The organism is Actinophytocola sediminis, assembly GCF_054779715.1.
Genome location: NZ_BAAGXS010000067.1, coordinates 1 through 57,126, shown reverse-complemented (window position 1 = coordinate 57,126; position 57,126 = coordinate 1). Strand labels below are relative to the sequence as shown.

At 71.9% G+C, this 57,126-nt stretch carries 55 protein-coding genes and 1 pseudogene (1 of these 56 only partly in view); 23 read left to right on the top strand and 33 right to left on the bottom strand.

Annotation, left to right across the window (positions count from 1 at the left end):
* From ACYVIP_RS31750 to ACYVIP_RS31695, 12 genes are all read left to right on the top strand, one after another.
* Positions 1 to 584: the 3' end of an MmgE/PrpD family protein gene (locus ACYVIP_RS31750; RefSeq protein ID WP_460403049.1), read on the top strand. It extends 826 nt beyond the left edge of the window; 584 of the gene's 1,410 nt are visible here — the last part of the coding sequence; the start codon falls outside the window, past its left edge; its stop codon occupies positions 582 to 584.
* Positions 585 to 630: 46 nt separating this feature from the next.
* The gene (locus ACYVIP_RS31745; protein ID WP_460403047.1) at positions 631 to 1,296 is read left to right on the top strand and encodes a GntR family transcriptional regulator; all 666 of its coding nucleotides are present in this window, start codon (positions 631 to 633) and stop codon (positions 1,294 to 1,296) included.
* Positions 1,293 to 1,733 (top strand): GlcG/HbpS family heme-binding protein, encoded by a 441-nt coding sequence (locus tag ACYVIP_RS31740; protein WP_460403045.1) that lies wholly within the window; start codon positions 1,293 to 1,295, stop codon positions 1,731 to 1,733. The genes ACYVIP_RS31745 and ACYVIP_RS31740 overlap by 4 nt, the downstream gene beginning before the upstream one ends.
* A 224-nt stretch (positions 1,734 to 1,957) precedes the next feature.
* Positions 1,958 to 2,770, top strand: coding sequence for an ABC transporter ATP-binding protein (locus ACYVIP_RS31735; RefSeq protein ID WP_460403043.1), 813 nt, complete (start codon positions 1,958 to 1,960; stop codon positions 2,768 to 2,770).
* Between the two features lie 13 nt (positions 2,771 to 2,783).
* Positions 2,784 to 3,821 carry an ABC transporter substrate-binding protein gene (locus ACYVIP_RS31730; RefSeq protein ID WP_460403041.1) on the top strand — a complete coding sequence of 346 codons (1,038 nt, stop codon included), beginning with the start codon at positions 2,784 to 2,786 and terminating at the stop codon, positions 3,819 to 3,821.
* Positions 3,822 to 3,827: 6 nt separating this feature from the next.
* Positions 3,828 to 4,646, top strand: coding sequence for an ABC transporter permease (locus tag ACYVIP_RS31725; RefSeq protein WP_460403039.1), 819 nt, complete (start codon positions 3,828 to 3,830; stop codon positions 4,644 to 4,646).
* The gene (locus tag ACYVIP_RS31720; protein ID WP_460403037.1) at positions 4,643 to 5,485 is read left to right on the top strand and encodes an ABC transporter permease; all 843 of its coding nucleotides are present in this window, start codon (positions 4,643 to 4,645) and stop codon (positions 5,483 to 5,485) included. Before ACYVIP_RS31725 ends, ACYVIP_RS31720 begins: the two co-directional genes overlap by 4 nt.
* A gap of 13 nt (positions 5,486 to 5,498) precedes the next feature.
* Positions 5,499 to 5,897 (top strand): VOC family protein, encoded by a 399-nt coding sequence (locus ACYVIP_RS31715; protein ID WP_460403035.1) that lies wholly within the window; start codon positions 5,499 to 5,501, stop codon positions 5,895 to 5,897.
* Between the two features lie 181 nt (positions 5,898 to 6,078).
* A complete protein-coding gene (locus ACYVIP_RS31710) occupies positions 6,079 to 8,151 on the top strand; it encodes a protein kinase domain-containing protein (protein WP_460403033.1) in 2,073 nt (690 codons plus the stop codon).
* Positions 8,138 to 9,427 carry a serine/threonine-protein kinase gene (locus ACYVIP_RS31705; RefSeq protein WP_460403031.1) on the top strand — a complete coding sequence of 430 codons (1,290 nt, stop codon included), beginning with the start codon at positions 8,138 to 8,140 and terminating at the stop codon, positions 9,425 to 9,427. Before ACYVIP_RS31710 ends, ACYVIP_RS31705 begins: the two co-directional genes overlap by 14 nt.
* 10 nt (positions 9,428 to 9,437) lie before the next feature.
* Complete coding sequence (locus ACYVIP_RS31700; protein ID WP_460403029.1) at positions 9,438 to 10,223, top strand: FHA domain-containing protein; 786 nt, start codon at positions 9,438 to 9,440, stop codon at positions 10,221 to 10,223.
* 207 nt (positions 10,224 to 10,430) lie between these two features.
* Positions 10,431 to 10,775: a hypothetical protein gene (locus ACYVIP_RS31695; RefSeq protein WP_460403027.1), complete on the top strand. Its 345-nt coding sequence runs from the start codon at positions 10,431 to 10,433 to the stop codon at positions 10,773 to 10,775.
* Here ACYVIP_RS31695 and ACYVIP_RS31690 read toward each other — a convergent pair.
* The 11 genes from ACYVIP_RS31690 to ACYVIP_RS31640 form a co-directional block, all read right to left on the bottom strand.
* Positions 10,768 to 11,946 carry an acetyl-CoA C-acetyltransferase gene (locus tag ACYVIP_RS31690; protein WP_460403025.1) on the bottom strand — a complete coding sequence of 393 codons (1,179 nt, stop codon included), beginning with the start codon at positions 11,944 to 11,946 and terminating at the stop codon, positions 10,768 to 10,770. The two genes, ACYVIP_RS31695 and ACYVIP_RS31690, sit on opposite strands and share 8 nt — an antisense overlap.
* A gap of 1 nt (position 11,947) precedes the next feature.
* Positions 11,948 to 12,718 carry an enoyl-CoA hydratase/isomerase family protein gene (locus tag ACYVIP_RS31685; RefSeq protein WP_460403023.1) on the bottom strand — a complete coding sequence of 257 codons (771 nt, stop codon included), beginning with the start codon at positions 12,716 to 12,718 and terminating at the stop codon, positions 11,948 to 11,950.
* Entirely contained in the window at positions 12,718 to 13,746 is a 1,029-nt protein-coding gene (locus ACYVIP_RS31680; protein WP_460403021.1) for an LLM class flavin-dependent oxidoreductase, read from the bottom strand. Before ACYVIP_RS31680 ends, ACYVIP_RS31685 begins: the two co-directional genes overlap by 1 nt.
* Before the next feature lie 5 nt (positions 13,747 to 13,751).
* Positions 13,752 to 14,789: a TAXI family TRAP transporter solute-binding subunit gene (locus ACYVIP_RS31675; protein WP_460403019.1), complete on the bottom strand. Its 1,038-nt coding sequence runs from the start codon at positions 14,787 to 14,789 to the stop codon at positions 13,752 to 13,754.
* A 24-nt stretch (positions 14,790 to 14,813) separates the two neighbouring features.
* The gene (locus ACYVIP_RS31670; protein WP_460403017.1) at positions 14,814 to 16,733 is read right to left on the bottom strand and encodes a TRAP transporter permease; all 1,920 of its coding nucleotides are present in this window, start codon (positions 16,731 to 16,733) and stop codon (positions 14,814 to 14,816) included.
* A complete protein-coding gene (locus tag ACYVIP_RS31665) occupies positions 16,730 to 17,779 on the bottom strand; it encodes an acyl-CoA dehydrogenase family protein (RefSeq protein WP_460403015.1) in 1,050 nt (349 codons plus the stop codon). The genes ACYVIP_RS31670 and ACYVIP_RS31665 overlap by 4 nt, the downstream gene beginning before the upstream one ends.
* A gap of 11 nt (positions 17,780 to 17,790) precedes the next feature.
* Complete coding sequence (locus tag ACYVIP_RS31660) at positions 17,791 to 18,936, bottom strand: acyl-CoA dehydrogenase family protein (RefSeq protein WP_460403013.1); 1,146 nt, start codon at positions 18,934 to 18,936, stop codon at positions 17,791 to 17,793.
* A gap of 8 nt (positions 18,937 to 18,944) precedes the next feature.
* Complete coding sequence (locus ACYVIP_RS31655; RefSeq protein WP_460403011.1) at positions 18,945 to 20,996, bottom strand: acetate--CoA ligase family protein; 2,052 nt, start codon at positions 20,994 to 20,996, stop codon at positions 18,945 to 18,947.
* Positions 20,993 to 21,928 carry a cyclase family protein gene (locus ACYVIP_RS31650; RefSeq protein ID WP_460403009.1) on the bottom strand — a complete coding sequence of 312 codons (936 nt, stop codon included), beginning with the start codon at positions 21,926 to 21,928 and terminating at the stop codon, positions 20,993 to 20,995. The genes ACYVIP_RS31655 and ACYVIP_RS31650 overlap by 4 nt, the downstream gene beginning before the upstream one ends.
* The gene (locus tag ACYVIP_RS31645) at positions 21,928 to 22,758 is read right to left on the bottom strand and encodes an enoyl-CoA hydratase-related protein (protein ID WP_460403007.1); all 831 of its coding nucleotides are present in this window, start codon (positions 22,756 to 22,758) and stop codon (positions 21,928 to 21,930) included. The genes ACYVIP_RS31650 and ACYVIP_RS31645 overlap by 1 nt, the downstream gene beginning before the upstream one ends.
* A gap of 77 nt (positions 22,759 to 22,835) precedes the next feature.
* Positions 22,836 to 23,861: an MBL fold metallo-hydrolase gene (locus tag ACYVIP_RS31640; protein ID WP_460403095.1), complete on the bottom strand. Its 1,026-nt coding sequence runs from the start codon at positions 23,859 to 23,861 to the stop codon at positions 22,836 to 22,838.
* A gap of 88 nt (positions 23,862 to 23,949) precedes the next feature.
* Between ACYVIP_RS31640 and ACYVIP_RS31635 the strand changes: the two genes are divergently transcribed.
* Entirely contained in the window at positions 23,950 to 24,579 is a 630-nt protein-coding gene (locus ACYVIP_RS31635; RefSeq protein WP_460403005.1) for a TetR/AcrR family transcriptional regulator, read from the top strand.
* Here ACYVIP_RS31635 and ACYVIP_RS31630 read toward each other — a convergent pair.
* The 9 genes from ACYVIP_RS31630 to ACYVIP_RS31590 all read right to left on the bottom strand — a co-directional run bounded on the left by ACYVIP_RS31630 (position 24,569) and on the right by ACYVIP_RS31590 (position 31,660).
* Positions 24,569 to 25,684 carry an acetyl-CoA hydrolase/transferase C-terminal domain-containing protein gene (locus ACYVIP_RS31630; RefSeq protein ID WP_460403003.1) on the bottom strand — a complete coding sequence of 372 codons (1,116 nt, stop codon included), beginning with the start codon at positions 25,682 to 25,684 and terminating at the stop codon, positions 24,569 to 24,571. The genes ACYVIP_RS31635 and ACYVIP_RS31630 overlap by 11 nt on opposite strands.
* A gap of 3 nt (positions 25,685 to 25,687) precedes the next feature.
* On the bottom strand, positions 25,688 to 26,554 hold the full coding sequence (locus ACYVIP_RS31625; RefSeq protein ID WP_460403001.1) for a 3-hydroxyacyl-CoA dehydrogenase family protein: 867 nt from the start codon (positions 26,552 to 26,554) through the stop codon (positions 25,688 to 25,690).
* A gap of 3 nt (positions 26,555 to 26,557) precedes the next feature.
* A complete protein-coding gene (locus ACYVIP_RS31620; protein WP_460402999.1) occupies positions 26,558 to 27,289 on the bottom strand; it encodes an enoyl-CoA hydratase/isomerase family protein in 732 nt (243 codons plus the stop codon).
* A 44-nt stretch (positions 27,290 to 27,333) separates the two neighbouring features.
* A complete protein-coding gene (locus ACYVIP_RS31615; protein ID WP_460402997.1) occupies positions 27,334 to 28,092 on the bottom strand; it encodes a hypothetical protein in 759 nt (252 codons plus the stop codon).
* On the bottom strand, positions 28,079 to 29,572 hold the full coding sequence (locus ACYVIP_RS31610) for a substrate-binding domain-containing protein (protein ID WP_460402995.1): 1,494 nt from the start codon (positions 29,570 to 29,572) through the stop codon (positions 28,079 to 28,081). The genes ACYVIP_RS31615 and ACYVIP_RS31610 overlap by 14 nt, the downstream gene beginning before the upstream one ends.
* Positions 29,556 to 30,797 carry a hypothetical protein gene (locus ACYVIP_RS31605; protein ID WP_460402993.1) on the bottom strand — a complete coding sequence of 414 codons (1,242 nt, stop codon included), beginning with the start codon at positions 30,795 to 30,797 and terminating at the stop codon, positions 29,556 to 29,558. Before ACYVIP_RS31605 ends, ACYVIP_RS31610 begins: the two co-directional genes overlap by 17 nt.
* A 61-nt stretch (positions 30,798 to 30,858) precedes the next feature.
* Complete coding sequence (locus tag ACYVIP_RS31600; protein WP_460402991.1) at positions 30,859 to 31,071, bottom strand: hypothetical protein; 213 nt, start codon at positions 31,069 to 31,071, stop codon at positions 30,859 to 30,861.
* Positions 31,072 to 31,135: 64 nt separating this feature from the next.
* Positions 31,136 to 31,282: a hypothetical protein gene (locus tag ACYVIP_RS31595; RefSeq protein ID WP_460402989.1), complete on the bottom strand. Its 147-nt coding sequence runs from the start codon at positions 31,280 to 31,282 to the stop codon at positions 31,136 to 31,138.
* A gap of 6 nt (positions 31,283 to 31,288) precedes the next feature.
* Positions 31,289 to 31,660: a DoxX family protein gene (locus ACYVIP_RS31590; RefSeq protein ID WP_460402987.1), complete on the bottom strand. Its 372-nt coding sequence runs from the start codon at positions 31,658 to 31,660 to the stop codon at positions 31,289 to 31,291.
* Between the two features lie 95 nt (positions 31,661 to 31,755).
* Here ACYVIP_RS31590 and ACYVIP_RS31585 point away from each other — a divergent pair, with 95 nt between their 5' ends.
* From ACYVIP_RS31585 to yidC, 5 genes are all read left to right on the top strand, one after another.
* Positions 31,756 to 32,115, top strand: coding sequence for an RIP homotypic interaction motif-containing protein (locus ACYVIP_RS31585; protein WP_460402985.1), 360 nt, complete (start codon positions 31,756 to 31,758; stop codon positions 32,113 to 32,115).
* A 13-nt stretch (positions 32,116 to 32,128) separates the two neighbouring features.
* Entirely contained in the window at positions 32,129 to 35,662 is a 3,534-nt protein-coding gene (locus ACYVIP_RS31580; RefSeq protein WP_460402983.1) for a P-loop domain-containing protein, read from the top strand.
* Positions 35,663 to 35,725: 63 nt separating this feature from the next.
* Positions 35,726 to 37,603 (top strand): calcineurin-like phosphoesterase C-terminal domain-containing protein, encoded by a 1,878-nt coding sequence (locus ACYVIP_RS31575; RefSeq protein WP_460402981.1) that lies wholly within the window; start codon positions 35,726 to 35,728, stop codon positions 37,601 to 37,603.
* Positions 37,604 to 37,684: 81 nt separating this feature from the next.
* Positions 37,685 to 37,993, top strand: coding sequence for a DUF6412 domain-containing protein (locus ACYVIP_RS31570; RefSeq protein WP_460402979.1), 309 nt, complete (start codon positions 37,685 to 37,687; stop codon positions 37,991 to 37,993).
* 69 nt (positions 37,994 to 38,062) lie between these two features.
* Positions 38,063 to 38,830: a membrane protein insertase YidC gene (yidC, locus tag ACYVIP_RS31565; RefSeq protein WP_460402977.1), complete on the top strand. Its 768-nt coding sequence runs from the start codon at positions 38,063 to 38,065 to the stop codon at positions 38,828 to 38,830.
* Between the two features lie 48 nt (positions 38,831 to 38,878).
* On the opposite strand, the gene ACYVIP_RS31560 is transcribed toward yidC, so the two are convergent.
* From ACYVIP_RS31560 to ACYVIP_RS31550, 3 genes are all read right to left on the bottom strand, one after another.
* Positions 38,879 to 39,733: a zeta toxin family protein gene (locus ACYVIP_RS31560; protein WP_460402975.1), complete on the bottom strand. Its 855-nt coding sequence runs from the start codon at positions 39,731 to 39,733 to the stop codon at positions 38,879 to 38,881.
* Between the two features lie 187 nt (positions 39,734 to 39,920).
* Entirely contained in the window at positions 39,921 to 40,502 is a 582-nt protein-coding gene (locus ACYVIP_RS31555; protein WP_460402973.1) for a superoxide dismutase family protein, read from the bottom strand.
* 79 nt (positions 40,503 to 40,581) lie between these two features.
* Entirely contained in the window at positions 40,582 to 41,001 is a 420-nt protein-coding gene (locus ACYVIP_RS31550; RefSeq protein ID WP_460402971.1) for a DUF2000 family protein, read from the bottom strand.
* Positions 41,002 to 41,050: 49 nt separating this feature from the next.
* On the opposite strand from ACYVIP_RS31550, the gene ACYVIP_RS31545 reads away from it, so the two are divergent.
* Complete coding sequence (locus ACYVIP_RS31545) at positions 41,051 to 41,845, top strand: helix-turn-helix transcriptional regulator (RefSeq protein WP_460402969.1); 795 nt, start codon at positions 41,051 to 41,053, stop codon at positions 41,843 to 41,845.
* On the opposite strand, the gene ACYVIP_RS31540 is transcribed toward ACYVIP_RS31545, so the two are convergent.
* Positions 41,842 to 43,284: a sugar porter family MFS transporter gene (locus ACYVIP_RS31540; protein ID WP_460402967.1), complete on the bottom strand. Its 1,443-nt coding sequence runs from the start codon at positions 43,282 to 43,284 to the stop codon at positions 41,842 to 41,844. The two genes, ACYVIP_RS31545 and ACYVIP_RS31540, sit on opposite strands and share 4 nt — an antisense overlap.
* Positions 43,285 to 43,462: 178 nt before the next feature.
* A complete protein-coding gene (locus tag ACYVIP_RS31535) occupies positions 43,463 to 44,035 on the bottom strand; it encodes a helix-turn-helix domain-containing protein (protein WP_460402965.1) in 573 nt (190 codons plus the stop codon).
* 93 nt (positions 44,036 to 44,128) lie between these two features.
* On the opposite strand from ACYVIP_RS31535, the pseudogene ACYVIP_RS31530 reads away from it, so the two are divergent.
* The 3 genes and pseudogenes from ACYVIP_RS31530 to ACYVIP_RS31520 form a co-directional block, all read left to right on the top strand.
* Positions 44,129 to 44,539, top strand: a pseudogene (locus ACYVIP_RS31530) (class I SAM-dependent methyltransferase); the annotation flags it as partial.
* Positions 44,540 to 44,722: 183 nt separating this feature from the next.
* On the top strand, positions 44,723 to 45,211 hold the full coding sequence (locus ACYVIP_RS31525; RefSeq protein WP_460403093.1) for a DinB family protein: 489 nt from the start codon (positions 44,723 to 44,725) through the stop codon (positions 45,209 to 45,211).
* 85 nt (positions 45,212 to 45,296) lie between these two features.
* A complete protein-coding gene (locus tag ACYVIP_RS31520; protein WP_460402963.1) occupies positions 45,297 to 45,866 on the top strand; it encodes a dihydrofolate reductase family protein in 570 nt (189 codons plus the stop codon).
* Here the strand turns inward: ACYVIP_RS31520 and rox are convergent.
* The 7 genes from rox to ACYVIP_RS31485 form a co-directional block, all read right to left on the bottom strand.
* A complete protein-coding gene (gene rox / locus ACYVIP_RS31515; RefSeq protein WP_460402961.1) occupies positions 45,859 to 47,283 on the bottom strand; it encodes a rifampin monooxygenase in 1,425 nt (474 codons plus the stop codon). The genes ACYVIP_RS31520 and rox overlap by 8 nt on opposite strands.
* Before the next feature lie 110 nt (positions 47,284 to 47,393).
* Positions 47,394 to 48,644 (bottom strand): sulfatase family protein, encoded by a 1,251-nt coding sequence (locus ACYVIP_RS31510; RefSeq protein ID WP_460402959.1) that lies wholly within the window; start codon positions 48,642 to 48,644, stop codon positions 47,394 to 47,396.
* Positions 48,637 to 48,786, bottom strand: a complete 150-nt coding sequence (locus tag ACYVIP_RS31505) for a hypothetical protein (protein WP_460402957.1) — start codon at positions 48,784 to 48,786, stop codon at positions 48,637 to 48,639. The genes ACYVIP_RS31510 and ACYVIP_RS31505 overlap by 8 nt, the downstream gene beginning before the upstream one ends.
* Positions 48,787 to 48,863: 77 nt before the next feature.
* On the bottom strand, positions 48,864 to 50,660 hold the full coding sequence (locus ACYVIP_RS31500; protein ID WP_460402955.1) for a glycosyl hydrolase family 28-related protein: 1,797 nt from the start codon (positions 50,658 to 50,660) through the stop codon (positions 48,864 to 48,866).
* 28 nt (positions 50,661 to 50,688) lie between these two features.
* The gene (locus ACYVIP_RS31495) at positions 50,689 to 51,615 is read right to left on the bottom strand and encodes a dihydrodipicolinate synthase family protein (RefSeq protein ID WP_460402953.1); all 927 of its coding nucleotides are present in this window, start codon (positions 51,613 to 51,615) and stop codon (positions 50,689 to 50,691) included.
* Positions 51,615 to 53,228, bottom strand: coding sequence for an FAD-dependent oxidoreductase (locus ACYVIP_RS31490; protein ID WP_460402951.1), 1,614 nt, complete (start codon positions 53,226 to 53,228; stop codon positions 51,615 to 51,617). The genes ACYVIP_RS31495 and ACYVIP_RS31490 overlap by 1 nt, the downstream gene beginning before the upstream one ends.
* Positions 53,225 to 53,398 (bottom strand): hypothetical protein, encoded by a 174-nt coding sequence (locus ACYVIP_RS31485; RefSeq protein WP_460402949.1) that lies wholly within the window; start codon positions 53,396 to 53,398, stop codon positions 53,225 to 53,227. Before ACYVIP_RS31485 ends, ACYVIP_RS31490 begins: the two co-directional genes overlap by 4 nt.
* A gap of 172 nt (positions 53,399 to 53,570) precedes the next feature.
* Here ACYVIP_RS31485 and ACYVIP_RS31480 point away from each other — a divergent pair, with 172 nt between their 5' ends.
* The gene (locus ACYVIP_RS31480) at positions 53,571 to 53,777 is read left to right on the top strand and encodes a hypothetical protein (RefSeq protein WP_460402947.1); all 207 of its coding nucleotides are present in this window, start codon (positions 53,571 to 53,573) and stop codon (positions 53,775 to 53,777) included.
* 104 nt (positions 53,778 to 53,881) lie between these two features.
* Here the strand turns inward: ACYVIP_RS31480 and ACYVIP_RS31475 are convergent.
* Positions 53,882 to 57,126, bottom strand: a 3,245-nt coding sequence (locus ACYVIP_RS31475) for a CHAT domain-containing protein (protein WP_460402945.1), incomplete at its 5' end; no start/stop codon positions are given.

Genomic DNA, 57,126 nt, shown 5'->3' with positions numbered 1-57,126 from the left:
CGTGGCCGAGCTGCCGGCACACCCACGCCACCCTGACCGCCTACCTCGACGTGCTCGGCCGGCCGGAGTACGCCGGCGCCGAGGTGACCGAGGTGACCGCGTTCGTCGGCACCGGGAACCTGCGGCTGTGCGAGGGCAAGCCGTGGCCGGCCAACCACATCGACGCGCTGTGCCATCTGCCGTTCGTGCTGGCCGCGGCGACCGTGCACGGCGGGGTGCCGCTGCGCGCGTTCGAGCACGATGGCCGCGAGGATCCCGAGGTGCTGGCCGCCGCGCGGCGGGTGCGCTGGCAGCACGACCCGGCACACGACCGGCTGGGCACCATCGAACCCGGCCGGGTGCGGGTGGCGTTCGCCGACGGCCGGGTCGCCGAGGCCGCCGCCGAGCGCGGGCTCGGTCACCCGGAGAACCCGCTTTCGGCCGCACAGCAGGAAGGCAAGTGGTGGGACTGCGTCACCCACGGCCTGCCAGGCCTGTCCCGGCCGGGTGCCGGGCGGTTGCTGGACGCGATCCGGCGGGTGCCGGAGCTGGCGGATGTGCGCGAACTCGGTGAGGAGGTCAGACATGCCGTAGCGGAGCGCTAGCATGCTGTGTTTTCCGAATTGTCGTCAGTGACAGGGAGTGGTCCACGTGCCGGAGCGGAGCTCGTTCGCCGCAACCCTGCGGGACCGGATCGCGCAGCAGGTGCGCGACCAGATCCTCAGCGGTGTCCTGCCCAACAACTCCAAGATCGGCATCGACGAGCTGGCGGCCCAGTTCGGCAGCAGCCGCACGCCGGTGCGCGAGGCGCTGATCGAGCTGTCCCACCAGGGCCTGGTCGAGATCATCCCGCGCCGCGGCGCGACCGTGACCGGGATGTCCACGGACACGATTCGGGACAACTTCAACGTTTTCGGCGGTCTGTCCGGACTGGCCGCCGAGTGGACGACGATGCGTGCCAACGCCGACCTGATCGCGCGCCTGCGCGCGATCGTCGACGAGACCGGGCCGGACACCCCGCCGGAGAAGCTGATCGAGCACAACTGGCGGCTCCACCAGGAGATCAACCGCAACTGCGGCTCCGACCGGCTCATCGCGCTGATCGCCCAGCTGTCATCGACGATGCCGGCGAGCTACTTCACCTTGATCCCAGAACAGGCCCAGATCAGCTTGCGTGAGCACGATGACCTGGTCAACGCCATCGCCCGCGGCGACGCGGCCGGTGCGCGGTTCCTCGCCGAACACCACGTTCGGCAGGCAGGAGAGCAGATGGTGCGGCGAATCGAGAACGCCGGCCGGGACACGGCGGCGTCATGACGACCACCCCCGTGCGCAGGCGCGAGCCCGACCTGGACGACGAGGCGGCGACGGTCCTGGTGGCCAGGGCGGTCGAGCTGGCCAAGCAGGCTGGCCTGCGGGTCGCCGCGGTCGTGGTCGACCCGGCCGGTCAGGTGGTCGCCGCCAGGCGGCAGGCCGACTCCTACCCGACGACCTACGCGATCGCCACGGCCAAGGCGTTCACCTCGGCCAACTTCGGCCGGGAGTCCGGCGAGATGGGCCGGTTGCTGTCCGGTGTGGAGCGTGGCATCCACATCACCCAGGCCGACGGCAGGCTGCTGTTCATCGACGGCGGCTGCCCGCTGGTGCGCGACGGCCTGTTGGTCGGCGGGCTCGGGGTGAGCGGCGCGTCCGCCGACGAGGACCTCGCCTGCGCGCGCGGCGCGATCGAACACTGGCTCGCCACGGTCAACTAGCGATACCGATCTTCGGGGTGCTCTTGCGCCGAACAGTGACCGCAGACTAGGCATAAAAAATATCAGCATCCAGCGGAAAGCAGGTGAGCCGAGTGCCACGCAGCCGCACCTCAGGGGAACGTGAAGCAACCCAGCCACAAGCACGTGACCGACGAGCGCTTTCCGCTCCCAACGCGACCCCAACTTTGAATCCCGGGGAGGCGGCACAGCGCGGCCAGGTTGGTTTGTCCGGCTTCGGGCAGTGGTTTCCCAGTGGCTCCGGGGCGCGTTGGGCCACAAAGGACATCAGCCTGGAGATCCCCGCCGGACAGTTCGTCTCGGTGGTCGGCCCGTCCGGCTGCGGGAAGAGCACGCTGCTCAACGCGCTCGCCGGACTGCGCAAGCCATCCGCTGGCGAGGTTCGCGTCGGTGGCCGGCCGGTGTCCGGAGTGGACCGCGGTGTTGGCTATCTGTTCCAACGGGACGCGTTGCTGCCGTGGCGGTCGGTGCTGTCCAATGTGATGCTCCCGCTGTCCTACCGGGGCGTGCCCAAGCGGGAGGCCGAGGCGCGCGCTCGCGACTGGATCGCCCGGGTCAAGCTCGGCGGCTACGAGGACCACTACCCCCACCAACTCTCCGGCGGCATGCGCAAGCGGGTGGCGCTGGCCACCGTGTTCGTCTACGAGCCGCGAGTCCTGCTGATGGACGAGCCGTTCAGCGCGCTGGACGTGCAGACCCGCAACCTGATGGAGAACGAGCTGCTCGACCTGTGGCACGAGACCAGGCCGACGGTCCTGTTCGTCACCCACGACCTCGAGGAGGCACTCGGCCTGTCCGACCGGGTCGTGGTGTTCACCGCTGGACCAGGTCGGATCAAGTCCGACTACGAGGTCTCCCTGCCCCGGCCCCGGCTGTTGACCGAGATCCGGTTCGACGCCGCGTTCCAGGAGCAGTACGAGGCCTTGTGGAACGACCTTCGCAGCGAGGTCATGACCGCCTACGAGGCGGATTCCGGCTCCGCAGGGGGAGCCCGACAGACCACTGTGTCATCTCAATGAGGAGAACCCGACCATGAAAGCACCATTCCGGACCAGGCGGCTGGTCGCCGCGGTCTGCGCGGTCGGCCTCGCCGCCGCGACGAGCGCCTGCGGCAGCGCGGACGGCAGCGGCGACGGTGAGGCCCCGCCGACGGTCACCATCGGCATCGGCGGCGCGGGCGTTATCGCCTACGCCGCGACCTACGTCGCCAAACAGGAGGGTTTCCTCGCCGAGGAACTGGAGAAGGTCGGCAGCAAACCGGAGTTCGTCGACCTCGAGGGCTCGGTGCAGGCCGTGCAGGCGCTGGCCACCGAGGAGGTCGACTTCGTGACCAGCGTGTCCTCGGCCGGCCTCGCGGCCGTCGCCGAGGGCGCCGAGGTGACCGAGGTGTCCCAGTTCCTCACCACCGACATGGTGTTGCTGACCGCCACCCCCGGTCTGCCGACGGCCGACAGCGACCCCGAGCAGCTGGTGAAGGGCCGCAAGTGGGGCATCCCCGGGTTCGGCTCGACCGCGCACCTGACCGCGCTGTCGGCCCTGGTGAAGTGGGGCTACCAGCCATCGGACGTGGAGTTCGTGCCCATCGGGCACGTCGCCTCCTCGGCGGCCGCGGTGGAGCAGAAGCTGGCCGACTACTACTGGCTGGGCACCGTGGCCGAGGGCCTGGTCGCCGACGGCACGGTCGACCTGGTGCTGAACTTCTTCGACCCGGCGGTCACCGAGAAGTACTACGGCGGCGGGTACGCCACCGCTGGCCTGTTCGCCCTGCCGACCTACCTGGAGGACTACCCGGAGGCGGCCAAGGCGGTGGTCCGGGCGCACACCAGGGCGATGGAGGCCATCCAGGAGAACCTGGACGACCCGGCGGCGGTGATGGCGATGCTGCCGGAGGACCTGCGCAGCGACTCCACCCTGGCGCTGCTGGAGCGGGTCCTGCCCGGCTACTCCGCCGACGGCACGGTGGACAGCGAGGCCGTCGAGCGGGTGGTCGAGGCGAGCAAGGCCGGTGAGCTGATGGACGCCGACGCCGACATCGACGTCACCGCCTTCGCCAACAACGACTACCGGTAGGCCGTCGTGGCAACGCGAACCGACGAGCTGCCCACTGTGGACGATCCAGCTGACGACCAGCCGAAGGTGGCCAGGCCGCCGAGGAACTGGCCGTGGCAGCTGGTGGTGTTCGCCGTCTTCGTCGCGGTGTGGCACCTGGGAGTCCAGACCGGACTGCTCTCCAGGAGGTCGTTCGCGGAGCCGGCTCAGGTGTTCGCGTGGATGTGGGACTGGCACAGCTCGGGTGCCAGCCTCCCGCACCTCGCGTTCACCCTGTCCGCGGCCGCACTCGGCTATGTGGCCGGCATCCTGCTCGGCGCGAGCGTCGCCGCGCTGTTCGTGTTCGTGCCGTTCCTCGGGCGGGTGTTCAACCCGTTCATGGCGCTGGTGAACGGCATCCCCAAGATCGTGCTGGCGCCGCTGCTGGTGCTGGTGTTCGGTCTCGGCCTGGAGTCCAAAGTGGCCACCGCGGCACTGCTGGTGTTCTTCGCGTCGTTCTTCAACTTCTCCGGTGGGTTGCGCAGCGTCAACCGGGTGCTGATCGACAACACCAAGTCGATGGGCGCCTCCCGGTGGCAAATGACAACAAGTCTGTACCTGCCGGCGATGGTGGCCTGGACGATCTCGACGCTGCGGGTGGGCATCGCGTTCGCGATGCTCGGCGTGGTGGTCGGCGAGTTCGTCGGCGCCAGCGAGGGCATCGGCTGGAACATCAAGCTCGCCGGCGAGCTGAACCAACCGGAGCGGCTGCTCGGCGCGCTCATCACCCTCGGGCTCGTGGCGGCCGTGATCGATCGGCTGCTGGTGATCGTGGAACGGAGGTTCTCCGAATGGAAGCTCGCGTGATCACCGCTTCCCGGGAGCTGCCGCCGGTCGACCCGGTCGTCTCGGCCGGCGAGCTGACCGGGCTGCGCCGCCGGGCGCGCGTGGTGACCGCCATGGTGTGGTTGTGCCGGGCGCTGGTGGTCGTCGGGCCGCTGCTGTTGTGGCAGTACCTGTCCGACGAGCGGCTCATCCCCCGGTTCCTGTTCTCCTCGCCGGAGGCGGTCTGGGAGCAGCTGGTCGAGTGGACCGCCGACGGGACGATCGTGCGCAACGCGTCGTTCACCCTGATGAACGCGTTCCTCGGCTATTTTCTCGGGCTGTTCCTCGGGGTGGCGCTCGCGGTGCTGTTCACCGTGTCGCCCCGGCTTGGCGGGATCTTCATCCCGTTCCTGACGATGATCAACGCGATTCCCCGGATCGCGTTCGCGCCGCTGTTGGTGGCGTGGTTCGGTTTCGGCCTCGCGGCCAACATCGCGCTGGTCGTGCTGGTCATCGTGTTCGTGAACTTCTTCGCGGCCTACGGCGGACTGTCGGCTGTGGACGAGGGGAACCTGATGTGGGCCAGGGCGCTTGGCGCGTCCCGGTGGCGCGTCTGGACGACGGTGCGGCTGCCCGCGATCGGCGTCTGGGTGCTCAGCTCGTTGCGCATGTGCGTCGGTCTGGCGCTGAGCGCGGCGATCGTGTCGGAGTTCGTCGGTGGCGCGCGGGGCATCGGTTACCTCGCGTCCTCGTCGACGAACACGTTCAAGAGCGCGGGTGTGTACGCGGCGATCGCGGTGACCATCGTGGTCGCCGGACTGCTCGACGTGTTCCTGCGCATGGCCGAACGGCGGACGACCCAGTGGTCCGCCCACGTATGAGAGGAGTGCGGACGTGACCTGGCGGATGCACCACATGAACATCCCGGCCCACGACATCGACACGTCGGCGGAGTTCTACGAGAACGTGCTCGGCATGACCCCGAGCCAGCCCCCGTTCCGGGCCGACTACGACCCCGGCCGCAAGATCGGCTGGTTCGAGACCGAGGGCTCCGCCCAGCTGCACCTGGCCAAGCCGGACCCGAACTTCGCCCAGCGCAACGGCATGCACGTCAACCCGACGGTGAACGGCCATGTCGCGATCGAGGTCGACGACCTGGACGCGGTGAAGGACCGGCTGCGCGCCCGCGGGCTCTACTTCGCCGACCCCGGCAACTGGGCCCTGCGCGACTTCCGCCAGATCTACTTCCTCGACCCGTCGATGAACTGCGTGGAGGTCAACCAGCGCCTCTAGACTCACGACGTCGCCCATGCCCTGAATGGGCCATTCGGGACGCTCAACGTCCTCAATGAGGCATTCAGGGCTTTCGTCCTGGTGTGCGGCCACCATGCCGTCCCCGCACAAGCGGCGCGGATACCTCCGATCTCGGATGGTTACGCTGTTCACGGCCGGTCGGAGGGAGACACCGGCCAGGTTGGGGGAACGCGTGGAAGGGCTGCGCCAGGACGACCCGGACCGCATCGGTGGCTACTGGCTGCTCGGACGGCTCGGCGAGGGTGGCATGGGCGTGGTGTACCTCGCCCGCTCCCCCGGCGGGCGGACCGTCGCGGTCAAGGTCATCCGGGAGCGGTTCGCCGCCGACCCGCAGTTCCGGGCCAGGTTCCGCCGGGAGGCGGCCGCGGCCGTGCAGGTGGCGAGCACGGTCACCGCGCCGGTGCTCGACGCCGACCCGGACGCGGCCACGCCGTGGCTGGTCACCGCCTACCTGACCGGGGTGACCCTGCGCGAGGCCGTGGCCGGGCACGGGCCGTTGCCGCCGGCGACGGTACAGGTGGTGGCCGCCGGGCTCGGCGAGGCGCTGGCCGAGATCCACGGCATCGGCATGACCCACCGCGACATCAAGCCGAGCAACGTCATGCTCACCGCGGACGGCCCCCGGCTCATCGACTTCGGCATCGCCCGCCCGCAGGACGCCACCGCGATCACGGCCGTGGGCACGATCATCGGCACGCCCGGGTACATGGCGCCCGAACAGGCCCTCGGCCAGCCGGCCGGTCCGGCTGCCGACGTGTTCGCCACCGGCGCCGTGCTCGCCTACGCCACCACCGGCAGACCCCCCTTCGGCGCGGGCGACACCTCGGCGATCCTCGACCGCGTCGAACGGGTCGAGGCCGACCTCGCCGGCTTTCCGGACCCGCGGCTGTACCAGGTGGTCACCGCGTGTCTCGCGCGCGATCCAGCCGCCCGGCCGGACGCCGCCGCGCTGGTCGGCATGGCCGGCGCGGGGACACACGGGCCGCACTGGCTACCCGCCGCGGTCCGCGAGGAGATCGACCGCCGGGGCGCCACCGACCCCACCGCGCTGCCCGACCCCCAGCCGACGTCGGCGGCGCAGATGGAACTGGCGACCGCCGACCCGGTGGTGGTGCGGTCCACTCCGCGCCGGCGCACCCTGCTCATCGCCGGCGGCGCCACGGCGGCCGCGGCGGCGGTCGCCGCCGGGATAGCGCTGCTGGGCGACCGGGACGAACGGGACGGCACCGCGTCGCCGACCGCGCCGCCGGCCACCGAGCCGCCGCCGACCACCACCTCCACCCCGCCACCGGCCGCGATCCGGAGCTGGCGCACCAAGGTCAGCGACTACTACCCGCAGGTGTACGCCGCTGGTGGGGTCGTCATGGCCGTCAGCCAGGAGGACCGGGTGCACGCGCTCGAGCCGGGCAGCGGCAAGGTCCTGTGGACCACCCCGGCCACGCTCATCGGGCGAGTCGACAACGGCCGGGTGTTCGCCGCCGAGAACGCCAACCCGGTCCTGCGCGCGTTCACGCCGCGCACCGGGGCCGTCCGCTGGTCCTACCGACCGCCCTTGGCCGAGATCATCGTCCGGCTGGTGGACACCACGGCGGTCACCTGTTTCGGCTTCCACGCGCTGCGGGCACTGGACTCCGCGACCGGCGCGCCCCGCTGGACCGCGGCGGTGGACACGCAGAACGGCCTGGCCGCCCGCGGCGGTCTGATCGTCGCCGCGGCGGAGACCGCGCTCACCGCGGTGGCCGCCGACACCGGCGGCACCCGATGGACCTATCCGATCGACGAGCCGTTCTACCTGGCGGTCGGCGACCGTGAGGTGTTCGCGACGGACCGCAACGGGACCCTGCACGCGATCGCGGCGGCCACCGGCGTCGCCCGGTGGCGGCAGGAGACGGTGATGGTGGCCAGCACCCCGGTGCCCGTCGGCGACGTGGTCTACCTCGGCGGCGGCCGGGGCGAGGTGCTCGCGCTGGACGCCGCGACCGGGACCCGCCGGTGGGCGCGCGCGTACGGGCGCGACTGCGTGGTCGGGCACGCCGATGGCGTGCTGTACGCGTCGACGGGCGACACGGTGCAGGTACTCGACGCCACCGACGGCGCCACCATGTTGACCTACGAGGGAGACCTCGACCGGGAGTCGCCGCCGACCGCGGTCGGCGGCACGCTCTACGTCGGCACCCGCGACGGCGCGGTCGAAGCGCTCACCCCGCCGGGAGGTGCGCGTGCGGGCTCTTGAACGCCGCGATCCCCGGACCGTCGGCCGCTACCAGGTGCTCGCCCGGATCAGCGCGGGCGGCCTCGCCATGGTCTACTTCGGACGCTCGGCGAGCGGCCGGACGGTCGCGCTCAAGACGGTGCACACCGAGTTCGCCGCCGATCCGGCCTATCGCGACCGCTTCCGCCGCGAGGTCGCCGCCGCCCGCACCGTCGGCGGCCGCTACAGCCCCGGTGTCCTCGACGCCGACCAGGACGCCCCGGTGCCCTGGCTGGCCATGGAGTTCCTGCCGTCGGTCACCCTGCGCGAGGCGTCCCCGCTGCCCTCCCCCGCGGTGTGGACTGTCGCATCAGGACTGGTGGCCGCGCTGGTCTCGATCCACCGCGCGGGCGTGGCGCACCTGGATCTCAAGCCGGCCAACGTGTTGCTCACCGACGACGGCCCACGCCTGATCGACTTCGGCATCGCCGCCGCACTGCACGACGGGCAGGCCGACCTCGGCGGCGTGCCGGCAGGCTCGCCGGGCTACCTGGCGCCAGAGCAGGCGGCGGGTGGCGTGGTCAGCGCCGCCAGCGACGTGTTCTCCTTCGGTGCCACCGTGTCCTACGCGCTCACCGGCAACCCGCGCGACCCCGACGCCGGCGACGAACGGCTGCGCGCGCTCATCGAACCCTGCCTGCACACCGATCCGGCGCAACGCCCATTACTCGCCGACCTGGCCGACGCGCTGGCCGAGTTCGCCGGCGCGCACCTGCCGGTCGCCGTGACCGCCGAGATCGCCGCCAGGGCCAGGGAAGCGCACAACCCGCCGGCCGACCCGTCCGCCGGTCAGCCCGCCACCCCGATCGGCAGGCGCGCGCTGTTGCTCGGCGCGGGCGCGCTGGTGCTCGCCGCGGCCGGCACGGCCGCGGTGGTCGCGGCCCTCCCCGACGAGCAGGGGACCGCGCTGCCGGCCACCACGACCTCCCCCGCGCCCGAGCCGACCGAGGTGACCACCACCTCCGCCGCCCCCGAGCCACGCGTGCTGGAGATCTACGTCTTCGGCGACGCCCAGCTGAAGACCCTCACCACGACGGTCAACGGCGACACCGAGACGGTGCGCAACGTGCCGCTGCCCTACCGCAGGCTGGTGGAGATCCCCGAGTGGCCGGCGCGGTCCACCTACCGGGTCGCCTACCGCCACGGCAAGGGTCAGCTCACGTTCAAGGTGATCGCCGACGGCCAGGAGTACGCCACCGGCGGCAGTTCCAGCACCAGCGACGATGTCGACCACAAACCCACCGAAGGCACCATCTAGGAAGGCACCCGTGACGCTGCACGTAACGAAGTCCAGCAAGGTCGGCCTGCTGCCCAAGGAGATCGGCAGCCTGGCCGCCACGGTCCCGCCGGCCGCGCCGGGCACGCTGTTCGTGCTCGGACGCGGCGGCGGCATGAGCGTGGCCCCGGACGCCGACTTCCCGATCGTCTTCGGCCGCAACGAACCCGACGTGCATGTCTGTGTCGGTGCTGGCGACCAGCACGTCAGCCGCCAGCACGGCACCATCACCCGCCAGTACGGCAGCTGGCTGCTGCACAACCTCGGCCGGCTGCCCATCCGGCTGCCCGGCGGGCGGCTGGTGCTCAACGGCGACCTGGCCGAGCTGCCGGCCGGGTACACCCCGCTGTTCATCGTCGCCCCCGAACAGGAGCACCTGCTGGAGGTGCGGATCGCCGCCCACCGCCGGCCGACACCCCCGCCCGGCCTGTCCGAGGAGACCAGGACCCGCACGGTCTGGACGCTGTCGGAGGGCGAACGGCTGGTCCTGGTCTGCCTCGGCCAGCGCTACCTCGGCGGCGACCCGATGCCCCAACCCCTGACCTGGGAACAGGTCGCCGAGGAGCTACGCGAGGTCGACCCGGCCGGCAAGTGGACCTGGCGCAAGGCCGCGCACATCGTCGCGACCGTGCGCAAACGGCTCAGCACCAGCGTTCCCGGCCTGCTCGAACACGAGATCCCGCCGCCGGTGGGCAACGCGCTCAACCACAACCTGATCATGGAGCTGGTCATCACCACCACGATCGGCCGCGGCGACCTCGCCCTCCTCGGCCCCTAGCCTCACCAGTCCCATTCCCACGGCATCACCACATCCATCGCCCAGGTCTGGTCACGGGTAGCGGTGACGCCGCCGCCAGTACCCCAGCCGTAGCCGGGGAGCAACGAACCGTCGACCCCCACACGCCTACGCGTACCCGTACGCGGTGAACTCGTCGGCCGCCGACGGCTCACCGGCGAACGCCCGACAGCTGGGTAGGGTGGGGGCATGCGTGTTGGAGCGGTGCGGCGAATGGTGGGTGGGGTCAACGCCGTGGTGGTCCGGCTCCGCTCGTCCCCACGGTGGCACAAGGTGATCAGCCGGTACCTCACGATCGTCACCTACACGGGCAGGCGGTCTGGCCGGACCTTCAGCATCCCGGTCGGCTACCGGCGACACGGCGACACCGTCACGATCCCCGTCAGCATGCCGGACGCCAAGTCGTGGTGGCGCAACTTCACCGGCGCCGGCTGGCCGCTGTCGCTGGAGCTGGACGGCGTCGACCGGACCGGCCAGGCGGTCGCCAGCCGGGATCACCGCGGCCGCGTCACCGTGCGCGTACGGCTCAGCTGACCCGTTCGAAGATCGCGGTGAGGCCCTGGCCGCCGCCGACGCACATGGTCTCCATGGCATAGCGGCCGCCGCGACGGTCGAGCTCACGCAGCAGGGTGGTCAGGATCCGCACGCCGGTCGCGCCGACCGGGTGGCCAAGCGAGATGCCGGAGCCGCGCACGTTGAGCCGGTCGAAGTCCCGCTCGCCGAACGACCAGGCCGTGGTCACCGCGAGCACCTGCGCGGCGAACGCCTCGTTCAGCTCGATCAGGTCCACATCAGACAGCACGAGTCCGGCCCTGGCCAACGCCTTCGCGGTCGCCGGCACCGGGCCGATGCCCATCCTGGACGGCTCGACCCCGGCCACCGCCCAGGTGACCAGCCGGGCGAGCGGGCGCAGACCGAGCGACTCGGCGTGGTCGCGGGTGGTCACCACACACGCGGCGGCGCCGTCGTTCTGCCCGCTGGCGTTGCCCGCGGTGACCGTGGCGTCCTGGTCCTGGCGCGACCGCAACGGCGCCAGCCGCGCCAGCGCCTCGATCGTGGTGTCCGCGCGCGGATGCTCGTCGGTCGCCACGTCGCCGACCGGCACGATCTCCTCGGCGAACACGCCGTCGCGCTGCGCGGCCACCGCGCGCCGGTGCGACTCGACCGCCAGCTCGTCCTGCGCCCGCCTGGTGATCGAGAACTCCCGGCGCAGGTTCTCGGCGGTCTCCAGCATGCCGCCGGGCACCGGGTGGTGGCGCCCACCCGCGGTCACCCGGCTGCGCTCCAGCCGGTCGGCCAGCTCGAGCGAACCCCTGGTCCCCCAACGTAGTCCGGGTACGTAGTGCTCGACCTGGCTCATCGACTCCGCGCCGCCGGCGATCACCACGTCCGCCACGCCGGTCTGCACGCGCATCGCCGCGTCCAGCACCGCCTGCAGGCCAGAGCCGCAGCGGCGGTCGAGCTGCAGGCCGGGCACGTCGACATCCATGCCGGCGTCCAGCGCGGCCACCCGCCCCAGCGGCGGCGCCTCGCCGCTCGGGTAGCACTGGCCGAAGATCACGTCCGCCGGCCGGGTCACCCCGGTGCGGGCGACCAGTTCGGTGAGCACGGTCGCCGCCAGCGCCGCGGCCGGGACGTCGCGCAGCACACCGCCGAACCGGCCGATCGGGGTACGCAGGGGTGCGCAGATCACCGCGTCGCGCATGTCACTGTTCGAAGAACCGTTCGCCGGACAGGAACCGCCTGCGGGCCTCGACACTGGTCGACCGCTTGAGCAGGGCGATCATCGTGCTCTCGTGGGCGAGGAAGTCCTCCCCGGCCGCGGAGGCCGCCAGCGCCTTCAGTCCGAAGAGGACCTCCGGCGGCACGGCGGCGAACTCGCGCACCATCGCCTCGGCCGCCGCCAGGCTCTCCCCCGGCTCGCTCAGCTCGTTGACCAGACCACAGGTGGCGGCGTCGACCGCGGTGAGCCGTTTGCCGCGCAGCAACAGCTCCAGGGTGCGCCGGTAGCCGATCAGCCGGTGCAGGTCGCGGACCAGCGCGCCGTCGGCGAGCATGCCGGCCTCGGCCGAGGGGTGCGCGAAGAACGCGGTGCGACCGGCCGCCACCAGATCACAGGCCAGCACCAGCGAGAACCCGATGCCGATGGCGTAGCCGTCGACCGCGGCCACGGTCGGCTTCGGGAAGGTGCGCAGCCGGTCGACCAGCCGGTGCACCCGCCGCAGCCGCGCGGTCGAGGCGACCAGGTCGTGCGCCGGGTCGGCGGCGGTGACCTCCTTCAGGTCGACCCCGGCGCAGAAGAACTTCGGTCCGCCGGTGAGGATCACCGCGCGCACCTCGTCGTCGCGTTCCGCGGTGTCCAATGCGGACTCCAGGCCGGCGAGCGTGCTGGTGCGCAACGCGTTGCGGACCGCTGGCCGGTCGATGGCCACGGTCAACCAGTCCGCTGTCCGCAGGACGGTGACGTCGGTATCCACTATGGACCTTCCGGTCGGACGGCGTCGACGATCGTTCGACAGCTGTCGGCGATGCTCCCCGACGGGTCGGGCACCAGCTGGCACACCAACTCGTCCACGCCGTGCGCGGCCAGCCGCCGCTCCAGCGCGGGCAGCCTGGTGCGCACCTGCGCCGGCGTGCCGGTCAACGTGAGGTCGTCGATCATCCGGTCGTCCACCAGCCTGGTGAGCGCCGCCCAGTCCGCGCCGCCATCGGCGAAGCCATCGCGGACCGCGGTCGCCGACGACTCCCACGGCGTGCCGGCCGCCGCCGAGGCGTAGCTCGGGGTGGCGAAGTAGAACGCCAGGTTCCTGCGCACCCGGTCGCGTGCGACCTGTTCGTCCTCGGCCACCGAGGTCAGGTACCAGGCCGCGAACCGCGTCCGCTCGCCCGGTCGCCCGGACTCGACCGCGCCCGCGGCCAGTGCCGGGCCGACCACCTCGGTCAGGTAGTGCTCCGAGGCGGCCAGCGGATGCAGCGCCACCCCGTCACAGCCCCGGGCCGCCCACCGCAGCATGGTCGGGTTCAGCCCGGACCCGTAGACGTCCAAACCGGACAGTGAGGGCGCGGTGTCCCGCCGCCAGCCCGGCACGTGCGCCTGGTAGAACCGGCCGGCGAAGTCGAGCGCGCCGGTCGCCGCCCAGGACGCCTTGAGCAGTTGCGCGTACTCGGCCAGCCGGGGCGCCGGGTGGTCGAACTCCACGCCGTAGCGCCGCCGGATCCCTCTGGTCCCGGCACCGAGTCCGAGGGTGAACCGGCCGCCGGAGGACACGTGCACGTCGGCCGCCGCGATGGCCGCGGTCAGCGGCGCCCGGCCGAAGGCGTAGGCGATGCCGGTGCCGATCCGGATCCGCGTGGTGGCCCGGCCGAGGATCGCGGCCTGGACAACGCCGTCGTGGTTGGTGTTCTCCGTGGTCCACACCCGGTACAGGCCGGCGTCCTCGGCCGCCAGCGCGACCTCGACGAGTTCGTCCACGTTGTCCGTGGACAGCACGATCGACCGGTGCACGCCGGTCACCCGTTCGGCCGCGGCGCGTCGACCGCGGGCACAGTGTCCGGAATGGACACGTCGTTCTCCTCGAAGTACCGCCGGGCGCCGGGGTGGATCGGGTACTTGACGGTGTTCGAGTCGAGCGAGGTCTGCACCGCCTCGAGCGTGTCCTCCTTGGCCGGCGGCACCGCGCGGGCGAAGTCCTCGACCCGCTCGTAGAACAGCTTGGTGATCTCGTAGGCCAGGTCCTCGTCGAGGTCCTTGTTGTAGATGACGTGCATCGCCCTGGAGAACGCCGGCTCATCCTCGGTGATCCAGTCGTAGAGTCCGGCCTTCACCGTGGTCGGCTCGACGATCAGCTTGTCGCCGTCGAGGTAGCGTTCCAGCGCGTCCGGATCGGACTTGACGATCTTGAGCTCCATCGAGCTCTGGGCCTCGAGCAGCGCCGGGTTCGGGTGTGCCGATCCATAGTGGATCGCGTCGATCTGTCCGCGCCGCAGCGCGGTCAGCGACTGGTCGTAGCCCTCGATGATGGTCGTCTTCGGCGAGACGTCGTGCACCGCGAGATACTCGTCGAGCACCTGGGTGAGCGTCGGCGCGTTGGTGGCGATCGTGTCGTCCGGCCCGAGATCGCTCACCGAGTCCAGCGGCGAGTCCTTCAGCGCGACCACGAAGAACGGCGTGCCGAACCCGGTGCCGCCGTAGAAGTAGTCGTACTTCTCGCCTTCCTTGAACGAGTTCCCACCGACCCCGGACCACGCGGAGTACGCGTTGTCGCCGATGGTCAGCACCACGTCCAGGCCGCTGCGGATGAACTCCGCGGAGGTGCCGGCGGCCGAGGTTGCCCGCACGCAGTCGAGTTCCTCGTTGATCAGCCGGGACAGCTCGCCGCCCATCACGAAGTACTGCCCGCCGGTGGCCCCGCCGCCGACCCGCACGGTCGCGTCACCCCACGACGGGCAGTCCCCACCGTCCGCTGTGGAGCTGTCGCCGCACGCGGACAGTCCCATCGTGGTGGCCGCGGCGACCAGCAGCGCCACCACCCTTGACCTCGGTCGCATAATCGCACTATCCCTTCGGGTCGGTCAGGTTGTCGCCATTCGGGTGCCGCGCAGGATCGCCGACCCGGCGGCGAGCGCCAACAGCAGCAAGCCAGCGGTGGTCATGGCGACCCCACCGGGGACCAGAGCGATTCCGGCGGCGAAGCAGGCGATCCTGGCCGGCAGGCCGAGCCTGCCGCCGAGATACCCGGAGATCGCCGCCGCCATCGCCGCAACGCACAACACCGCGAACACGGTGTCGGTCACCACCGCCAGCGGGCCGCCCTCCATGAGCAGCCCGTCGCGGTTGACGAACATGAACGGCACGACCAGACCGGCGACGCCGAAGCCCATGGCCAGCATGCCGGTCCGCATCGGTTTGCTCTCCGCGATCCCGGACGCGACGAAGACGGTGGCCATCGTCGGCGGGGACAGGTCGGACAGCACGCCCGCGTACATGATGAACATGTGGATCACCAGTAGCGGCACGCCGAGCTCCACCAGCGGCGGCGCCACCAGGATCGCCAGCAGGATGTAGGTCGCCGTCGACGGCAGGCCGGAGCCGAGCACCAGCGAGCCCAACAGGGTCAGCACGAACAGCGCCCACATGTTCCCGTTGGACAGGTCGATAAGCGACCCGGTGAGCTGCAGGCCGAGCCCGCTGATCAGCACCGGACCGATGATCGTGCCGACCGCGCCGGTGATCACCGCGACCAGTACCGCGCGCTTGGTGCCGTTGATGGTGGCCCGCACGATCGTGCGCAACGCGCTCACCGACCGGTGCCGGACGAGGTAGAGGATCGTGACCGCGCCCAGTGACCACACGGCCGCCTCGCCCGGTTCCCAGCGCGCGATCACCAGCAGGTAGATCAGGAACCCGAGCGGGACCACCATGACGATCGCGTCGAGCCAGAGATCCCTGCGGGACACCGGGTCCTCGTCCTCGTCGGCCGGTGCCGGGCCGATGCCGTTGCGCGCGGCGTGGCCGTCGACCGCGAGGTACAGCGCGAGATAGTAGAGCAGCGCCGGGATCAGCGCGGCGGCGATCACCGTGGTGTAGGGGATGCCGGTGAGCGACACCATGATGAACGCCACCGAACCCATCACCGGCGGGAAGATCTGCCCGCCGACCGCGCCGGCGGACTCGATCGCCGCGGCCGGTTCCGCCCGGAACCCGGAGCGTTTCATCGCCGGGATCATCACCGAGCCGGTGGTCGCCACGTTCGCCGTCGTCGAGTCGGACACCACGCCGAACAACAGGCTGCTGGCCACCGACATCTTGCCGGCCGCGCCGCGCGAACGGCGGAACACCACCCGCACCACCCGGTTGAGCAGGTCCCCGGCGCCGAACTCCAGCAGGAACGAGCCGAACACGATGAACATGAAGATGTACTGAGTGGACGCGCCGAGCGGGACGCCGTGCACCCCCTCTCCGCTGTAGAAGATCGCCGGGATGAGCCGCTCGAAGTCGTCGCCGACCACGGCCAGCAGGCCGGGTAACTCGTCGCCCCACAGCGCCCACGCGATGAACACCAGCCCGATGACCGGCATGGGCCAGCCGAACATCCGGTAGGTGAAGAACAGCACCACCACGAGTCCGGCGATCGCCACCGGCAGGTCGAGCCCCTCGTAGAGACCCTGGACCTCGTTCTGCCGCTCGACCTCGAAGTAGGTGTAGAGCTGGATGAGCACCGAGGCGACCAGCAGCACCAGGCTGACGGCCTGCAGGTACCACTTCGTGGTGCTGGCGAACCACATCGCCGAGGCCAGCGCCAGCGCGCAGCCGAGGTGGATCACCCGCTGCTGCACCACGGACACGGCCGCCGGGTCGTAGGCCATGTACGCCTGGATCACGAACCAGGCCAACGCGACCGCGCCGACGAGGTGTCTGCCGACGCTGGTCGCCATCGGGATCCGACTCGGATCCTCGGCGGCGACGATCTCCTCGGTGGTTTTGGCTGTCACGACGTGCCCACCGCCACCACCGGCGAGATCCCGGGCAGCAGCCCGCCCCTGGCGACCGCGCGCAGCCCGGCCTCGTGCAGCGCGTCGCTCGCGTGCCGGCCGGTCACCGCGCGGTAGGCGATCCGGTTGGCGCCCCAGTGCAGGCCGGCCTCCCAGGTGAAGCCGATGCCGCCGTGCAGCTGGATCGCGCCGTTGGCGATCTCGATACCACGCTCGCCGGCGAAGCCCTTGGCGGTGAGCGCGTAGTCCGCACCGGACGGTGCGCCGACCTCGACCGCCCAGCCGGCATGGCTGGCCAGCGAGCGCACCGACTCGACGTCCACCAGCAGGTCGGCCGCACGGTGTTGCAGCGCCTGGAAACTCGCCAGCAGGCTGCCGAACTGCCTGCGGGAGCGCAGGTGTGCCACGGTCGAGTCGAGCAGCACCCGGACGATGCCGGCGATCTCGCAGGCCTGCAGGCACAGGTACTCGGCGGCCAGCCTGCGTACCTCCGCCGCCGGCAGCACACCGGCCACCGGCGCGTCCACAGCGGACCGTTCGAGGTGCCGGGTCGGCACGGTCCGGTCGACCGCGAGGCCGGCGGCCAGCGGCAGGGCACCCGGTGCCGCGTGGTGCACCCTGGCCGACCCGTCCTGGAGCACGACCGGCACGAGCACGGTGTCGGCGATGCCGCCGAACGGGACCGCACCGGCCGAGGCGCCGGTGTCGTTGCCACACAACAGGTCCACCGCGACCGTGAGCACCTCGCCGGCGGCGACCGCCGGCGGGTCGGGCAGGGCGGCCAGGATCCGGCGGGCCAACCAGCCTTCCAGCAGCGGGTGGGCGAACGGCCGACCGCCGGCGCCGGCACGCTCGGCGAGGGCGCACAGCAGGGTGAACGTGCCGTCGGTGGCGACCTCGAGCCACCCGTCGCGGGCGAGCGCGGCCGAGACCGTCCGCAGCCGGGCGGCGTCGAGGTGGTCGGGATCGGTGGTGCCGAGACTCGCGACCAGATCGCCGAACGCGGTCGTGGCGGCGGTCTCCTCGCTGTCGGGGTTGATCCGCATGTGGTTCCCTCCTAGCGCAGCGCGAGCACCCGCCGGGCGATGATGTTGCGTTGGATCTCCGAGGTGCCGCCGGCGATGGTGGAGCCGCGCGCCGCGAGCCAGTCGCCGGTGTAGCCGCCGTCGTCGGTGACCATGGCCGTCGGGCCGGCCAGGAGCATCGAGGCGGTGGTGGTCGCCGCCCACAGCTCGGCGACCTGCATCCGGACGATCGAGGTCAGCTCGTCCGGCTCGGCGGACTCGGCCTCCCCGGCGAGCAGCCGAACCGCGCCGATCTGCGCCGCCAGGTACCGCGCCTGCAGCCGGCCCAGTTCGGTGGCCGCGGCGACCGTCCGGTCGCGCGGCGCCTCGGCCAGGTCGCGCACCAGCGTGTCGAGCCGGGCGTTGACCGAGGCGAGCAGCCCGAAGGCCATCTCGAACCCACGTTCGTGCGCGAGGATGGACACCGCCATCCGCCAGCCCTGGTTCAGCTCGCCGACCAGGTTCTCCTTTGGCACACGCACGTCGTCGAAGAAGACCTCGTTGAACGTGCCGGAACCGGTGATCTGTTTGATCGGCCGGATGTCGATGCCCTCGGTGTCCATCGGGACCAGCAGGATGGAGATGCCGTCGTGCTTGCGCGCGTCCGGATCGGTGCGCACCAACAGGAAACACCAGTCCGCCTGTTTGGCGAAGCTGGTCCACACCTTCTGCCCGTCGACCACGAAGTGGTCGCCGTCGAGCACGGCCCTGGTGCGCAGCGAGGCGAGGTCCGAGCCGGCGTCCGGCTCGGAGAAGCCCTGGCACCAGAACTCCTCGCCCCGGGTGATCCTCGGCAGGTGCCGCCGCTGTTGGGTCTCGGTGCCGTAGTTCATCAGCAGCGGCGCGACCAGTCGTTTGCCGATCTTGCCGAGCCCCTCCGGCGCGTCGGCGGCCGCGGTGAGCGCGGCGAAGATGATCCGCTGCGACGGGGTGAGGCCAAGACCGCCGTGTTCCTTCGGCCAGAACGCGCCCGCCCAGCCGCCGGCGTACACCTTGCGGTCCCACTCGGCCTGCAGCTCGTACCAGCTGGCCGAGCCGGTCGGATGCCTGGCGTGCCAGCCCGGCTCGACCGTCTCGGCGAGCCAGTCCGCGTACTTGCGGCCGAACTCGAGGTCCTCGGCCGGGTAGCTGAACTCCATCGCTGCTCCTAGTCCAGAGTGGACGGATAGACCTTGACGTCGATCGCGACCAGCGAGCCGTCCCTGGCGCGCACGATCGGGTTCATGTCGACGACCGCGAGGTCCGGCCGGGAGGCGATCAGCTCGCTCGCCAGCACCAGTACCGCACCGAGCTCGGCCGGGCCGCCTGCCCTGGCGACCAGCCTGGCCGCCTCGGCGGCGTCGATCGGGCACAGCCGGATCGCGACCTCGGAGTCGTCGGTGGCCACCCCGCCGCCGAACGCGATCAGCGGATGACCGGCCGCGTCCCGTTGCAGGCCGAGGAAGTACGCCTCGTCGTGGTCGACCTGCTCGGCCAGCGTCACCGGGGCGTCGAACCTGGCGGCCAGCAACGTGGTCGCGGCCTGGACCTGGTCGGCGCCGCGCAGCCCGAGGATGACCCCGCCGACCTTCGCCCGGTGCGGCAACGCCTTCGCGGTCTTGGCCACCACCGGCTCCCAGTCCACACCGGACACCGCACCGTGCACGGTGACCGACCGGGGGATGCCGAGTCCCAGCGAGCGGGCGAGGTCGAGGCCGACCTCGTCGCCGGCGACCGCGAGCGCCAGGTCGGCCGCCGGGCTCGCGGCCGGTGACTCCGGTGGGGCGGTCGGGCCGCCGCCCGCCCAGCCGTTGAGCAGCCGCAGTTTTCCGACCAGCTCCGCCTCGCCGCCGACGACCAGCACACCGTCCCACGGCACGGTCTCGCGGAAGTCCCGTGGGTCCTCCGGGAAGGAGAAGGCGACCACCGGCAGCTTCCCCGCTGCCACGGCCGCGCTGGCGAACATGCCGGTCATCCGGTGATGGGTCGGCATGGCCTCCGATGGCGCGCCGAGCGAGCCGACCTTGACCACGATCCCGAAGTTGGGGTCGGCGGCGAACGCCGTCACCAGCTCCTGGTAGCGCTCGGTGCGGTCCAACGAGATCGCGCCGACGTCGAGCGGGTTCGCCTGCTGTGACTCGGCCAGCGCCAGCGCGCCGCGGGTCTGTTCGGTCGGCGCGGCCAACACCATGCCGGCGCGCTCGATGCTCTCCGCGGCGATCAGCCCGCCGCCGCCCGACCCGGTGATCACCCCAACGCCGGGGTTGGTGAGCGCGCGGACATCGGCGCGGACGAACAGTTCCGCGGCCCACAACAGTTCCTCGAAGCTGTCCGCGACCAGGATGCCGTGCTGCTCGGCGACGCCGCGCACCACCCGCTCGCTGGTCGCGAGCATGCCGGTGTGCGACATGGCCAGCCGGCGCGCGGACGGGGTCTGCGCGCCCCGGTAGACGATCACCGGTTTGCCGACCCGCCGGGCGAGGTCGCCGAGTCCGGCCAGCGCGGACACGTCGGCGAGCGCGTCGGCGTACACGCAGACCACGTCCAGGTCGTCGCGTTCGAGCAGCACCGAAGCCAGTTCCGGGTAGGAGATCGCGGCCGCGTTGCCGAAGCCGACCGCCACGCCGATGCCGATCCCGCGGCGCATCAGCCAGCCGACCGCGCCGCCCAACAGTCCGGTGCTCTGCGCGACGAACCCGACCCGTCCCGGCACGTACTCCTCCGGGACCGGGTCGGTCACCGCCACCAGCCGGGCGGCGGCGGAGATGATGCCGGTCGACTGTGGACCGAGCAGCGGCAGCCCGAGCGCGTTCGCGGCGGCCGCCAGCCGGTCCTGCCGCTCGGGGTCGCCCGCCTCGGCGAACCCGGCCGCGTAGGCGACGATCCCGGAGATCCGGTCGGCGAGGCCCTTGTCGGCGATCTCGGCCAGTACCGCCATCGACCGGTCCGCGCCGACCAACAGGTACACCAGCCCGAGGTCGCCGTCGATGGCGTCCAGGGAGGGCACGGTCGGGTGGCCGAGAACGTCGGGGCGGTTCGGGTTGACCAGGTGCACCGGGCGGGGGAACCGCCGGTCCTCGCGGGTGAGGTTGCGGTACAGCGCGGTGGTGGCGTGACTGTTCGGGCTGGCGCCGACCAGGGTCACCGCCGGCGGCTCAAACAGCGCGGCCAGCCGCGCCCTGGCGGCTGCACGCTCGCCGGCCAACAGGGACTCGGTCATAGCACGGCCACCGCGTTGCCCGGCGAGCCGATCGCGCCCGGCACGTTCACCGGCACCGCGACGAACAGGAAGTCGTTGCGGCCCCTGGCAACGCAGGTCTCGGCGAGCCGGCGGAAGTCGAACAGCTCACCCAGCGCGAGCCCGAGGGTCGGGATCGTGCGCCGGTGCAGCGACCCGACCGCCGGGTCGCCGGGGGACACCTCCACCGCCGGGTTGTCGCACACCACGGCCGCGACATGGTTGTCCCACAGGAACCGCGCCATGCCCTCGCTGCCGATCAGCCCGGCGAACCGGGTGCGCCCGGTGGACTCGGCGCGCTGGTCCTCGGGGAGTCCGAAGTAGGCACCCGCCCAGCCGAAGTGGACACACAGCACGTCGCCCGGCGCGAACGTCACGCCCTGTGCGGCGGCGGCCTCGGCGACCAGGTCCTCGGTGACCGCCTCGCCGCTGAACGGGTCGTACTCGCGGCCGATGCCAGCGCAGTGCCGGGGCAGGTCGACCAGCACACCGCGGCTGATGATGCCGACCTCGGCCCAGTGCTCGATGCCCAACCGTCCCTGGCCTGGCTGGAAGTCCTCGTCGAGGCCGCCGTAGAAGCCGAACTCGCGACAGCGGATGTGCCGCAGGCCGTCCCACTGGGTCGATCCCTGGAGGTAGAAGCTGTCCAGGTAGTCGTCGTTGGAGTTGCGGCCGCTGGCGAAGACGGTGTGCCGGTAGGCCGGCCGCCGGTACAGCGGTGGGCTCGGCTCGGACAGCGGCAGGGTCAGGTTGACCACCTCACCGGTCAACGCCGAGCGCATCGCCGAGGTGCGCTTGTCGTCGGTGATCAGGTTGAGCGTGCCGAGGTTGTCCTCAGCGCCCCAGACACCCCAGCTGTGCGGCAGATCCAGCTTCTCGATCCTCGGCAGCTCGTCGAACGTCGGCAGTCCCATCAGGACAGCTCACCCGCCTCGAACGCCCTGATGGCCGCTTTCAGGCCGTGTTCACGGATCTCGGTGCTCAGCAGTTTGACCGAGGAGTCCATGTGCAGCAAGGCATCGGTCTCCGCGCCGAGCATCGCCGACGCGCTGAAGCCCTGCAGGTCCATGATCCGGTTGACCGAGTGCTTCTTCATCCGCAGGATCGGCGCCGGGGTGCGGGCGATGTTGGTGGCCAGCTCGGTCACCGAGTCCCACAGGTCCGCCTCCGGCACCGCGTAGTTGGCCCAGCCCCAGTCCACCGAGGTGGCGCCGGAGATCGAGCTGCCAGAGGTGAAGGCCATCTGCTTGGCCCGTTTCGGACCGACCAGCCAGGTCCACAGTGGAGTGATGTAGCCGCCGCCGACGGGGATCTTGGGCAGTCCGATCTTCGCGTCCTCGGCGACCACGGTGATGTCGGCGAACACGCACAGCTGGGTGGCGCCGGCGAGGCAGTAGCCGTGCACGGCGGCGATCACCGGCTTCGGACCGTCCCAGATGGACCGGAAGCGGTCGATGTTGAGCTTGAGCCGGTCGAAGTCCTCGACCGCGTCCCGGTGGGGGTTCGCGCCGTCCGGCCTGCGCTCGATGTCGTAGCCGGTGGAGAAGGCGCGACCGGCGCCGCGGATCACGATGACCCGTACGGCGTCGTCGGCGTTGAGCCGGTCCAGCGATGCGCTGAACTGGGCCAACATCGCGGCGTTCATGGCGTTGAGCTTGTCGGGCCGGTTGAGTACCAACCAGCCCACCGCGCCGTCGATCGTGACGTCGATCAGGCTCTCGGCCCGGTCGGCTGAATCGTCCATGCGGGATCCTCCTTGATCGCGCGGCAGCCCCCGAAACGTGACCCTCGCAACAAGGTTCACCTACAAACACTTGTTTGTCAATAGTGGTAGCCGAGCACACCGTCCACTTGGGCCGAGCGCAGGACTCCTTGTGCCACAAGGACGTCCAGATGTGCGGCAGTTTCCAGAACGGCGAGCATCTGGTTGAACGGGTCCAGGTCGGACAGTGGCCGTTCCCGGCCCGTCCAGGCGAGCCTGGCGGCCACCTCCGGCGCCAACGCGCTGCCGCGCGCCACCTCGGCGGCGCACGCGTCCAGCCGTCGCTGGTGATGGGCCAACAGCTCGTCGATCCGCGCGTGCGTCGACGCCACGACCGGGCCGTGCGCTGGCAGCAGCCGCAGGTCCGGCAACGCGCGCACGACCTTCAACGAGCCGAGATAGGCGCGCAGCGGCTGGTCACCAGGCGCCGGCTCGAAGCCGATCGACGGCGTGATGTGCGGCAGCACGTGGTCGCCGCCGAACAGCAACCCGGTGGCGTGGTCGACGAAGACCAGATGGCCCCGGGTGTGCCCTGGCGTGGCCAGCGCGTCCAGGACCCGCCCGGCCAGTGGGATCGGCCCCTCCTCGAGCCAGTCGTCCGGATGTTCCCAGGTCACGTTGCCGCGCCTGCCGGCGGCGACCAGCGCGTCGGCCTGCGCGGTCGCACCGAGGCGGCGCAGCGCGGCGATCTGCGGCGCCATGGGCAGCCCGGTGCGCTCGACGTAGGCCTCGATCGACGGCCGCTCCCCCGCGCCGAGGCTGATTCTCGTGCCGAACTCCTGACGCAGCGCCACCGCGTGCGAATAATGGTCCCGGTGCACGTGGGTGATCAGGAAGCGCCGCACCTCGCCGAGACCGAACCCGAGCTCGCGCAGTGCCCGGCCAAGCTGGTCGCGCGCCTCGGTCAGCGCCCAGCCGGAGTCGATCATGGTGAGCTCGCCGGCGTCGTCGATCAGGGCGTACACGTTCACCGCGCGCAGCGCGTCGTTGGGCAGTGGCAGCGGGATTCGGTACACGCCAGGGGACACCAGCTCGACGGCCGGACGTGTCCACTCCGGACCGGATGCGTGCGGAAGTGCCATAATGAACTCCTACAAACGCTTGTCTGTCGACGGTAGCCGGACTTCGGTAACATGCCAACCACCGAGATGTACGACCACGACGAGGAACCACGTGACGACAAGCGGACGAACGCCGACCACCCGCCAGCGACGCGGCGCACGCACCGAGGCCCACCTCGAGAAGCTGGCCGTGATCAAGGATCAGGCGGCGCGGCACTTCTACAGCTCCGGCTACGCGGCGACCGACCTGCGGCGGATCGCCGCCGCGGTCGGCATGCACGTCGCCTCGCTGTACAACTACATCTCCGGCAAGGAGGAGCTGCTCTACCTGATCATGAAGGACGGCATGACCGAGATCAGGTCGGGCCTCAACCAGGCCATGGCCGGCTCCGACGACCCGGTCGAGCGACTGCGGGCCGCGATCGAGTCGCACGTCGTGCACCACGCGCGGCGCCGGTATCTCGCCTGGACCAGCCACGTCGAGGTGCGCTCGCTCAAGGGCGCCCGGCTGCGGGAGATCCTGCGGCTGCGCAACGAGTACGAGGCCTGCTGGATGGAGCTGCTCGAGGACGGCCGGGGCGCGGGCGCGTTCGCGTTCGGCGACCCCAAGCTGACCATGTACGGCATCCTCGCCATCGGCCAGAGCGTGTCGCGGTGGTACAGCCCGACCGGCCGGCGCTCGGCCGAGGACATCGGCGCGGAGATGGCGAACCAGGTGCTCGCCGGCGTGCTCACCCGCTGACACCGGTCAGCACCTGCTCCCGCTCGGCGAGCGACTTCCCCCGCAGGTCGGCGATGCCGCGCTCGGTGACCACGAGGTCGACCTCGCTGCGCGGCAGGGTCACCGGGCCGGTCAGCGCCGGCACGATCCGCCGCGCGGGCACCACGAACACCACGGTGCCGCCGGTGATCCTGGCCGATCTGGCGAACTCGACCAGCCCACCGACCGCGCCGACGTACCGCCCGCCCGCCGACTCGGAGTTGACCTGACCGGTCAGGTCGATCTCGAGCGCGGTGTTGACCATGGTCAGGCCGCCGAGCCGGGCGAGGACGCTCGACCGGTGCAGGTGCTCGTAGGACCACACCTCGACCGCCGGGTTGCGGTCGGCGAACTCGTACAGCTCCTCGGTACCGGCCAGCATTCCGGCGACCACCGCCGGCTCCCGGTCGACGAGCGCGCCCGCCCGGTGCAGTCGCACGGCCGCGTCGCCGATGGCTCCCGAGTGGACGGTCAGCCCGCGTTTCCCGGTCAACCGGGCCACCACCGCGTCCGGCAACGCACCCCAGCCGACCTGCAGGACCGCGCCGTCGCCGACGATCCGCCCGAGGTGCTCGGCGATGGCGCCCGCCAGGTCGGGGTCCGCCGAGGCCCGCACGGTCGGCAGCGCCCGGTCGGCGGGTACGCGGACGTCGACCCGCCGCAGCTCGGTGTCGCCGAAGGTCCTCGGCAGCCGGGGGTTCACCTGGCCGACCACGGTCCGCGCCCGCGCCACCGCGGCACCGAGATACCCGGCGGTGACCCCGGAGTTGGCACCGTCCGCGGCGACCTGCAGGAACACCACGTCGACCGGCAGCCGCCCGCTCCTGACCAGCGACGCGACGCTGGCCAGCCCGACGGGCAGCACCTCCAGGACATCGGCGTCGGTGAGCCGCCGGTTGCCGCCGAACCCGCCGAAGCCGAGGAACCGCAACCGTTCCGCGTGCTCGGCGCGAAACGTGTCCGTCATCGACAGTCCAAGCACGACGGTCAGGTCGTGCCCGGCCGCCGCGAGGTGTTCGGTGAGCGCCAGCGGCTCGCCCGCCGCCTCGGCACACCAGACATGGTCGCCGGCAAGGAGAACGTCCACGGGTCAGTCGCCAGGGTCGGCCGGACGCACCACGGCGGTCTCACCGGTCTTGTGCCCGTGCGCGTCGTAGTAGTAGAAGCCGCGGGCGTTCTTCCGCCCGAGATAGTCGTTGCGCACCATCTCGACCAGGATCGGCGGCGGCCGGAAGCGCTGTTCGCCGGAGGCCGCGTACAGCGAGCGCAGGTTGTTCAGCCGCGCGTCGAGCCCGACGAGATCGGCGAGTTCCAGCGGTCCCATGGGGTGGTTGTAGCCAAGCCGCATGGCGGTGTCGATCGCGGTGGTGGTCGCGGCGCCGTCGGCGAGCAGCCCCATGGCCTCGTTGCCGAGCACCAGCCCGAGTCGGCTGGTGACGAACCCCGGCAGGTCGCGGATGACGATCGGCGTCTTGCCCAGGGCGTGCGCGAACGCCTCGGCCCGGTCGACGGTCGACTGTGGAGTGGTGGGACCGCGGATGATCTCGACCAGCCGCAGCTTGTCGGCCGGGTTGAAGAAATGGATCCCGATCAACCGTCCGGCGCAGCCGGCCAGGTTCTCCAGCGTCACGATCGACATGGTGGACGTGTTCGTGGAAAGCAGACCGTCCGGTTTGGCATGTGCGTGCACCGCGCGCAGCACGGTCGCCTTGAGCTCGAGCACCTCGGGCACCGTCTCCACCACCACGTCGACCTCCGCGACCGCGCCGGAGATGCTCGTGCGGACCTCGGGGGTGTTCCCGCCCGCGCGCCGCGCGGCCCGGTCGGCGACCCGGCGTGCCCGGTCGGCGTCGATGTCGTACAGCACAACGGCCATCCCGCTGGCGGCGGCCGCGGTCGCGATCCCGGTGCCCATGGTCCCGCACCCGATGACGGCGACCGAGGTTGTGTCCGACATGCCTCACCCCTGGCGTTTGTTGAGGAAGCCGGCCATCCGGGCGCGCTTCTCGTCGTCCTCGAGCAACAGTGCCTGGGCCAACGCGTCGGCCGCCGGATGCGCGCCCCGGGCGTCCAGCACGATCTTGGTGACCCGCAGCGCCGCGGCGGAGGCCCTGCCCATCCGGTCGATCAGCGCGTGCGCGGTGTCCATCAGGTCGGCCGCCGGAACCACGTCGGCGACCAGCCCGCACCGCAGGGCGTCCTGGGCAGCGAGCCGGTGGCCGGTGAACAGCATCAGCTTGGCCATCGCCGGCCCGACCAGTTCGGGCAGCCGCCAGCAGCCGCCGGCCGCCGCGGTGATCCCGAGTGCGGGCTCCGGGTTGGCGAAGACCGCGCGGTCGCTGGCTATCCGCAGATCACAGGCGTAGGCGAGTTCGGCGCCACCGCCGATCGCGAACCCGTCCACGGCGGCCACGGTGGGCATGGGCAGCGCGCTGACTCGCGCGAACAGCCCGCGGGTGCGGCCGTGGAGCGCGAAGTCCCGGCCGGCGCCGGCCAGCTCCCGGATGTCGGCGCCGGCGGCGAAGTAGCCGTGGTCGCTGGTGACCAGCAACGGTTTCGGCGTCTGTTCCAGCCGCGCGCACACGTCGTCGAGATCGCGCACCAGTCCGGCGTCGATCGCGTTCCGCACCGCGGGCTGGTCCAACCACACGATCATCCGGTCGTCCCGGTCCTCGATGCGCAAGGTCGTCACCGGCCCAGCGTGAACTTACAAACACTTGTTTGTCAACGACCGGCTTACTGGAACAGTGCCAGCGGATGGATCGTCACCGAGCCATCGACGGGGTCCCATCGACCCACCTGCCCGAGACAGGTCGCGGCGGCCCCCGCCCGCAGATCGCGCAGTATCCAACGGGAATGACAGGTGACCAGCACGTGTGGACGGTGGCCAGGCGTCGTCACCGGCTCGCCGAGCGGCGCGGTGTAGGTGACCGTGTCGGAGTCGCTGCCGTCCCCCAGCTGGGTGTACTCGCCGCTGAGGTGGACGTAGCACTCGGTGCGATTGAGGTCGCTGAGCCGCAGTCGCCGCTGCCCGCCGTGCCCGGTCGCGGCCAGGGCGCCGTCCTCGACGATCTCGCCGGTGTGCAGGTCGACTCGCACGATCGAGTCGTTCTCCTTGAGGATGTCGAGCACGCGGGCGATCACCGCGACCGCCTTGTCCGAATAGGTCGCCACCGTCTCGGTGGTCGTCTCGCGGTTTCGGTTGAGCGCCAGGATCTCCGGCGCCTTCGTGGTGATCTCGTTGATGTCGCGCTGTGTCTGGATGATGGTCTCGTGGTCGATGCCCTTGTTGAGGAACTGGTACAGCGGGGCGACAAGTTCCTCGTCAAGGTAGAACGGGCTGTTGACCGCCGGCGACCGATGCCGCTCGCGGCGGGCGGCTCGCCGGTGGACGACGAACACGGCCACCGCGCTGCCCAGCGCGGCCAGCACCACCGCCCACACGATCATCCACGGCCACCACACGCCCCACCATTCGCCGTCAAACACAGCCACGGAGATCCTCCAGAGTCCGCTCCAGCTCGGTGCTCGTCGCGGCCAGCAACCGACCGCCGGTCGCGGTGACCGCGCGGGTGAGGGCCGCGTCGTCGACGGCGCCGGTGGTCAGCACCAGCAGCGACACGGCCGCCGGCCGCGGCTCGCGGAGGTGGTCGGCCAGCGACCGGCCCGCGTTGCTGTGGCCGTCGGTGACCAGCACGATCGTCGCCGGGGTGCCGGCCGGGAACTCGGCGACCACGTCGTAGGCCCGGTCGAGCGCGGCCCACACCGCGGTCCTGGCCGCGTAGGACTCCGTGGCGACGGCCGCGCGGAGCCGGTCGCGGTCGCCGGGGCCGGTGATGGTGACGGTCGGCTCACGCGCGACGGCCGCGCCGAACCGCAGCACGGTCACCCGCTCGCCCGCGTGCGACCGCCAGTCGGTCAGCCGGTCGAACGCCGTGCGCAGCGCGGCCATCGGCGCGCCGCGCATCGAGCCGGAGAAGTCCAGCACGAACACCGTGTGCGCGGCCGGCTGGGCACGCGCATCGGCGTAGCCATCGACCAGGGTCCTGACCACGGCCGCGGTGTCCGGGAAGTAGAGCTCACCCCCGGTGGACGCCGGCAGGCCGGGCGGGCGGGGCACGCCGGCGATCACCGGGCGGCGCCAGGTGGTCGCCACCAACCGGCGCTGGGTGGACTCGGTGCGCACCCAGTCGGCCAGCCGCCGGTAGTCGCCCTGGCGGTTCAGGTCGAGCAGCAGCAGCGGGTAGTCGGACTGGACCGCGCCGTCGGCCGGGCGCACGATCTCCAGTGGTTCGGCCAGCCGGTCGGACGCGTTGAGCGCGGCCAGGTCGGACTCGTAGCCGACCAGACCATCGACGTCCGACCCGGCGCGCGTGAACCTGGCCGCGGTCTCGAGGTCGGTCTCGGCCATCACCCGGTGCCCGTGCCGGAATCCCCGCAGGTGGTCGCAGGTGATGTCCTGCTCGCGCAGCGCGCTGCCGGTGCCGGTGGCCGCGGTGGCGACGCCGACGAGCGCACCGACCGCGCTCTCGGCCACGCGCGGGTCGGCCATCGCGAACGTCACCGTGCCGGCGGCCGCGGCGTCGGCGAGGTCGGCCCAGGTGGGGTCGGTACCCAGGCGGTCGGCCACGCCGGGGCGAAGGCCGACGGCCACCGCGGTGGTCATCGTCGCGGTGCGTGGCGGGTCGCCGCGGCGCGGGTCGAGCCGCAGGTAGCGATCGGTGGCCAGCCACGCGAGGTCGTAGTCGTTGGGTTCGGTGAGCACGCGGCTCGCGGCGAGCGTCGGCAGGTAGTCCACCCGCAGCGCCAGCCCGGTCTCCGCGCGCAGGTCGCTCAGCAGCGGCTCGATGGCGGCGATGGTCGAGTCGGCGAGCACGGTCAGCGGCTCGGTCGGCGGGGCGCTCGTGCAGGAGGCGAGCACGGCCGCGGCGGCCAGCAGGCCGCCGATCCGCCGACGCTCAGCAGCCGCCGACACCGCGGATGATCCGGTCCATCAGGTCGGCGTCGGGCATGGACGCCACGGTCCCCAGGTCCCGGTGGTGGGACATGGCGCCACCGGTGCGGTCGAGCAGCCACCGGTCCAGCCGGTCGCCGGGGTCACCGAACACGCGGTAGCCCAGTTCGGTCGCGCGGTGTCCGATCCCGCTGCGCTCGTCGGTGAGCAGTTGTCCGAGCGCCCTGCCCTGTTCGGTACGCGCGATGAAGTCCGGCTCGCTGCTGGCGATCACGTCGGGGTAGAGCAGCACCAGGTTGTCGTCCGGGGTGCCGAGGCCCGCCTGGTACTCGAGGTACTGGTGCTCGTAGAGCACGGTGATCGGCGCGATGTCCGGTCCCTGCGGCGAGGTGTACTGCTCGAACGGGCTGGTCAGCGGCTGCCCCTGTTCCCGCAGCAGCGGTGCGCCGGCCGCCGCGACCCGGTCGGCCTCTTCCTCGTTCTGCACCACGGCGTTGCCGTTGAGCTGCCAGGCAACCAGGCCGGCGAACGTGCCGCCGCCGCTGGAGGTGCACATGTCGGTGGTCTGGGCGAGCACGATCCTGCCGGAGGGCACCTGCGCGGTGGCGCCCGCGCGGACCGCCGGGTGCCGGCTCAGCTCCGCCCAGGTCGTGCGCGCCACGCCCAGTTCGAGGAACCTGGCCAGATCGACGGTGTAGTACTGCGACTCGGTTCCCGGGTGTTGGGTCGCGATCTCGTTGGCCTCCAACAGTTCCGCGTACGGGCGGTAGGAGGCCAACACCACCGGGCTGGTGAAGATCTTGCGGGAGTCCGGTGGCGGCTCGCCGCGGGCGGCGATCACGTCCTTGGTCAGCTCGGCCGAAGCCTGCGTGGAGGAGAACACGAAGTCGACCGATTCCCGGTCGGTGGTCAGGGCGTTCTCCAGTGCCCGCGCGGCCTGCCGGGAACCGAAGTCGCTCACCGTCACCCGCATGTTGTTGCGCAGCAGTATCTCGCGGATCACCGGATCCTCGAAGAACCGCGCCTTCGAGCCGCCTATGCCGTGCACCTCGACAATGGGTCTCAGCGGCGAGGCGAGCGCGCCGGCGATACCGAGCACGACGAACCCGGCGAGCGCCACGACCGAAGCCGCGCCGACCTGCAGCAGGAAACGGGGTCTTCGCCGTAGCTGGGTCGAGCGCACGGCGAGCCGAGGCTCCACAACCCGCGAGTTCTCGGCTTTTCTGGTTCCGCCGAAAGATTTCATCTGGCCCCCCAGGATGAACTACGGGCGACGACCTCGTGGCCAGGTACCTCGTGGCCACTGTTCAGGCTACCGGCGCCGGGGTCCGTGAGCGCCAGCCGTACGCGATCGTCGTGGCCGCGACGACGAGGGTCATCGCGGCCAGGACCAGTGCCAGGCCGCGGACCCCGGCCGCGAGCCAGATCCCGAGCGCGCCCGCCATGCCGATCAACCAGTTCCATGCCTGCCCGCGCAGCGACACCGCGCCGCGAGCAGACCGGGATGGCTTACCCCCCAACGGGAAACCGGCGGCGCGACGGGCACGGGTGCGACCACCGGCACTGGTGGTCCTTTGTGGAATGTCAGATTGCGTACCAGGACGAGTTGGCGGTGTCGCTGTGCAGCACCGTCGGCCTGGGCCGGTTGGCCCGAGTGCGCAGGTAGGCCACCAGCGCGGCGGTGGCGCCGGTGATCCCGCCGCTGCCGAGCACGAGCGAGACCGTGTCCAATACTGCCTACCGGAGCGCGAGGTCGAGCGACAACGTGGCCACCGCGAGCGCCAGGAACCCGGTCGCCAACCCGAACTGGAACCGGTAGTCGCCGACCCGGACGTGGGTGTAGACGGCGCAGACGTAGTAGAGGACCAGACCGATCGCGGCGGCCGTGCCGAGCGGCGGCGCCCAGAGCGCCCCGAGCAGCACGCCGGCCGCGCCGGCGACCTTCAGCACGCCGATCGGGAAGACCAGCCACGACTCCGGCACGCCGACCGTGGCCAGCGCCGGGCGCAGCGTCCGCATGACCGGCGTGAAGCGCGTGATGGCGGCGATGCCGGAGAAGGCGTTGACGGCGACCGTCACCAACGCGACGAGGAGATACCCGGTTTCCATGACGACAACCTCACTTAATACGGTTCTCATATTATACGAGAATCGTACTACATGTGCCGCGCGGTGACGGCGGCCGGAATGCGAAACTGTTCGGCATGTCTGAGCTGGAGCTGGTGGTCACCGCACTCACCGCGGGTGCCGCCGCGGGGCTTACCGCCACCGCGAGCGGCGCTATCCAGGACGCCTACGCCGGCCTGCGCGCGGCGGTGCGCAAGCGGTTGGCCGCGCACGGCGAGGACGCCGCCGAGGTCCTGGACGCCGAGGACCAGGCCACCCTCGGCGAAGCACTGGCCGCCAGCGGCGCCGACCGCGACGAGGACGTGCTGGCGGCCGCCAGAGCGCTGATGGCCCAGCTCGAAGCGGCCGGCGGGCCAACGGTGATCGTCGCCGACGTCCGTGAGGCCAAGGGCGTCCAGCTCGGCGACCACAACACGCAGACCAACACGTTCAACTGACGCGAGGCGCCGGGTGGACCAGGTCGACGCGCGGGGCGCCAGGGGCGTACAGGTCGGCGACGGCAACGTCCAGATCAACCTGTTCGCCGACCGCCGGCCGGCGCGTTCGGCCTACCTCCACCAGGTGCGCGCGATCGCCCCGGAGATCCTGGTCGGCCGGGAGGCGGAACTGGCCGAGTTGGCCGCGTTCTGCACCGACCCCGACGGCGGGGACTACCGGTGGCTGCGCGCGGCACCGTGGGCCGGCAAGACCGCGCTGCTGTCCTGGTTCGTGCTGCACCCGCCGCCCGGGGTGCGGATCGTGTCGTTCTTCATCACCGCGCGGCTCGCGGCCCAGAGCGACCGGGACGCGTTCCTGGACGTGGTCATCGAGCAGCTGGCGACGATGCTCGACGAACCCGTCCCGGCGTTCCTGACCGACGCCACCCGCGCCGCGCAGTTGTTGGCGTTGCTGGACACCGCCGCCACGGCGTGCGCTGCCGACGGTCAGCGGCTGATCCTCGTCGTCGACGGGCTCGACGAGGACACCGGCGGACACAGCGTGGCCGCGTTGCTCCCGGCCAGTCCCCCGGCCGGGTCGCGGGTGCTCGTGGCCGGGCGGCACGACCCGCCGCTCCCGGCGGACGTGCCAACCGGGCATCCGCTGCGCGCGCCGGGCGTCGAGCACACCATCGCCGCCTCCCCGCACGCGCGGGACATCCAGCGGGAGGCCGAACGCGAGCTGAAACGGCTGCTGCGCGGCTCACCGGCGGAACAGGACCTGCTCGGGCTGGTCACCGCCGCCGGCGGTGGCCTCAGCGGCGGGGAGCTGGCGGAGCTGACCGGTCGTCAGGCGTGGGAGGTCGAGGACGACCTGCACGCCGTCGCCGGGCGGACGTTCACCAGCCGGCCGGCCGAGGCCGGCGCGACGGTTCCCGAGGTGTACCTGCTCGGCCACGAGGAACTGCACGCGGGCGCCGTCCGGTTCATCGGCGACACCCGGCTGGCCGGGTACCGGCGGCGGCTGCACGACTGGGCCGACGGCTACCGGCGCGACCGCTGGCCGGCGAGCACTCCCGGCTACCTGCTGCACGGGTACTTCCCGTTGCTCCAGGTCGTCGGCGACCTGCCGAGGATGATCACCCACGCCCTGGACCCGTTCCGCCATGACCGCATGCTGGATGTGCACGGCGGGGACACGACCGCGCTCGCCGAGATCGCCGCCGCGCAGGACGCGCTGCTCGACCGCGACCCGGCGGATCTGCGGTCCATGGCGCTGCTCGCGGTGCGCCGGGACGGTCTGGTGGAACGCAACCGGCACATCCCGGTCGACCTGCCCGCGGTGTGGGCGCGCCTCGGCCGTTCGGTACGCGGGCTGGCGCTGGCCAGGTCCATCGCCGATCCGACCACCCGGGTCACGGCGATGATCGCGCTCGGCGGCACCCTCGGCGAGCCCGCGGCGGCGGAGGTCCGCCAGGAGGCCGAGGCGGTGGCGCGCGGCATCACGCTCCGGCATGAGCGGGAGTCCGCGCTGGCGGCGGTGGCGAAGGCCCGCTCACCCGGCGGCTTCGCCGAGTTACGGGACAAGGCGCGCGCGGGCGACCTCGCCGGAGCGGTCGCCATCGCCGACGCCCAGGAGCGCAGGCGGGCCGAGGCGCTGCGGGTGGTGGTGGAGGCCGGCGCGCTGGCCGGGGACATCGTCGGTGCGGCGGCCGTCGCCGGCACCATCGCCGACCCGACCCAGCACGCGTGGGCGCTGGCCGCGCTGGCGGCGCACGCCGGGGATCCCGACCGCGCCACCGAGTTCGCCGCCGAGGCCGTCGCGGTGGCCAGGGGCGCCACCGATCAGTACGTCCGAGCACGGGCGCTGGTACCCGCGACGAAAGCCACCCTCGCGGCGGGCGAACTCGACCGCGCCACCGACCTCGCGCGCGAGGTCATCGGTCCCGACGACCGGGCGCGGATGTTGGCTCAGGTGGCCGAATCCCGGGCAGCGGCCGGCGAACTCGGCCTGGCGGCGACGCTTGTCAGCGAGGCCGCGTCGACCGTGGCGTCCGTCAGCGGAGCCGACCAGCAGGCCAACGTGCTGGCGGCGGTGGTGCGGGCGGCGGCGCGGACCGGCGACACCGACCACGTGCGGCGACTCGTCGCACGCGCCTGGGGTCTGCTCGGCACCGTCGCCGACAATCCGGAGTGGCAGCGCGTGCTCATGGCCCAGCTGATGGCCGCCGGGGAAACCGTCTTCCGCCTCGCGCGGCCCCTGCTGCGCGCCACCGGCGAGCAGGACCTGGTGGTCGAGGAGGCCGCGCGGATCGCGGTCCTGGCCGGAGACCTCGACCACGCCGTCACCCTCGCCGGCGCGATCGTCGACCAGAAGCCCCGGGCGCGGGCGATCACCTCGGTGGCCCAGGCGCTGGCGCTGGCCGGGCAGCACGATCGCGCGACCGACCTCGCGGCCGAGGCCGAGGCGGCGGCCAGGTCCAGCACCCTCGCCCAGCACTGGGCCGTCGCGTTGGCGGACGTGGCGAGCGCGGTCGCCAGGGCCGGCGACCTCGACCGCGCCCGCGTCCTCGCGGACAGCGCCGCGACGCTGGCCACCAGCATCGTGGATCCGCACTGGCGGGCGCAGGCGTCGGCGAGAGCGGCGGTGGCCATGGCGCTGGCGGGATCCCACGACCGCGCCACGGCCCTCGCGCGCGGCGCCGAGCGCCTGGCGAGAACCTTCGGGGAACAGCGCCTCCGGGAATGGGTCCTGCCAGTGGCGGCCGAGGCGGCGGCCGTGGCCGGCGACTTCGACCATGCCCTGGCCGTGGTGAAGTCCATTACCAACAGGCTGATGCGGGGACCGGCACAGCGCACGGTCATCGCGGCGATGGCCGGGGGCCGCCGCCAGGTCCTCGACCTCGTCCAGGCGATCACCGACCCCTACGACCAGCTCCTGACCTCGGCCGAGGCGGCACGCGCGGCCGCCGCGGCCGGGCACGCCGACACCACGCTGACGCAGGCGGCGGAGGCGCTCGCCCTGGCGGCCACCGTGGCGAGCTGGCGGTCGACGGCGCTGACGGTCCTGGCGCGGGCCGCGGCGCTGGCCGGCCAGTACGACCAGGCCCGGCGCCTCACCCTGGCGGCCGCCGAGGCCGCCGACACCATCACCGACCGGCGTCAACGGGCGAAAAGCCTGGCCGAGATCGCGCAGTGCGCGGCCATCGCCAACGACCGCGACCACGCCAGGAGCCTGGCGACCGAAGCCGAGACCGAACTGCGCGCGGCCGAGTCGCCGTGGGAACTGGTCAAGATCGTCGAAGCCCGGGCGCTCATCGGGGACCACGAGCACGCCGAAACCCTGGCCGGGAGTCTCGGCACCCGCCTACAGGCACAAGCGTTGGCCTTCCTGGCACAGCACGTCGACACCGCTCGGGCGCGACCGCTGATCGCCAGGGCCCTGCGGCTGGCCGACTGGCGGGACTCCGTCGACGCGCTGACCGCCGTCGACCCCGCCGTCCTGACCGACATCGCGGCCACGTTCCTCACCGAGGTCACTCGTCAGCCGTCTGTCGTCCTCACCTGACGGTCGCCTGCCGTTCGCCGCGAACGGGCTGCTTGTTCAGGTTTGTCCGGAATGGTCGCCAGTATGTTCACGAACCGATCGCGAGAACGCAGCAGGCAACGCGTGGTGCTGGCGTCCGTCACGGCCGTGGCCGGGGCGGCCACCCTGCTCGCCTCCCCCGGCGCGGCCGCCGCCCCGGCGACGGCGGGCAAGGACTGGAACGACTCGGCCTACCGCGGCCAGATCGAGGTCGTCCGCACCGCCGACGGTCCGGCGGACCCCGCCTTCCTGACCGGCACCGTGTTCGTCGACCGTGACCGGGACAGCGTCAGCGACCAGCGCGAGCGTGGCCTGCGTGGCGTCCAGGTGTCCAACGGGCGCGACGTGGTCACCACCGACTCCCGCGGCCGCTACCGGCTTCCCGTGCACGACAACATGACGGTGTTCATCACCCAGCCCGCCGGCTACCAGGTGCCGGTGGACGAGGCGAACGTCGCGCAGTTCCACTACAACCACCTGCCGGCCGGCTCTCCCCCGCTGCGCTACGGCGGCATCGCGCCGACCGGCGAGCTACCGGCCGCGGTGAACTTCCCCGTGGTGGCCAGCAAGGAGACCGCGACCCGCGAGCAGCACTGCGTGATCGCGGGCGACCTGCAGCCCTACGACAGGACCGAGATCGAGTACGCGCGCAAGGGCGCGATGCGGGACCTGTCCCGGCGTCACGACTACGCGGGCTGCGGGTCGCTGTTCATCGGCGACGTCGTCGGGGACGACCTGTCGCTGTACCCGGACGTGCGTGAGCTGACGAGCATGACCAACGGTCCGGCCAGGTTCCTGCCGGGCAACCACGACCTGGACTTCGACGCGGCGACCGCCGAGCACTCCTTCGACACCTTCCGCGCGCAGCTGGCGCCGGCGTACTACTCCTACGACGTCGGCGACGTGCACGTGCTCGCGCTGAACACCGTGCGCTACCCGTGCACGCCCGAGGTCGACAACGCCGACGGCAAGCACCCGGAGTGCGCCAACCCGCAGACCGCCAAGCGGTACAACGGCCGGCTCGACGACGACCAGCTCGCCTGGCTCGAGCGGGACCTGGCCAAGGTCGACGACGACAAGCTCGTCGTGGTCGCCACGCACATCGGCCTGCTCAACTTCGCCGACCAGGGCAGCATGATCCACCAGGTCGACCAGGTCCGCGAGGTGCACGAGCTGCTCGCCGACCGCAGGGCGGTCGCGGTCTCCGGACACAGCCACTCGGTGGAGAACATGCGCACCGGCGACAGCATGCGGGGCTGGCAGGAGCTGTTCGGCATCGACGCGCTGCCGTTCCCGCACATCACCGCGGGCGCGATCTCCGGTGACTGGTACTCCGGCGTGATCACCGACGACGGCTACCCGGTCGCGGTCGGCCGCGACGGTGGCCGGCCGGGCATCCTCACCCTCGACGTGCGGGGCAACGCGTTCCAGGAGCGCTACTCGGTCACCGGCGAGCGCGACTCGGTACAGACCCAGCTCGGCGTGAACAGCCCCACCTACCGCGACTGGTACACCGCGCGGCAGGCCTGGAACCAGGCGCCGGATGGCCCGGCACCCGAACTCGGCGACCCGCTGGTGGTGAGCCGCGCCGACCTGGCCGGGCGGACCTGGCTGACCACCAACTTCTTCATCGGGTCCACCGGCGCCACGGTCGACGTCCGCCTCGACGGCGACCGCGCCCGGCCCGCCGCGCGCACCCAGCCCATGCGCGGCGAGGCCCAGCTGGTCGGCCCGGAGTGGTCCGACCCGCACGCCGCCGCCCAGCAGCTGGTCAACGGCGGCAGCCTGGCCGACCGGTCGATGCACCTGTGGCGCTTCGAACTGCCGGCCGACCTCGACGCCGGCCAGCACCGCGCCGTGGTCACCGCCACCGACCGCCACGGCCGCACGTTCACCGACACCCTCCGCTTCCGCGTGACCTGACCCTCATGCCCTGAATGAGGCATTGACGACGTTCACCGTCCTCAATGCCTCATTCAGGGCATTTCGCGTACTGTGCGTGGGGTGGACGTGGTTGGCACGCGGATGCGCGTCGCGGTGGCGTTGGTGCTGCCGGCGTTGCTGCTCGCGCTGCCCGCCGCCGGGGACGCCGGGCCGCTGAGCCTGGCAGGGGCGCTGACCGCCGGTCTGGCCGCCGCGCTCGGCGTGTTCGCCATGAGGCCGCGGATCGAGCCGGCGAGCACCCCGGCGACTGTACGCACCGTCTCCCTGCGCGAACGGGCGCGACTGACCACCGTCGTCCGGCTACGCGATCCCGACGCGCCTGGCCGCATCCGATCACGAGCTCCGTCACCGGGCAGCGCGGCTGCCTGACCCCGTCACCAGGTAGGGCAGTCGCATCCGCCTGTCCGAAATCCCCCTGGCATGACGGAGTGACGTTCGATGTTCGACTTCCTGCTTTACCCTGTCTCGGCCGTACTGTGGTTCTGGCACAACGTCTTCGGCGCGGTCATCGACCCGAACGGCGGACTCGCCTGGGTACTTGGCATCGTCTTTCTCGTCTTCACCGTGCGCGCCCTGCTGGTCGGCCTCGCGCTGCGCCAGCACCGGGCCGCCGGGCACGCGCGGCTACTCGCGCCCAAGGTCAGGCGAATCCGCGAACGGCACGGCGCCGACCGGGCCAGGATGGCCCGCGAGATCCAGCGACTGCACGCCGACGCCGGTACCAGTCCGCTCGCCGGCTGCCTGCCGGCCCTGATCCAGATCCCGGTGTTCCTGAGCCTGTTCTGGGTGCTGCGCGGGTTCGCCCCCGGCGCGCACACCAACCAGGTCTTCGATCAGGCGGGCGTGGCGTCGTTCCTGAACGCGGATGTGTGGGGTGCCCGGCTCGGCAACTGGTTCAGCCAGCCGATGGCCGAGCTGGCCGCCGTCGGCACCGACAAGGCGCACCTGCTCGGGGTCGGGCTGCCGCTCGTGCTGCTCGCCGGCCTCGCGACCTTCCTGTCCATCCGGACTTCCCTGCGCCGCCAGGACACCGACAACCCGCAGCTGGCGGTGGTCAGCAGGGTGCTGATGTATCTCGCGCCGATCGGCCTGGTCGCCTCGGCCTGGCTGTTCCCGATGCCCATCGGGGTGCTGGTGTATCTCGCCACCAGCAACGTCTGGACCTTCGCGCAGCAACAGATCCTGGCCAGGGTCGAGCCACGTTGAGCGGTCGGGTGTGCGCGCCAGTACCGGCGCGCACACCCGACTGCCCGGTCAGCCCTGGTCGACGAGGACCGCGGGGAGGTCCGTCGCGTCGTAGACGTACCAGCGGTCGAAGTCGGACTTGTGCAGCTCGAACACGCGGCGGTTCACGCTCTCGTACTCGGTGTCGGCCTGCGCCTCGATGACCCTGGCCGGGACGTGCCGGCCGGCGCACACGTCACCGTTGCGGAACTCCTCGAAGCCGTCCCGGTGACGCTGGTCGGTCCGCTCGAGGCTGGCCTCGATCGGCACGTCCAGGAACACGGCGGTGTACTGCTCGTAGCCGGCGTCGCGCAGCGCGGCCAGCCTGCTGTCCAGCGCCCCGTTGGAACCCATCGTGGTGTTCCAGATGACGTTCTTGCGGTCGGCGGCGGCCAGTTCGGCGACCAGACCGATGATGTGGGAGGACTCCCGTTGGATCAGGTCGGCGGTCTCCAACGGTGCGATCCCGTCGATCTCGGGGATGATGCCGTACTCACACATCTTCTGCTTGGCGTCGTTGGCGTCCAGCACCAGGTATCGCGACGGGTCGATGCTGGGGCTCTGGTTGAGCACGGCCGTCCTGCTGACGCCGGGCAGCCCGCCGGTGAACACGGCCTCGCCGCCGTTGGGCACCAGCTCGCCCCGCGCGTACAGCTCGCTGGCGATCCGCCGCTGCTGTGCTGCCCGCTCCGGCAGCCAGGTCACGCCGTCGCCGTTGACGGTGTGGGTGCGGTCGGTGGCCAGGCCCTCGGCCACCGCCTCGATGACCGCCTCGTCCACCCGCTCGACGTGCGCGGCCCATTGCTCGTCGGTCAGCGGGTCCAGGGCGGGCTCGGCCGCGCTCGGCGCCGCGGTCAGGCCGCCCAGTACCGCGGCAGACGCCACGGTGACCAGGATTCGGGACCACAAACGGGGTTCGCGGTCAGTTACGTTCGACATCGGGATCCTTTCGCGTACGGAATCCAACGTGCGAACGAAGCTGACCCCGGCGCCCGGCCGACGGCCACCGGAGTCACCCGGCTGAGCGTCACCCCACCACGCGCTGTCCCGAATCCGTTGTCCTGCTATGGGCTCAGCGGAAACGCACGGTGAAACAGGCGAGCCGGTCCCCGGCCTCGCCGGCGTGGCCCGGCTCGGTGGACGTGTGCTTGTCGTGCAGGACAACGGAGTTCGCGCCGCCCTGACGGAACCGCCAGTCCTGTTTGGCTGACGCGGTGGCGTGGCCGGTCTCGTCGGTGGTGAAGTCCAGCCACACCTCGTTGTCCTGGTTGGCGTAGGCGGGATCGGTCGACGGCTGCACCGGGTCCGGCAGGTGCTGGTAGTGCGGGCCGGCGTCCTCGGGGAGATTGCCGCACGGGCTGGTGTGCACATGGGCGCCGTAGTCGCGGTTGGGCTGGAGGCCGGACACCGACAGCCCGACGCCCGTCCGGTCGTCCTCGGCGAACTCGGTGACCGTCATCGAGCCGCCGGCGGGCACCCTGTCCGGGTCATAGGTCACCGGATTGGACATGAGCAACACCGAGGGCGGGGAGAACGTCCCCATCACGGCCAGCCAGTAGGGATCGGCCGCGGCGACCGCCGGGCCGGCGGAGAGGGTGGCGGCCAGCGCGGGGCCGAGCAGACAGGTCAGGACACGACGTGCGACGGGCTTCATACCGGGATTCTGGCGGCTGCGGCGCACCCTCGGCGGCGATCGCCGCCCCCGTCCGCTCGATCGTGTGATGCCGGCGGGCTCAGCGGTGCATGGTCGCGCCCTTGACCACCTTGTCCACGGCGTTGCGTGGTCCGTGCACCGCCAGGCCGACCAGGTCCAGGTGGTCGCGGGGCACGGCGCGCACCGCGGCCCGGTTGTCGCGGTCGTTGCCGGTGGCGAACAGGTCGGCGGTGAACACCGCCAGCGGCAGGTGCCGGCCGACCGCCCTGGCATGCGCGGCGGTGAGCACCTCCTTGGTGCCGGCGAACACCAGCACGGGTTGGCCGAACATGGCCAGGTAGGGGGTGTCGTCGGCGTCCGCGTACGGCTCGCCGATCAGGTCGTGGTCGGCCGAGGCCAGGCCGCTGGCCAGGAAGGCGCACACGTTGAGGCGCTGCCAGGTCAGCAGGTCGTCCCGCAGCAGCACGGCGATCTTGGTGTCGAAACGGCTGGGTTGCACGCCGCCGATGGTGTCGTGCGTGCCGGTGGGTGTCTTGTACGTTCCTTGCGTGCGGTCCAACTCGGAGGTCACCGCGTGGCGCCCGCCGGTCGCGGGGCTGGCCGAGGTCTTCCACGCCCACTTCGTCGAGCACGTGTACCCGATGCACACCCACGACGCCTGGACGCTGCTGATCGTCGACGACGGCGCGGTGCGCTTCGCCCTCGACCGGCACGAGCACGGCGCGCTGCGCTCACTGGTGACGCTGTTGCCGCCGCACGTGCCGCACGACGGCCGGTCGGCCACCCCGCACGGGTTCCGCAAGCGGGTGCTGTACCTGGACCACACGCTGCTGGATCCCGCGCTGGCCGGGTCCGCGGTGGACCAGCCGGGGCTGGCCGATCCCGCGCTGCGCACCCGGATCCACCAGCTGCACGACACGTTGCTGCGGCCGGCGGACGGTCTGGCGGCACAGAGCAGGCTGGCGCTGGTCGCCGACCGTCTCGACCAGCACCTGCGGCGCCGGGTTGGCGACGCGCGGCCGTCCGCCGACCGGGGGCTCGCCGGCAGGCTGCGCGAGCTGCTCGACCACCGAGTCCGCAGTGGACTGTCCCTTGCGGACGCCGCGACGATGCTGTCGGCCCACCCTGCCCACCTGGTGCGGTCGTTCAGCAGGGAGTTCGGCATCGCGCCGCACCAGTACCTGACCGGCCGCCGGGTGGACCTGGCCAGAAGGCTGTTGCTGGCCGGCATGCCGCCGTCGGCGGTGGCGACCGCGGCCGGCTTCTACGACCAGGCGCACCTGTCCCGCCACTTCACCCGGATCGTCGGCACCAGCCCCGCCCGGTACGCGGGCCGGGTCTAGCGGACAGTGCTCGGCTTGCCGTGTCCGAAGCGGGCGTGCAGGCCCTGCTGGATCTGCTCGGGGTCGCGGCCCTGGGTCTCCGGCAGGTAGCGACCGACAAACAGCAGTGCCAGCGCGCAGATCACGGCGAAGATCCAGAACGTCTGGCCCTGGCCGATGAGGCTCGCCAGCGGCAGGAACGCCAGGCTGACCACGAAGTTGGCCGTCCAGTTCACCGCGGTCGACACGCTGGATCCCTTGGCGCGCACCGACGGCGGGAAGATCTCGCCGAGCAGCGTCCAGAACACCGGGCCGAGCCCGGCGGCGAACGCGGCGATGTAGATGACCATGAACAGCAGCGTCAGCACCGAGCCCATGCCGACGAGGAAGGCCAACCCGAGCAGGAAGACCGAGATCGCCATGACCGCGAGCGAGACCAGGATCATCGGCCGGCGGCCTGCGCGGTCCACGATCTTGACCGCCACCAGCGTCATGGCCAGGTTGATCACGCCGATGGCCACCGCGTAGAAGATGGAGTTCGACGCGGTCAGCCCGGTCTGCTCGATGATGGTCGGCGCGTAGTAGATGATCGTGTTGATGCCGCCGCACTGCTGCACCGCGGCCAGCGTCAGGCCGACGATCAGGGCCGGGCGGACGTCGGGGGCGAGCAGCCCCTTGCTCTCCGATGCCGGTGCCGCGGCCTCCTCGGCCTCGGCGTCGGCCATCCGCTGCTGGATCCGGGTGACCAGTCGATCGGCGATGTCCGCACCGGCGACCCCGGCGATCCCCTTGCGGGCCACCTCGGTCCTGCCGTTGGCGATCAGCCACTGTGGTGACTCCGGCAGCAGCCACAGCGCGGCCACGACCAGCAGCACGGCCGGGACGGCGCCGACCGCGAACATCTCCCGCCACCCGCCGATGCCGGCGAAGGCGAGGTTGACCAGGTAGGCGACCAGGATGCCGACAGTGATCATGAGTTGGTTCAGGGTCAACAGCCTGCCGCGGATCCTGGTCGGGGCGATCTCCGACAGATACACCGGCACCAGCGCCGACGCGCCGCCGACCGAGAGGCCGAGCACGATCCGGCCGAGCAGCAACGTCCAGTAGCCGCCGGCGACGCACACCAGCGCGGTGCCGATCAGGAACACCACGCCGATCAGTCCCAGCGACCGGCGCCTGCCGACGCGGTCGGCCAGCCGTCCGGTCATCGTCGCGCCGATCATCGCGCCGACGAGCAGCACGCTGACCACGCTGCCCTGTTCGAACGCGTTCAGCCCGAAGTCGTCGCGCAGGTAGAGCAGCGCGCCGGACACCACCCCGGTGTCGAACCCGAACAGGAATCCCCCGACGGCGATCGCGACCGCCCAGATCGTGATCTTCCGGATTCCCGCCGCCGGGATTTCCGGGGCGTCGGTCAGCGGCCCCTGGGTGCCGGGCTCCCGGGAGAATCCCTGAACCATGTCGTGTCCTCACTGTCTCGGCGCACCGTCACCACCCCAAACCCCAGCCACTCTAAGTCGCCCCACCCAACCCGGCCCGCCGAGAAACGCGCCGCGTTCACCGCAGTGAAGGAGCCCTTCGCTGCGTTCACCGCAGTGAAGGGACCCTTCGCTGCGGTCGGCGGGGGTTGGGGGCGGGCTAGTGCGGCTGGAGGTGGACGCGTTGGGCGTCCAGGCCGAACAGGATGAGCAACTCGACCGCGCGGCCGTCGGCTGAGCCGAGCCAGTGCGGGCGGGCGGTGTCGAACTCGGCGACCTCGCCCGGCGGCAGGATCAGGTCCCGGTCGGCGACCAGCAACCTCAGTTGTCCATTGAGGACATAGAGCCACTCGTACCCGCTGTGGGTCTGCGGGGTCGGCTTCGCCGGACCGCTCCGGCTCGGGATGAGCATCTTGTAGGCCTGCACGCCGCCCGGCCGGCGGGACAGCGGGATGAACGTCATGCCGTGCCGGTGGATCGGGTGCAGATGGATCCGGGGGTCACCGGTGCGCGGGGCGCCGACCAGGTCGTCGAGCGGCACGTCGTAGGCGCGCGCCAGCGGCAGCAACAACTCCAGGTTCGCCCGCCGCCGCCCGCTCTCCAGGCGGGACAGGGTGCTCTCCGAGATCCCGGTCGTCGCCGCGAGGTCGGCCAGCGTGCGGCCGCGCTGCCGGCGCAACGCCCGCAGCCGCGGCCCGACCTCGGCCAACACGTCCTCGATCTCCGCCGTCATGTACCCACTCTTGCCGATTCGGCAAGTTTCCGTGCGTTCGGTACCCGGCGGCGGTGAGAGTGGGCGCCGTAGCCGACGAGGGGAGCACCGCCCATGATCACCGACGCCACCCGCTTCTGGGAGGAACACCACCTGGACCCGCACCCCTGCCAGGTGAATCCCGTGCTGGCCGAGATCGCCGGCGGCCTCGCCCCGGGCACCGCGCTCGACCTCGGCTGCGGGGCGGGCGAGGACGCGCTGTGGCTGGCCGGCCACGGCTGGCGGGTCACCGCGGTCGACATCTCCGCCAACGCCGTGCGGCGGCTCACCGAGAACGCCACCGCCCGCGGTCTGGACGCCGTGACCGCGGCCCGCGCCGACCTGGCGACGGAGTTCCCGGCCGGGAGCTTCGACCTGGTGTCCGCCCAGTACCTCCACACGCCGTTCGCGCTGCCGCGGGCCCAGGTGCTGCGCACGGCCGCGCACGCGCTGCGGCCCGGCGGGCGGCTCGTGGTCGTCGATCACGGGTCGAGGGCACCGTGGTCCTGGAACCAGGACCCCGAGATCCACCACCCCACGCCGGACGAGGTGGCCGCCGAGCTGGCCCTCGACCCCGGTCAGTGGCGGGTCGAGCGTGCGGACACGCCCCGGCGGACCGCGCGCGGGCCCGGCGGCCAGACCGCGACCGTGGTCGACAACGTGCTGGTCATCCGCCGCACCGCGCGCGACGCCGGCCCGCCGAGGACCGGCCCCGAGGAGAAGGCGGTGCTGCTCGGCTTCCTCGACTACCTGCGCGCCTCGGTGATCGCCAAGACCAGCGGCATCCCCGAACCGGACCTCCGCACGCCCGGCGTGCCGAGCGGGACCAACCTGCTCGGCCTGGTCAAACACCTCACCCACGTCGAACGGCACTGGCTGCTCGGCCAGCCGGTCACCGACTGGGCGGCCACCTTCCACCCGGGACCGGACGAGACCGCCGACGCCGTGCTCCTCGCCTACCGGGAGACCAGCGCCCGGGCCAACGAGCTGATCGCCGCGTGCGCCGACCTCGCCGAACCAGGACCGCGCCCGGGTGGCCGCGCGGGTCCGGCGCCAGCCCTGCGCTGGACCATGACTCACCTGATCGAGGAAACCGGGCGCCACGCCGGGCACATGGACATCCTGAGGGAACTTCTCGACGGCAGCGTCGGTCGCTGATTTTTTCTCGCGAGGGTGTCGAGAAGCGGGCGCGGTGTTCGACGCGTCGGTGAGAGATACCCCAGCGTCGAAAAGGACAGTTCTCATGGCACTCGTGATCTCGGACATGTCGATGTCGCTCGACGGGTTCGTCACCGGCCCGAACGACAGTCGGGAGAACCCGTTCGGCGACGGCGCCGGCACCCTGCACGACTGGATCTTCACCGCCGCGACCGACGCCGACCGGGCCCTCGGGCAGGAGGCGCTCGAGGGCACCGGCGCGGTCGTCATGGGCCGCACGTCGTTCGACAAGTGCGTCGAGATGTGGGGCGCGGACGGGCCGCTGGCCGGCGCGCGGGTCTTCGTGGTCACCCACAACGAACCGACCGAGCGGTACCCGTCCGGGTACACCTTCGTCACCGACGGGGTGGCCAGCGCGATCACCCAGGCCAAGGACGCCGCCGGCGACAAGGTCGTCGGCCTGCACGGCGCGACCATCATGCAACAGTGCCTGCCGCTCGGGCTGCTCGACGAGATCCACGTGCACGTCGTCCCGCTGCTGATCGGCGGCGGCACCCGGCTTTTCGACACCCTCGACGCGGCGGTCACGCTGGAACGCACCGACGTGCTGGTCACCCCGGCCGCGACGCACCTGCGGTTCCGCGTGGTCAGGTGAGCGCGGCGCCGAACCACCTCGGCAGGGTGCCGGCCAGCTCCCGCTGGTCGGCGCCCACCCACGCCACGTGCCCGTCTGGCCGCAGCAGCGCCGCCGGCACGTCGAGCTCCTCGCTCACGTCGACGACGTGGTCGACCCGGTCGGCCCAGCCGGCCACCGACAGCCTGCCGGTCTGGTCGAGCAGCAGGCCCCGGCCGCCGCGCATCAGCTCGAAGAGCCGTCCCCGCTTGAGCGCGATGTCCCGCAGCCGCCGGCCGAGCAGCTCGTGCCCGGCGCCGAAGTCGTAGCGGATGCCGGTCGCGGTGATCTTCTCGGTCAGGTGGCGGTTCACGTTCTCGAAGTCCATCAGCTCGGTCACCAGCCTGCGCACGGCCTGGGCACCCGGCTCGGTGGACAGCAGCGCCATCTGCGCGCGGGTGTTGTCCAGCACGTCGGCGGCCACCGGGTGCCGTTCGGCGTGGTAGCTGTCCAGCAGCCCCGCCGGCGCCCAGCCGGCGACCTCGGCGGCCAGCTTCCAGCCAAGGTTGAACGCGTCCTGGAGGCCGAGGTTGAGGCCCTGACCACCGGCAGGCGGATGGATGTGCGCCGCGTCGCCGGCCAGCAGCACCCGGCCGGTGCGGTAGCGGTCGGCCAGCCGGGTGGCGTCGCCGAACCGGGACAGCCAACGCGGTGAGTGCACGCCGAAGTCGGTGCCGGTGACCGCGCGCAGCTGCCGCTTGACCTCCTCCAGGGTCGGCGGGACCGCGGGGTCGGCGGCCAGCCCGGCCGCCGGCACGCCGACGCGGTACATCCCGTCTTCCAGCGGCATGACGCCGAAGCGCTTCTCGGTCTTGCGGACCTCGGTCATCACCGCGAGCAACGTCTCCTTGGACGCGGTCGCGGCCATCTCCCCCAGCAGGGTCTCGGTGGTGGCTGGCTCGCCGGGGAAGCCGACCCCGAGCACCTTGCGTACCCGGCTGCGGCCGCCGTCGCAGCCGACGAGGTAGCGGGTGCGCAGGCTGGTGCCGTCGGCCAGCTCGACGGTAACCTCGGTCTCGTCCTGGCTCAGGCCCACCAGCTCGTGGCCGCGGCGAATCTCCACGCCGAGTTCGGCGGCGTGGTCGCGCAGCAGGCGCTCGGTCGTGGTCTGGGGGATGCCAAGGACGTAGGGGTGGGTGGTGTCCAGGCCGGGTGAGGACTTGCGGATGCCGGCGAAGAAACCACCGACCGGGTACTGCTGGCCCAGCTCGTGGAACCGCGCCAGCAGCCCGCGCTGGTCCAGGATCTCGATGCTGCGCGCGTGCAGGCCGAGCCCGCGGACGATCTTGGTCGGCTCCGCGTCCTTGTCCAGCACGAGCGCCGGCACACCGAGCAGCCGCAGCTCGCTGGCCAGCCACACGCCGGTCGGCCCGGCGCCGACGATGATCACGTCAAACATGAAAAACCCCCGTTGAACAGCAGTTGTCGGCAGACGGCCGGAGATTCTGCTGCACCACCCGGGTCTTGCCGCAAGGCCCCCAGTGCGCTATATGTTGAAGTGGGCGGGAGTTATCTCGCCGTCGCCCTGCCCGCCGCGCGGGCCTCGGCGGCCGACCGCTGGCCGGCGATCTCGTCGGTGAAGCGCGTCGCCAGCCCGGTCAGCCGGGCCAGCACCTCGGGGTGTCGCTCGCTCAGGTCGTAGGTCTCCGCGGGGTCGAGTTCCAGGTTGAACAGTTGCGGCAACTCCTTGCCGTGTGACCGGTTCGGGTCGCGCGGGTGCCGGTCGAGGTGCAGCTTCCACGGGCCGGACCGCATGGCGTTGAGCGTCCACCAGTGGAAGAAGTACAGCGGGCGCCCCGGGACCGACCCGCCGGTGAGCGCGGCGGAGATGTCGGCGCCGTCGACCGGCCGGTCGACGGGCACCGTGCCGCCCGCGATGGCCGCGCAGGTCGGCAGCAGGTCGATCAGGCACACCGGCTCGTCGGACACCGCGCCCGCCGGGATCCGCCCCGGCCAGCGCGCGACGAACGGGACGCGGATGCCGCCCTCGTAGGTGTGGTTCTTGTTGCCGCGCAACCCGGCGGTACTGCCCTCGAACCACGGCCCGTTGTCGCTGGTCACCATCACGATGGTGTTCTCGGCCAGGCCGAGCTCGGCCAGCCGGTCCAGGACGCGGCCGACATGGTGGTCGATGCTCTCGACCACGTCGCCGTACCGGCCGCCGGCCGACCGGCCGAGGAACTCGTCCTCCACGTGCAGCGGGAGATGGGGCATCGTGTGCGCGAGGTAGACGAAGAACGGCTCGTCGGTGTGCCGCTCGATGAAGTCGATCGCCTGGTCGGTGTAGGTGCTGGTGAGGGCCGCCTGGTCGACCTGCGCGGTGGCGATGTGGTCGCCGTCGAACAGCTCGACCGGATGCATGTCGTTGCTGTAGAGCAGCCCGGCGTACTCGTCGAAGCCGTGCCGGGTCGGGTAGTGCTCTGGCCGGCAGCCAAGATGCCACTTGCCGAACATGGCCGTGCGGTAGCCGGCGTCGCGCAGCAGTTCCGGCAGGGTGTACTCCCAGGCCGACAGTCCGGTGCCGTCGTGGGGAAACAGCACCTTCGGCAGGCCGACTCGCTGGGCGTAGCGCCCGGTCAGCAGCGCGGCCCGCGACGGGGTGCACACCGACGACGCCGCGTACATGTGGCGCATCGTGATCCCGTCGGCCGCGATGGCGTCGATCCGCGGCGTGGCCAGAATCGTGTTCCCCATGCAGCCGAGGTCGCCGTAGCCCAGATCGTCCAGCACCACCAGGACGATGTTCGGCCGCTCAGCCATCCACGCCGCTCGCCGGGATCTCGGCGTGGACCGAGCCGAGGCCCTCGATCCCGCCACGGATCAGGACACCGGCCGCGTACTCGGCGCGGGTGAGTTCGAGCCGGGCCGCGGTCGACCCGAGGGGAAAACTGGCGAGCCGCACGTGTCGGTCCCTTCGCTGGAACTGCCCTGAATGCCCCATTCAGGACGATGAACGTCGCCAATGCCCCATTCAGGGCATCAGTTGATCGGGGCGGCCAGCGGCATCCGGCGCCAGCGGCGGCCGTCGGCGACCGCGAGGGTTGCCGCGCCGGAACGGTCCTTGACCAGGATTATCGCGCCGGCCGCCGGCTCCGGCAGGTCGTCGGCCGAGACCGTCGCCAGTCGTAGGCCGTGGGCGTGCACCGTGCGCACCTTGCGCTGGGCCGAACCGATGTCCCGCACGTTGTCCTCGGTCGGCACCAGCCCGTTGATGTCCACCCGCATCGCCGCCACGCCGTTGGAGTTGTTCGTCGAGCACAGGAGTTCCACGGCCGCGGCGCCGGTGTCGTTGGCCGGCACCACGCGCACCCCGCCCTTGACCCCCGGCCCGGCGCCACTGTCCTGTTCGGACGCCGCGAGGAAGCTGCCGTAGGCGTCGGCGCCGACGCCGGGGGCACCGGTGGCCCGGACGACCAACGCGCCGTTCTTCGCCGCGGTCAGCTCGTGCTGGTTGGCGCCGGTGCTACGGCGTTCCACGTAGTTCTCCGCGCCGACCGCGGTCGCGTACAGCACGCCGGCGGTGTTGTCGAAGACGTTGCCGATCAGCGTCGACCCGGACAGCGTGCCGATCACCCGCACCGGCGGCGAGCCGGCGACCGGGTTGGCGCCGAACGCGTTGCCCATCACCGACAGGCCGGTCGCGTTGCCGTTGACCCGGATCGCGCTCCAGCGTTCCTCGCCGTCGAGGTTCCAGTTGTCGAACGAGTTCGCCGAGATCGTGACCTCCGACGCGGCGGCCGCGAAGTACACCGGCGAGCCGAGAATCCAGTTGAAGGAGTTCCCGGTGACCGTGATGTTGTGTGCGCTGGCCTCCGGGCGGAACTCGATCGCGTGTTGCGGGCGCAGACCGCCGGGCGGTTGGGCACCACCGAGAACGTTGCCGGAGAAGGTGAGGTTGCTGCCCCCGGCGGAGATCGACACGATCGACCCGAGGTTGCCGTTCTCCACCACGTTGCCGGCGAACGTCGAGTTGATGATGCCGCCGACGAACAGCCGCTTGCCGATGTCCAGGACGTTGTTCGAGATCACCGCGCCGCGGAAGTTCTCCGCGTCCGCGCCGGTGGTGGTGATCGCCACGCCCATGCTGTGGAAGTGGTTGCCCTCGATCAGCCACTTGCGCATGCCGTAGGGCAGCAGGTGTACGCCGTCGCCGTCGACCCCGGCGGTCGGCCACGAGATGTCCAGCCCGATGTCGCCGACCGCGACGAGGTTGTTGGTGAAGATCAGGCCGCGGCCGACCTGTTTCACCGCGGTGTAGAACTCGATGAACGTGCACTCGGTGATCGTCGCGTCCATGTCGTCGGTGCCCGGCGCCACGGCGTCGGGGTCCCGGGCGATGTGCAGCGCGACGGTGTTCTTCAGGCTGGGGGTCACGGTGAAGCACAGCCCACGGACGGCGGCCAGCGGCGCGCGCAGCAGGATCGCGGTGCCGTCGAAGTCCGGGGTGATGGTCGAGGTCCGCAGGCCCATGGTGCCCGCGCCGACGAGGATGATCCGGTTGAACACCGCGCCTTGGCCCGCCCGGTCCGGGATGACCACGGTGCGGGTGATGCGGTAGTTGCCGGGCGGGAAGTAGACGATCTTGTTCGCGCGCGACAGCTGGGCGTCGATGGCCGCCTGGATGGCGTCGGTGTCGTCGGCAACGCCGTCGGCGACCGCACCGAACTCCTGGGGCGTCGTCGCCCCGGACACGTCGACGGCCGGGGCCGCCTGCGCCGAGGTGCCGAGGGCGCCGAGCGCCGCGGTGGTGACGCCCGCGATGCCTGCGGTGCGCATGAGATTTCGCCTGTTCACGACCATGCCGCTATCCGTTCGTCGAATGAATGAGCTGATCCTCGTGTGCTGACAGGAATTCGGTGAGTGCCGCACTCTCGGCCGCGGTGCACCGCAGCAGGGGTGGCGCGACGTGGGGTGGGCAGAGCGCACGCTGGGAGAGGATGTCCTTCACCGCCGGGGTTCCCGGCCGGATCTGGTGCAGCCCGGTGAGCGCGGTGAGCTGGTCCTGGAGCCGGGCCGTCTCGTCGCGGTCACCGGCCTCGTGCGCGGCGACCAGCCGCAGCGACAGGCCGGGCGCCAGGTTGGCGACGCCGGGGGTGATGCCCTGTGCGCCAAGGTCGAGTGCGTCGACGAGCTTGGTCTCCGCGCCCTGGCTGACGGCGAAGCCGGGGCGGGTCGCGGCGCGAGAGACGAGGTGTGTCAACCATTCCAGGTCGTTGGAGCTGTCCTTGACCCCGACGACGTGGTCCAGCGCCAGCAACCCGGCCAGCACCTCGGGGCTGATCGGGTTGCTGTAGCGCGGCGCGTTGTAGGCGATCACGGGCAGGCCGGTGCCGGCCATGGCCGCGTAGTGGCCGACGATCTCGTCGACCCGGTGGTGGAAGTAGAACGGCGGGCTCAGCACCACCGCGTCCGCGCCGGCCGCGGCCGCGATGGCCGTGCGGTCCAGTGCGTCCGCCGTGCCGGGTGCGGTCACGTTCACCGTCACCACACCCGCCGAGCCACACCGGGTCCGCCAGTGCGCGATCACGCCGTCGACGAACGGCGCGAGCTGTCCGGTGGGGATCAACGGGCCCTCGCCGTTGCTGCCCAACAACATCAGCCGCCGGACGCCGGCGGCGTGCAGCGCGTCCAGCAACGCGTAGGCGGCCAGCGCCGAGGGCCGCCCGTCGACCTCCATCGGGGTCACCAGCGGCACGGTCATCCCGGCCAGCAGGTCGATTCCCGCGCGCATCAGTAGCCCTTTACCTCTGGCCAGGCCAGTTCGACGCCGTCGGCTGCCAGTTCTCGTTGGAAGGCGGCGAGTTTCGTCTCGTCGGCGCGCACCTGGTGTGGGGTGAGGGAGTTCGCCAGGCAGTGCGCGGCGAGCGCACCGGCCGCCTCGCCGATGTTCCACTCGACCGGATGCAGCCGGTAGCAGCCGTTGGTGATGTGCGTCGTGCCGATGTTCTTCCCGGCGGCCAACAGGTTGCCCAGCCGGACCGGCAGCAGCGCGCCGAGCGGGATCTGGAACGGACTGCTCGGCACGTCGAGGTAGTTGTCGCCGCCGGTGGAGGGATGCAGGTCGATCCGGTACATGCCGACCCCGACCGAGTCCGGATAGGACACCGCGCCGGCGTCCCCGCGCACGGTGAGCGACAGGTCCTGTTCCACCACGGTCGTCTGCGCGCGGATCCGGCGGGACTCCCGGATGTAGGGGGCCATGGCCAGGCCGTCGGCGGTGCCCATGACGTCGGGCCGCAGCCGCAGCCCCGGCCAGCCGGTACCGCCGTCGGGGCGCGGCGCCTCGGTCTGCAGCCAGTACAACATGCTCAGCGACAGCTGCCGCGCGCCGGCGAGGTGCTTGTCCCGCTCGGCGTCGGAGACCCCGACCAGCGGGCCGGGCAGGTAGTCGATCATCGGCCAGTTGACGACGGTGATGTCGCTGGCCGCGAAGCCCGGCTCGTACTGCTCGCGGGCGAAGATCCGGCGGAACACCCACAGGTCCCGGTCGCCGGGGTCGGCGCTCTGGTCGGCGACGATCGGGCCGGCGGGCCCGTGCGGCACGAACGTGCGGGTGAGCGGTTCCAGGGTCCGGGGGTCCGGGGCGGTGAGGCTCAGCAGGCGATCCGGCCAGACCGCCGGGTGGTAGTCGCGCCAGAAGCCGTACTGGTCGGGCCGGTCGATCACGTGGTCCTCGCCGTCGCGGTGCTCGACCGCGAACACCCAGGAGAACGCCTGCTGGTTGAGCGGCTGGGCCTCGCTCGGCGCGCTCGGCTCCCCGGTGTCCACTGAGGACTCGAAGCCGATGACGTGTTCCACGTCGGCCAACGGCAGCAGGTCACCGAGCTCGGTGCCGTCGAGCACGTACGCCGCCTCGATGGTCAGCTCGTCACCGGCTGGGGAGGCGACCGTGACCGCGGCGATCCGGTCGCCGTCGACGTGCGCGGCGACGGGCCGGTGTCCGGTCAGGACACGTAAGGTGCCCGCCGAGCGGTAGGGCGCGAGCATGCCGTCGAGCACGGCCATGGCCGCCCTCGGCTCGTGGCACAACCGGCTCACCCGGCCGAGACCGGGGTTGAGGTCCGGCTGGCGGAGTGCCTCGGCGGTCAACGGGTACCAGGTCCGGTAGTGCGCGCGCACGCCGTCGCGGAACGCGCGGTAGGACCGGGTGGCGCCGAACTGCTCGATCCACGGGTGCTCGTCGGGCGGCACGGCCTGCGAGGTGAGCTGCCCACCGAGCCACGCGTACTCCTCGGTCAGGATCACCGACCGGCCCCGGCGCGCGGCCGCGATGGCCGCCGCGACCCCGCCGACTCCCCCGCCGACGATGAGAATGTCGGTCCGAACGTTCTCGTGTTGACTCAACTGACCTGCTCCCCTGGTTCCTCGAATCGCCTGCCGGCCATGCCGTCCAGCGCGAAGGCGGCCCTGCGCAGGTCCCGCGCGCACGGATGGCTCGGCGCGGCGAACAGCAGGCCGGCCGACGAGGTCGCCACCACCTCACGCCTGGCTGCTCGCCGCCATTGGCCTGCCATCACTGTCCTTAATACGTATCAACGACACCTGGCCGGTGACGCTACGGATCACCGACGGGTGCCGTCAAGAGCCCTCGTGGCCGGCCAGGGGACGCGGCTCAGGACATGGTCTCCCGCGATGGGCGGCTGCTCACCGCGCCAACCGTCACCGGAGGACGTGTCGCTTGATGGGATGACTTACGCCCCCGAGACCGACACCGACCTGGCGCTGCCCGCCTCGACCCGGGTGCACGCCGCGACCAACAACTCCGGCGGCCAAGTCGAGTTCTTCGAAAGCCCCGACACCAGCGGCGAACCCGTGGAGACCCTCCGCGACGGACAGACCTCCGTCTACCCGCTCGGCCACGACGTGGGATCGGTCCGCTTCGTGGCGCAGTGACCCGCCAGTGGCCGCGAGGCTCCTACGCGCTCACCACCGGGTGAGCGCCTTCTGCCGTACCCGCGCTTTCCAGCACCCCGCAAGCCGGTGCCCGTCCGAGTGGATCACGGACCGGTGTGCAGGTAGGCCGCCCACACCAGCGGGTCGGCCGGCGTCCTGGCCCGCAGGCTCGCCACCGCGTGATGCAGCGCCGTGGCGACATCGGCCGTGCCGGTGGCCTCGATACCGGCGGCCAGGAGGGCGTAGACCTCGTCGGCGACCTCCGGCGACGGCGCGTCGACGCTCGACCAGAGCGTGGCGATGACGTCGCGGTAGCCGAGAAACCGCAGCGACGCGGCCAGGGTGACGGCCTCGTCGACCGCCCGCGCGCCCCCGGTCGCGGTCTGGCACGCGGACAGGAACGCCAGCCGCGGTGCCCGCCCGTCGTCCTGGACCAGGTCGCCGACCGGCAGCGCGCCATCGGTGAGCAGCAGGGCGCTCGCCGCCGGGTCGCTGAGGTCTTGGCGGCCGTGGCAGGCGAAGTGCACCCAGTCGTGCCGGGGAAGCTCGGCGAGCACCCGCGCGCCGGTCGGCGGATCGGCCCGGGTGGCGATCGGGTAGCGGGCGTGCACCCGGTCCAGTTCGGCCGGCGTGCCGATGGCCAGCAGCGTGGGTCTCGCGGCCGGCGGCGGAGTCGACCTGGCGCGCGCCAACGCGGTCAACGTCGGGGTGTAGGAGGAGATCACCCGGTCCGGCACGGTGTCCCCGGCCTCGATGGTCTGGCGGCCGGCGGCGTGCAGCGGTAGCAGGGCCAGCCGCCCGGTGGGACACCACCAGATCCTCGGCCACGCCGCGCCGGGCGCCGGCGGTTCGGTGTGGCCGAGGCCGGTCAGCACCGGCTCGGCGACCGCGTCCCACAGCCAGGCCAGGATGTCCGACATCGTGTCCCGGTCCCGCTCGGTGCCCCCGGTCACGAGGCCCTGCAGGGTGTTGGCCTGGTCCACCGCCTGCTCGCGGGTCAGGCCCGGCAGGTCGACCACCCGCACGCCGGTGTCGGACACCAGCAGCGCGTGACAGCCGTACCGGCTGACGTTGACGATCGCCACCTGACCGGTGCCCGGTGCCGCGCGCAGCTCGGCGAACGGGGTCGGGGCGAGGAAGTGCGCGAACCCCGCCAGGCCGCGGACCCGCTCGACCAGCGCGGCGAACTCATCGGCCAGCCGCACCCGGCCGACGGCGACGTCGTGCTGGCCGGCGCGCGCCCATTCGTGCTGGTCCGCGCAGGCGATCGGGCCGCGCGTGGTGGGCAGCGGCGCGTCCAGCGTGCCGCGCAGCTCGTCCAGCCGCACGGCCAGCGCCGGTTCCCGCGCGCGCAGCTCGGTCAGCTCGGCGCGGCGGTCGAGCAGCTGGGCCCACAGCACCGACCGGCCGGCGTCCAGCAGTTCCACCGCCTGCTCGGCACGTCCGGCGCGGATCGCACACGCCGCGGCGTCGGCGGCCAGCCCACGCCAGCCGGCGACGCGGTGCTCCCGGATCGCGTCCGGCAGGCCGGGCCAGAGGTAGTGCGGCAACAACCGCACCGCGGCGGCGAACCCGTCGGCCGCGGCGCCGACGTCACCGGTCTTGATCGCCACCCTGGCCAACGAGTCCGCGGCGGCCATCCGGACCTCGGTCGGGCTCGACTCGACGGTCACCGCGTCGGCGAAGGCGGCCCGCGCCCGCTCGAGATCGGTCCGCTCACCGGTGTGGTCGAACCTGGTCCGCAACGCCCGCCCGAGCATGACCAGGCGGTCGGCCAGGTGGGGATGGGCCGGCGGGGTGGTCGCGATCGCGTCCCGGACGGCCGTGATCGCCTCGGTCAGCTCGGCGGCGTCGCCGGTACGCCGGAACCGGTCGTGCAGCACGGAACTGAGCTGTACCAAGGCGGCGGCGCGGTCCGGGTGGTCGGCCGGCACACCGGCGACCGCGTCCCGGACGGTCGCCATGGCCTCGGTCAGGTCGGCGTCCTTGCCGGTGCGGCCGAACCGGGTGCGCAGCGCGACGCTGAGCCCGTGCAGGTAGTGCGGGCGCCGGGGATCGTCCCGCGTCGCCCCGGCCACCGCCGCGTGTCCGATGGCGACGGCCTCGTCGATGTCGGCGAGACCCCGGGTGTGCAGGTAGCGGTCCACCAGTGCCGACCGGAGGTCGTCGGACACCGGCAGGTGATCGGCGTGGTCGGCCGGGACCGCGGCCAGCGCGTCGCGCACCGCGGTGAGCGCGTCGTCCAGGTCGGCGACCGCGCCGGTGCGCTGGAACCGGCCCCGCAGCGCGGCGCTCAGGTTCGACAGGCGCTGGTGGTAGCGAACATGTTCCGGTGGCGTGCCGGCGACGGCCTGGCGGCCCGCGGCGACCGCCTGCTCCAGGTCCGCCGGCCGGCCGGTGTGCTCGAACCGGGTGCGCAGCGCGTCGCCGAGCGTGTCGGCGTGTTCGGCGTGGTCGGGGTGGGTGGTGGCGGTGGCGTTCACCGCTTCGCGGACGCCGGCCACCGCCTCGTCCAGGTCACCCAGCTCGCCGGTGCGCCGGAACCGGGTCAGCAGCGCGATCCCCAGCGTGCTCAGCCGTAACGCGTAGTCGGCGTGGTCGGTCGGGGTGCCCGCCACCGCCTGGCGGTGGGCGGCGATCCCCTCGGTCAGGTCGTCGAGGTCACCGGCGTGCGCGAACCGGGTGACCAGCGCTTCCCCCAGCAGGGACAGGTAACCGACGCGATGCGGCCGGTCCGGCGCGATCGCGGCCACGGCGGCCTGGACGGCGGCCACCCCGCCGTCCAGGTCGGCCGGCCGGCTGGCGCGTTGGAACCGGGCGAGCAGCGCCCGGCCGAGGTTGAAGTGGTACGGCGGATAGTTCGGCGCGTCCGCCGGCACGGTGGCCACCGCCTCGGTGAACGCCGCGATCACGTACTCCAGGTCGGCCGGGTCGCCCCGGGAGGTGTACCGCTCCTGCAGGGCGAGCCCGAGCACGCTGCGGCAGACGAAGTGGTCGGGATGACCGGCGCCCGCGGCGGCCACCGCGGTCCGCCCGGTGACGATGGCCTCGTCCAGGTCCGCGCGCCGGCCGGTGTGCACGAACCGGACCCGCAGCGTCGCCGACAGGTTCACCAGATATCCCGGCCGGCCGGGATAGTCCTCGGCGATGCCGGCCACCGCCTCGCGGCAGGCGGCGACCGCGTCGTCGAGGTCGCCTGCCCGGCCGGTGTGTTCGAACCGGCCGCGCAGCGCGACTCCGAGCTTGGACAGGATCGCCGGGCGCGCCGGCGCGGACCGGAGCACGGCCGACGCCGCGGCCCGCAGCGCGGCGATGGCCTCGTCCAGGTCCGCGCGCCGGCCGGTGTGCA

Bases quoted from the DNA above. Each gene is read 5' to 3' on its own strand.
- ACYVIP_RS31740 (WP_460403045.1), top strand. From the start codon at position 1,293: ATGACGACCACCCCCGTGCGCAGGCGCGAGCCCGACCTGGACGACGAG.
- ACYVIP_RS31730 (WP_460403041.1), top strand. From the start codon at position 2,784: ATGAAAGCACCATTCCGGACCAGGCGGCTGGTCGCCGCGGTCTGCGCG.
- ACYVIP_RS31695 (WP_460403027.1), top strand. From the start codon at position 10,431: ATGCGTGTTGGAGCGGTGCGGCGAATGGTGGGTGGGGTCAACGCCGTG.
- ACYVIP_RS31690 (WP_460403025.1), bottom strand. From the start codon at position 11,946: ATGCGCGACGCGGTGATCTGCGCACCCCTGCGTACCCCGATCGGCCGG.
- ACYVIP_RS31675 (WP_460403019.1), bottom strand. From the start codon at position 14,789: ATGCGACCGAGGTCAAGGGTGGTGGCGCTGCTGGTCGCCGCGGCCACC.
- ACYVIP_RS31665 (WP_460403015.1), bottom strand. From the start codon at position 17,779: ATGCGGATCAACCCCGACAGCGAGGAGACCGCCGCCACGACCGCGTTC.
- ACYVIP_RS31660 (WP_460403013.1), bottom strand. From the start codon at position 18,936: ATGGAGTTCAGCTACCCGGCCGAGGACCTCGAGTTCGGCCGCAAGTAC.
- ACYVIP_RS31655 (WP_460403011.1), bottom strand. From the start codon at position 20,996: ATGACCGAGTCCCTGTTGGCCGGCGAGCGTGCAGCCGCCAGGGCGCGG.
- ACYVIP_RS31650 (WP_460403009.1), bottom strand. From the start codon at position 21,928: ATGGGACTGCCGACGTTCGACGAGCTGCCGAGGATCGAGAAGCTGGAT.
- ACYVIP_RS31645 (WP_460403007.1), bottom strand. From the start codon at position 22,758: ATGGACGATTCAGCCGACCGGGCCGAGAGCCTGATCGACGTCACGATC.
- ACYVIP_RS31625 (WP_460403001.1), bottom strand. From the start codon at position 26,554: ATGTCGGACACAACCTCGGTCGCCGTCATCGGGTGCGGGACCATGGGC.
- ACYVIP_RS31605 (WP_460402993.1), bottom strand. From the start codon at position 30,797: ATGAAATCTTTCGGCGGAACCAGAAAAGCCGAGAACTCGCGGGTTGTG.
- ACYVIP_RS31590 (WP_460402987.1), bottom strand. From the start codon at position 31,660: ATGGAAACCGGGTATCTCCTCGTCGCGTTGGTGACGGTCGCCGTCAAC.
- ACYVIP_RS31585 (WP_460402985.1), top strand. From the start codon at position 31,756: ATGTCTGAGCTGGAGCTGGTGGTCACCGCACTCACCGCGGGTGCCGCC.
- ACYVIP_RS31575 (WP_460402981.1), top strand. From the start codon at position 35,726: ATGTTCACGAACCGATCGCGAGAACGCAGCAGGCAACGCGTGGTGCTG.
- yidC (WP_460402977.1), top strand. From the start codon at position 38,063: ATGTTCGACTTCCTGCTTTACCCTGTCTCGGCCGTACTGTGGTTCTGG.
- ACYVIP_RS31555 (WP_460402973.1), bottom strand. From the start codon at position 40,502: ATGAAGCCCGTCGCACGTCGTGTCCTGACCTGTCTGCTCGGCCCCGCG.
- ACYVIP_RS31540 (WP_460402967.1), bottom strand. From the start codon at position 43,284: ATGGTTCAGGGATTCTCCCGGGAGCCCGGCACCCAGGGGCCGCTGACC.
- ACYVIP_RS31535 (WP_460402965.1), bottom strand. From the start codon at position 44,035: ATGACGGCGGAGATCGAGGACGTGTTGGCCGAGGTCGGGCCGCGGCTG.
- ACYVIP_RS31520 (WP_460402963.1), top strand. From the start codon at position 45,297: ATGGCACTCGTGATCTCGGACATGTCGATGTCGCTCGACGGGTTCGTC.
- rox (WP_460402961.1), bottom strand. From the start codon at position 47,283: ATGTTTGACGTGATCATCGTCGGCGCCGGGCCGACCGGCGTGTGGCTG.
- ACYVIP_RS31510 (WP_460402959.1), bottom strand. From the start codon at position 48,644: ATGGCTGAGCGGCCGAACATCGTCCTGGTGGTGCTGGACGATCTGGGC.
- ACYVIP_RS31500 (WP_460402955.1), bottom strand. From the start codon at position 50,660: ATGCGCACCGCAGGCATCGCGGGCGTCACCACCGCGGCGCTCGGCGCC.
- ACYVIP_RS31495 (WP_460402953.1), bottom strand. From the start codon at position 51,615: ATGCGCGCGGGAATCGACCTGCTGGCCGGGATGACCGTGCCGCTGGTG.
- ACYVIP_RS31485 (WP_460402949.1), bottom strand. From the start codon at position 53,398: ATGGCAGGCCAATGGCGGCGAGCAGCCAGGCGTGAGGTGGTGGCGACC.
- ACYVIP_RS31480 (WP_460402947.1), top strand. From the start codon at position 53,571: ATGACTTACGCCCCCGAGACCGACACCGACCTGGCGCTGCCCGCCTCG.